Origin of the sequence: Vibrio sp. Vb0304 (assembly GCF_033338995.1) — a bacterium.
In the GTDB taxonomy this organism is placed as follows: Bacteria; Pseudomonadota; Gammaproteobacteria; order Enterobacterales; family Vibrionaceae; genus Vibrio; species Vibrio alginolyticus.
Genome location: NZ_JAWOTT010000031.1, coordinates 1 through 42,864 on the forward strand (window position 1 = coordinate 1; position 42,864 = coordinate 42,864).

Sequence of the window (42,864 nt, forward strand, 5' to 3'; positions counted from 1 at the left end):
GCATCCAGCACATTGTTAGAGAATTTAGAGCTCAGCTCAGACATACGTTTGCTGATCTCGCCGTAACGGTGCTGCTCATCGGATGGCAAACCAATGCCTGATAACTCGAAATCACGCAGTGCATCAGTGATGGTTTTCTGCTGGGCACGAGTTAACGTTGCAAATTCTTCGCTCGCTTTGATGGTTTTGTACGCTTCGTACAACCCTTTATGCTGACCAACCCAAGTGCCGTACTCTGACAAAATTGGTAGGCAACTTTCGTAAGCTTCACGTAGCTCTTCGCTGTTCACTACCGAGTTCATGTGACCCACTGGCGACCAGATGCGGCTTAAGCGATCATCCGCTTCTTCAATTGGCGCAATCACACTGTCCCAAGTTGGGTGAGCGTTGTCTTGTAGAACTTCATCGATTTTTGCTCGGCAGTCAGCAATCGCTTGCTCAACGGCAGGCTTGATGTGTTCTGGTTTAATTTGAGAAAACGGAGGTAGGTCCGTAAACGTCAGAAGAGGATTAGACATGAATAATTCCTTTTGTGTTTTGACTCTGTGATTGCCTGTCTATTTTGTGTAGATAGGCCAACTCAATGTACAGACGAGCCAGCAACATGGATTGGGGGAGCTCCGTTCCCTTTCTCTATGCCGCGATGACCATCATATAGTCAACCAGCGCTACTCTGTCCTTGAGTCTTGTTATACCTAAATGAAATTTCACACCCTTTTGAGTGCGAGAAACTCACCTAGTTCAATTCGATTACCAATAGTAAGTGTGGGTGACTTAAAGAAATTTCAATAGCGTCCCCTTATCAGAGGAACAGATTTGATTGGAAGTTCTACATCTTTAAGTTACTTGAGTATAATACCGCCATAGAGTGAAAATCACAGACCACACTCAACCAAAGAGTGTTTCGAGAGTTTAATTTGTTAAGTTACCGCCACAGCTTCCACGCTGGCAACCATGCCGACGTGGTCAAACACATCGTTCAAAGCCTCATTCTTGATGCGCTGAAACAAAAAGATAAGCCATTCGTTTATCACGATACCCACTCGGGTGTGGGCCGTTACGATCTGACTCACGAATGGTCTGAAAAAACGGGCGAATACAAACAAGGCATCGCACGTATTTGGGATAACCCAAGCATTCCCGAAGACATCAAAAGCTACATCGATGCCATTAAAGTGCTCAACAATGGCGAGAAGCTGCGTTACTACCCAGGCTCACCACGTGTGGCGCGCGCGCAAATCCGCCCACAAGATCGCATGGTGCTGACCGAGTTGCACCCAGCCGATCACCCATTGTTAGAGCAAGAATTCCATCGTGATCGCCAAGTGAGCATCTTCAAAGAGGACGGATTCCAACGCCTCAAAGCAAGCTTACCGCCACAAGAACGTCGTGGTTTGGTGCTGATTGACCCACCATACGAACTCGCGAAAGAGTACCGCGATGTGGTGCGAGCGATTCATCAGAGCCATAAACGTTGGGCCACCGGTATCTACGCGATTTGGTACCCAGTGGTAAACCGTCACGACATCGAAGATATGATCGAAGGTTTGGAAGCACTCGGTATTCGTAAAATTCTGCAAATCGAGTTAGGTGTTGCACCGGATACCAACGAGCGCGGCATGACGGCATCCGGCATGATTGTGATTAACCCGCCATGGAAACTGGAAAGCCAGATGAAAGAGATTCTGCCATTCCTGCAAGACGCGATCGCACCAGCAACTGGCCACTGGAAAGTGGACTGGATTGTGCCAGAGTAAGCACTTCAGTACTGATATCTTCAAGCGCAACGACATTCTCGTTGCGCTTTTTTATGCTCTCACCTTCTTCCTCCAATCGTGCTTATTCTTCTTTTTGTGCCTCTCATCGCTATTTGTCATAAGTATTGTCGCTTTTTCCCATTTAGGAATTAGTCGAATTCGATTTATGATAGTGGGATAACGGTGGCATTGAGTTCGGACAAGGTCATCCCAATCTATCTATGTACCAGATAAAATTTATAAGCTCTTGGAGAAAGTAATGGCGACTCATTTTGACTATATCTGTATCGGTGGCGGCAGTGGCGGCATCGCATCTGCAAACCGTGCGGCGATGTACGGCGCGAAAGTTGCGCTAATCGAAGCTCAAGACCTTGGCGGTACCTGTGTAAACGTAGGTTGTGTACCGAAAAAAGTGATGTGGCACGGCGCACAAATCGCAGAAGCAATGAACCTGTACGCAGAAGATTACGGTTTTGATGTCGACGTGAAAGGTTTCGACTGGAGCAAACTGGTTGAGAGCCGTCAGGCGTACATTGGTCGTATTCACCAATCTTACGATCGCGTTCTTGGCAACAACAAAGTAAACGTGATTAAAGGCTTTGCTAAGTTTGTTGACGAGAAAACCGTAGAAGTAAACGGTGAACATTATACTGCGGATCACATCCTGATCGCGGTTGGTGGTCGTCCTACTATTCCAAACATTCCAGGCGCTGAATACGGCATCGATTCAAACGGCTTCTTCGACCTAGCAGAGCAACCAAAACGCGTTGCGGTTGTTGGCGCAGGCTACATCGCAGTTGAAATTGCTGGCGTACTGCACGCGCTAGGTACAGAAACGCACCTGTTCGTACGTAAAGAGTCACCACTACGTAGCTTCGATCCAATGATCATCGATACGTTGGTTGAAGTAATGGACGCAGAAGGTCCAAAACTGCACACCCACTCTGTACCAAAAGAAGTGGTAAAAGAAGCCGATGGCAGCCTAACTCTGCACCTAGAAAACGGTGAAAGCCAAAACGTTGACCAACTGATTTGGGCAATCGGTCGTCACCCAGCGACAGACGCAATCAACCTAGCGTCAACCGGTGTGGCAACGAACGAAAAAGGCTACATCAAGGTAGACGAATACCAAGAAACTAACGTGAAAGGCATCTACTGTGTGGGTGACATCATGGAAGGCGGTATCGAACTAACACCAGTAGCAGTGAAAGCGGGTCGTCAACTTTCTGAGCGTCTTTTCAACAACAAACCAAACGCGAAGATGGACTACGATTTGGTACCAACTGTGGTATTTAGCCACCCACCAATCGGCACTATCGGTCTAACGACGCAAGAAGCGGAAGAGAAGTACGGCAAAGACAATATCAAAGTCTACACGTCTGGCTTTACGGCGATGTACACCGCCGTTACTAAGCACCGTCAACCATGTAAGATGAAGCTTGTATGTGCGGGCGAAGAAGAAACGGTTGTTGGTCTGCACGGCATCGGTTTCACGGTAGATGAAATGATCCAAGGCTTCGGCGTAGCAATGAAGATGGGCGCAACCAAAGCAGACTTCGACTCTGTTGTGGCTATCCACCCAACGGGCTCTGAAGAGTTCGTAACGATGCGTTAATTACGCGCTAATCTCATTACTGATTTCAGTGAATCATTTGAAAAGGTCATCTTAGGATGACCTTTTTTGTTATCCCATGCTTAACTCGCATTCTCTAATAATGTGCGAATAAACTCGGCTTTAATAGCACTCTCCTGCTTACCATCATGAATCAGACACAAGTCTGCACGCAGTGACTCTTTCAGCTTGATAAAACGAATCCCATGCCAATGATGCTGAGAAAACGTCGACGGCACCAACGTCACGGTATTGCTGTTTGCCACATACGCCATCAAAGTGCTTGGCTCCACCACTTGTTTGCCAATATGGGGTGAAAAGCCTTCTTGCAGACAGGCATTGATGATGAAGTTTGCCGAGGCAGAATTCGCCAAACTCATAAACGCAAACTCACACGTCTTTAAATCTTGGAGCCGCAGCAAAGATTTGCTGGCTAACTCATGTTGCTCCGACACCGCCACCACAAACACATCTTTGCCCAAAGATACCGACTGATACGGATAAATGTTGAGTGCATCAGCAAAACGCACAATGCCCACATCGATTTTCTTCTCGCTAAGGTGCTTCTTTTGCGTCTCTGGGTTAAGGTCAAAAATGTCGGCGTGATAAGTGTCATGCTCAGCATGGAAGCGCTGTAACAGACGATCAAATCCGCCCCAAAATGCGCTACTTACCACACCAACTCGCAAAATGTTTCTCTGGTTCAAGCCCACTTGCTGCACTTGATTGAGCGAGACATCCAAGGTCTGAAAAATCAGTTGGCATTTGGACTCCAACAATCGTCCGGCCTCCGTCAGCATGACGTTTCTTGAATCACGCTCAAACAGTTTGACGTTAAGCACCTCTTCCAACTCTTTGATGCGATTGCTCAACGGCGAATTGGTGATATTGAGATTCTCAGCCGCCTTAGTGAAATGCTTGGTTTGTGCGACCTCGTAAAAGTAACGCAGCATCTTCAGCGTCACGCGCTCAAATGGTTCTGACTTCATGCATTGAGTCCTAGCAAATTTCATCATCCTCTTTTTAAGGATGATAGTAGAGAATAAAGCAAAGATAACCAGCGCAGAAAGTCACACAATGGAATCAACACACAACCAGAAGGTGACTAACATGAATCACGATCCAGTAATCGGCGCGCTACAAACCATTCGCGAACGCAAACCAAACTTCCAACCTAAAGCGGCGTTTATTTTAGGCTCTGGCTTAGGCGTATTGGCAGACGAGCTACAAGACAAAGTGGTCATTCCATACGAAGAGCTCGAAGGCTTTCCGGTTAGCACCGTGCAAGGCCACTCTGGTGAGTTGGTACTTGGCACCATGGGCGGCGTAGACGTAGTGTGCATGAAAGGTCGCGGTCACTACTACGAACACGGCTCAATGAAGGTCATGACCACGCCCGTACGCACCTTTAAAAAGCTGGGCTGTGAGTTTCTGCTCGTCACCAACGCGGCAGGCTCACTTCGCCCTGAACGCATCGACGTCGGTTCTCTGGTGGTATTTCATGACCACATCAATACCATGCCTGAATCGCCAATGATCGGTCCGAATGATGAAGAGTACGGCCCGAGGTTCTTCAGCCTCGCCAATGCGTACGACAAAGCCCTGCGCGCAGAAGCGTTTGAAGTCGGCAAAGCCAATGGCATTCACCTCAATGAAGGCGTGTTTGTCTCTTACACAGGCCCCAACTTTGAGACCGCAGCCGAAATCCGCATGATGCAAATCATCGGTGGTGATGTAGTGGGCATGTCGGTCGTGCCAGAAGTGATTTCTGCGGCGCATTGCGGCTTACCCGTATTGGCAGTGTGTGCGATCACCAACATGGCAGAAGGCTTGGGAGATGTAGAATTGTCTCACGCCCAAACATTGAAGTGCGCGAAGCTAGCCGAAGCAGATTTCATTCGCTTTATTAAGCGCTTTATGAAGCATCACTTCTAAAGCCGTTTCATTCCAAAAAGCAAAAGGGTCATCAAGTAACTTGATGACCCTTTTTCGTATCACGTTTTCTAACGTTCGGGGGTATTTCGGAGCCGTTTGTGCGTTTTACTTAACTGCGCGCACCAATTCAGCAATGCCTTCCCAATCGCCGTTGTCCATCATTGCGGTTGGCACCATCCAAGTACCGCCACAAGCCACAACCGATTTCAGCGCTAGGTAATCTTCCACGTTGGATGGGCTTACGCCACCTGTCGGCATGAATTCCACAGGGTAAACCGCCGTCAGTGCTTTCAGCATGTTTACGCCGCCTGATGGCTCAGCAGGGAAGAACTTCAACGTACGCAGACCCATTTCCATCGCTTGCTCAACCAAGCTTGGGTTGTTTACACCCGGTACGATAGTCACACCACGTTGCTGACAGTATTTCACTGTGGTTGGGTTGAAGCCTGGGCTAACGATAAAGTCCACGCCCGCTTCGATTGCGATATCCACTTGTTCTGTGGTCAGAACGGTGCCCGCGCCAATCAACAGTTCTGGGTACGCTTCACGCATGATGCGAATCGACTCCGCCGCCGCTTCGGTGCGGAATGTCACTTCCGCACATGGTAAACCGTTTTCTACCAACACTTTTGCCAGTGGCAGAGCGTGTGCTACGTCGTTGATTGCGATAACTGGGACGATTTTGATTTCTCTTAATCGTTGTTCAAGTGTTGTCATGGGGAACCTCTAAAGAATAAAGCTTAATGTTGCGACGATAATAAACGCGATACCGCCAAGTAACGTTTCCATTACCGTCCAAGTTTTTAATGTGGTTTTCTCATCCATCTCAAGCAGACGAGATACCAACCAGAAACCAGAGTCATTGAAGTGAGACAGTACCGTTGCACCACCCGCAATCGCGATTACGATAAAGCAAAGGTCGAGTTCACTCAAACCTGTTGATGCTGCCACTACTGGCGCGATAAGAGCCGCCGTAGTGGTTAGCGCTACGGTTGCCGAGCCTTGAGCAACACGCAGACAAGTTGAAATCACAAACGCCGCCACAATCACAGGCATACCTGTGTCTGTAAGAACGTCAGCCAGTGCATCACCAATACCGCTTGAGCGCAGTACGCCGCCAAACATGCCACCTGCACCCGTTACTAGGATAACACCACAGATAGGAGCCAATGACTCACCACATAATTTTTCTAGTTTTGCCATGCCGTAGTCTTTGGCAAACACAGCCAGACAGACAATCAAAGTGATCAGCAACGCAACTGGGGTTTTACCTAGCATACGTAGGAACTCAACCAGTGCCGTTTTACCATCAATCACACCCGCAACCGCCAGTGTGTTCAATACCGTATCCAAACAGATTAGCAGGACTGGCAGCACAAGGATGGTCATAACCGTGCCAAATTTTGGTGCGTTGCGCTCATCCACCATCGCTTCGCCATTAAAGAAGGCTTTAGATAGTGGGATATCGAATTTTTTGCCCGCGTACAAACCAAATAGGTAAGCGCCAAGGTACCAAGTTGGAATAGCTACCAGAATACCCACCACCAATAACAGACCGATGTTTGCGCCAAGGAATTCGGCCGCTGCAACCGGACCTGGATGTGGTGGAACAAACGCGTGCATAACCGCAAAAGCACCAGCTGCAGGCAACGCGTATTTAATTGGTGAGCCACCAAAACGAGCCGCCACACTGAGGATGATTGGCATCATCACTACAAGGCCAGCATCGAAGAAGATTGGGAAGCCAAACAGTAATGAAGCGACGCCCAAAGCAAATGGTGCGCGCTCTTTACCAAAGCGACCAATCAAAGTGTCTGCCAGCACTTTCGCACCGCCAGTCACTTCAAGAATTTTACCGATCATCGCACCAAGACCAACCAGCAATGCTACGGAAGCCAGTGTGCCGCCGAAGCCGCCCATCATGGTCGATACGACTTTCTCAGAAGGAACGCCAGTGGCGAGTGCTGTGCCTAAACTCACCATAGTAAGGGAAGCAAAAGCATGGACTTTCAGTTTAATGATCAGAACGAGTAACGCTGCAATGGCAAGGCCTGCAATCGTCAGTAGGAACGTAGGATCTGGGGCTTGGGTTAATTGCTCCATAGGTTCACCTTTAAGAATTATTGTTTGTGTTATGGTTCACATTTATTTCAGTTACCGGTAACATGTTACCGATAACATGAATAAGATAAACCCATATTTTAAAGTGAATTCAAAAATTGAGATCACGCGCAAATTTGGTTATGAGGATAAGTTATGGCTGGTAGTAGTGTCATCGTTATGGGCGTTTGTGCTAGTGGTAAAAGCACAATTGGTGAGCATCTAGCGAAAAAGCTAGGGCGTAAATTCATTGATGGTGATGATCTTCATCCACGAGCGAACATTCAGAAAATGGCATCGGGCCAGCCTCTGAACGATGATGATCGCAAGCCATGGCTAGAACGCATTCGTGATGCGGCGTACAGCCTAGAAAGCAAAAACGAACACGGCATTATTGTCTGTTCAGCACTGAAAAAGATTTACCGCGATCAGATCCGCGAAGGCAACGACAACGTGACCTTCCTGTTCCTTGATGGCGATAGGGAGTTGATCCTTAATCGCATGCGTATGCGCAAAGGCCACTTCATGAAAGAAAACATGGTGAAGAGCCAATTCGAGACACTAGAGCGCCCAGACAACGAGCCTCAAACTCTGATCGTCAGTATCGACGGAGACATCAGCGACGTGGTGGAACGCTCTGCTACTGAGCTAATCAAAATGCAAGCGATCGAGGTGGCGTAATGACTCACTCTGTTGTTATTGAGGTCACACAACGCTTGACCGAGCGCAGCCGCGAAGCGCGCGCTGCCTTTCTTGCTCGCACCGAAGTGCAAGCCGAAGCTGGCAAAGGCCGTGTTGGTTTATCTTGTGGTAACTTAGCCCATGCAGTCGCCGCTTCTTGCTCTTCTGAAAAGAAAAATATTCTCGATTTTACTCATGCCAATCTCGCGCTGATCAGCGCCTACAACGACATGTTGAGCGCCCACCAGCCGTACCAAGACTATCCAGCGCAAATCAAACAAGTACTGGCGGACTACGGCCATACAGCGCAAGTCGCAGGTTGTGTGCCAGCGATGTGCGATGGGGTGACTCAAGGTCAAGCAGGCATGGATATGTCGCTGTTTTCGCGTGACTTAATTGCGCAATCAACGGCGTTGTCTTTGAGCCACAATGTCTTTGATGCCACATTACTGCTTGGCATCTGTGACAAAATCGCCCCGGGGCAACTGATGGGCGCGCTGTCTTACGCGCACCTACCGACTGCGTTTGTACCAGCGGGTCTGATGGCAACAGGCATCAGCAACGAAGAGAAAGTCGACGTGCGCCAAAAATACGCAGCGGGTGAAGTCGGCAAAGACGCTCTGCTGGATATGGAGTGTCGCGCTTACCACTCTGCGGGGACGTGTACGTTTTACGGCACAGCCAACACCAACCAGTTGGTGTTCGAAGCCATGGGCTTGATGCTGCCAGGTTCGGCATTCATCCATCCCCATACCCAACTGCGTAAAGCGTTAACCGATCACGCGGCTCTGAAAATCGCCTCAATGACGGCGGGTTCTGCACACTTCCGTCCGTTGGCAGAAGTGGTCACAGAAAAGAGCTTGGTCAACGGCATCATCGCTCTACTCGCATCTGGCGGCAGTACCAATCACACCATTCATATGATCGCCGTGGCGCGTGCTGCTGGCATCTTGCTCACGTGGCAAGACATCAGCGATCTGTCGGATGTGGTTCCTTTGTTAGCTCGCGTTTACCCGAACGGCCCAGCCGATATGAACGCGTTCCAAGACGCGGGGGGCGTGCCCGCGTTATTGCACCGCTTGAACCAATCCGAGCTTTTGCATCGCGATGTGAAACCCGTGTTTGGTGAATTTGAAGACCAAATGACGCTGCCGAGCCTTGTCGATGGCCAACTGACTTGGACACCGTGCCAAGGCAGCCAAGACGGTGACGTGATCGCCAAACCAGACGCCACTTTCCAAAACACCGGCGGCACTCGCGTACTTCACGGTAACTTGGGCAAAGCCGTGGTGAAAGTGTCTGCGGTGAAAGAAGAGCAACGCGTGATTGTGGCACCTGCGATCGTATTCCAATGCCAACACGAAGTGGAGGCCGCGTACAAACGTGGCGAGCTGAACAAAGACTGCATCGTTGTGGTCACACACAACGGCCCAGCGGCAAATGGCATGCCTGAACTGCACAAGCTGATGCCAATTTTAGGGAACGTGCAAAAAGCGGGCTTTAAAGTCGCGCTAGTGACGGACGGTCGTTTATCTGGTGCATCCGGTAAAATTCCGTCTGCGATTCACGTTTCTCCAGAAGCCATTCGTGGTGGCGCGATTGGTTTGGTGCGCAACGGTGATTTGATTCGCCTTGATTGCCAAACGGGCGAACTGAACAACTTAAGCGACACCACTGGTCGCGAGTTGATTCATTTCGATACCGAATCGACCCAACAAACTTGGGGACGAGGCTTGTTTAGCGTGATCCGCCAAAACGTATCGAGTGCAGAAGAAGGCGCAAGCTTTATTGTTTAAGGCGAGAAGAAAGACCTCGTCATTCCGACGAGCCTAGGCGAGATCAGGAATCTACTATCAACGTGTTGTGAAGCTAGAGAAAACTCCTCTGCCACTGCACTTTTTGTTGGTAGATTCTGAATCACGCTCGTCCCTCGCTGTTCAGAATGACGAGCTTTGGGATTAGCCTCAGTTCTTTCTAAAAAACGAATGAATCCGTCATTCCGACGAGCCTAAGCGAGATCAGGAATCTAATAGCAAAATGCGTGAAGCCAGAGAAAACTCCTCTGCCACAGCACTTTTTGTTGGTAGATTCTGAATCACACTCGTCCCTCGCTGTTCAGAATGACGAGTTTTTGAGATTGGCCACCGCTCTTTCTAAAAACGAATGAATCCGTAATTCCGACGAGTCTAAGCGAGATCAGGAATCTAATATCAATGAGCTGTGAAGCCAGAGAAAATCCCCTCTGCCACTGCACTTTTTGTTGGTAGATTCTGAATCACACTCGTTCCTCGCTATTCAGAATGGCAAGCTTTGGAGTTGGCCTCGGTTCTTTCTAGAAACGAATGAATCCGTCATTCCGACGAGCCTAAGCAAAATCAGGAATTTAATATCAGCGTGCAGTGAAGTCAGAGAAAACTCCTCTGCCACTGCACTTTTTGTTGGTAGATTCTGAATCACACTCGTTCCTCGCTATTCAGAATGGCAAGCTTTAGGATTGGTCACTGCTCTTTCTAAAAAAATGAATCCGTCATTCCGACGAGCCTAGGCGAGATCAGGAATCTACTATCAACGTGTTGTGAAGCTAGAGAAAACTCCTCTGCCACTGCACTTTTTGTTGGTAGATTCTGAATCACGCTCGTCCCTCGCTGTTCAGAATGACGAGCTTTGGGATTAGCCTCAGTTCTTTCTAAAAAACGAATGAATCCGTCATTCCGACGAGCCTAGGCGAGATCAGGAATCCACTATCAACGTGCTGTGAAGCCAGAAAAAACACTTCTGCCACAGCACTGTTTGTTGGTAGATTCTGAATCACGCTCATCCCTCGCTTTTCAAAATGGCAAGCTTTGGGATTGGCCTCAGTTCTTTCTAAAAAACGAATGAATCCGTCATTCCGACGAGCCTCAGCAGGATCAGGAATCTAATATCGACATGCTATGAAGTCAGAGAAAACACCTCTGCCACAGCACTTTTTGTTGGTAGATTCTGAATCACACTCGTCCCTCGCTGTTCAGAATGACGAGCTTTGAGATTGGCCACCGCTCTTTCTAAAAACGAATGAATCCGTCATTCCGACGAGCCTAGGCGAGATCAGGAATCTAATATCAACGTGCTGTGAAGCCAGAGAAAATCCCCTCTGCTACAGCACTTTTTGTTGGTAGATTCTGAATCTTGCTCGTCCTTCGCTGTTCAGAATGACAAGCTTTAGGATTGGTCACTGCTCTTTCTAAAAAAATGAATCCGTCGTTCCGACGAGCCTAGGCGAGATCAGGAATTTAATATCAACGTGCTGTGAAGCCAGAGAAACCCCCTCTACCACAGCACTTTTTGTTGGTAGATTCTGAATCACGAGCTTTAGGATTGGTCACTGCTCTTTCTAAAAAAATGAATCCGTCATTCCGACGAGCCTAGGCGAGATCAGGAATCTACTATCAACGTGTTGTGAAGCTAGAGAAAACTCCTCTGCCACAGCACTTTTTGTTGGTAGATTCTGAATCACACTCGTCCCTCGCTATTCAGAATGACGAGCTTTGAGATTGGCCACCGCTCTTTCTAAAAACGAATGAATCCGTCATTCCGACGAGCCTAGGCGAGATCAGGAATCTAATATCAACGTGCTGTGAAGCCAGAGAAAATCCCCTCTGCTACAGCACTTTTTGTTGGTAGATTCTGAATCACGCTCGTCTCTTGCTGTTCAAAATGACGAACTTTAGGATTGGCCTCTGTTCTTTTTAAAAATGAATGAGTCCGTCATTCCGACGAGCCTAGGCGAGATCAGGAATCTAATATCAAGGTGCTGTGAAGCCAGAGAAAACCCCTCTTCCACAGCACTTTTTGTTGGTAGATTCTGAATCACGCTCGTCTCTTGCTGCTCAGAATGACGATATCTAGCATTCAGTAAATTACATCAAGCGGTCTTCATCACTACGACGGCAGCAATCACCACAAAGATACCAAACCAGCCGATTGGTTTGAGTTTCTGCTTAAACAGCAAGGCTCCACCCACTGCGGTACCCAAGATACCGATCGCACCCCAAGAGGCATAAGCAATGGCTAAGTCGATCTCTTTCACCGCTTGTGCCAACAGCGTGAATGCTGTCAGTACCAACACAATCGCCGCAATGCCCCAGCTTTTATATTTAAAGCCTTTTGAGCGTGTCAGCGCCATATTGGCCATGATATCGACCAAGGCAGCCATCACGACAAATCCAAATGACATCGTAAAAAATTGACTCATGATTCGCACCTTGTACTAGTAGAAAATGAACGTTCTTTTGCCGGTTTATCGGCATTTTTCTTGGCGTTAGGTTGACCATGTGATTCCCCTAAGGTCACACACACAATGCCAACAACGGCTAACATCAAACCAAACAATTCTTGATGGTTTAAGTTGGCATCAAAGGCGATGATCGACACCACGGTGATCAACGAGATACCTAACCCTTCCCAAACAGCGTATGCCACACCTATCGATATTTTCTTCGCGGCAAACGCGAGAAAGTAGTAAGAGATTGCGATCAGCACATACATTACGATGTAGCCCCACCACCCGTGCCCTTGTCCGATAAGAGACATAGTGCTGGTGCCAGCCACTTCGGCAACGATGGCGAGCAATAAAAATAGACGTGCAACTAGCATGATTAATCCTCCATCAGAAATTAAAAAAATGCATAACGGAGAATGGTGAATGCCGCGTACCTGTATCGACATTCAAAAAGTTAAAAAGATAAAAATGAGCCACTTCTCCTGACTATTTGAGATAAGGTTAGCGGTGGGTAGGAAAAAGAGACAGGTAATTGAGATATTCATTTTTGAATATCTTAAGAAGTAAGTTGTCTATGTAATCACACAATATTGATAAGGTTAAAGCATCTACTCTCATTCAGCCGATGCCATAAAGTGACATCACTGCGTAAAAATCAGAGGCGTGTTGAGGGTTTGTCGCACCACTTTATGTAGGTGTCTGTGCAAAGGATGGTTGCGGTTGGTTTGAAGGAAACCGCCAGAGACAACAAACTGGCTAAACTCACGATTAACGGGTGGCATTGCGTAAGAGGCGAGTTCTGGCATCAACAATGCCGAGCTTTGACTGGCATACATAATCGCGTCGGTTTCTTGCAACATTTGGCAAGCCAAACGCAAATTATAGGACTTCAGTAACACTACTGGCTCATAACCCATGCGTCGATACTCGGACTCCACGGTACAAAGCGGTTTATATGACGCTGGCGCAGGCAAAGAGACGAGTGGTAGTTTGGACACCGTGTCCCAATCATTGCTGACTTTCGACAACGTTGGGTGGTTTTTGCGCGCCAAAATCACTCGTTTTTCAACGAATAACGGGCGCATGTAAATGTCTTTCGACAGCTCGGTCTCTTGGTCAAGAATGCAGTAATCGTGCTCGCCTTCTAACATTTCATCGTGCGAGTAAGTATTCCAGCTGGAAAAGGCAAAGTGCGCTTTGGGAAAGGCTCGATGACAGCCAGTGAGCAGTCGCTGCCCTTGTTCATCCATCAAATAAGGATCAGTTACAATCGCAATCTGCCCTTGGTATTGCAGTGGGTCGAACACTTCAAATTCTTGCACCACTTTTTCCAGTGGCGCAACCATATTGTCGAACTCGGCGGCGAGACGAATCGCCATGGGTGATGGCTCTACCCCATGTGCTTTACGCACAAAAAGCGGGTCATCAAACACTTGCTTCAACTTCATCACGCCGCGGCTGACGCTCGGTTGAGAAATGCCAAGCTGCATTGCGGCCAGCTTGATGCTGCGGTTTTCCACCACGGCTTTTAATAAACGCATTAAGTTGAGATCCAATGCATCCAGCTGATGTGCCATACCCTAACCTACCAATACCATTGATGAGCGAATACAAAGAGCAGTTAACAATTAGTTAAACACTCTCTCCCGACGTGATCTGATACCCCATATCGAAGACTTTTTCTTCTTGCGTTTCGCCTTTCAGGCGTGCAATTAATAGCTCTGCGCTCTTTACACCAATTTGGAAACGCGGCGTATCAACGCTGGTCAGTTTCGGGCTGATGGTTTGACCGATATCCAGCGCGTTATAGCCCGCCACTGCCAATTGCTGTGGAACTTGAATGCCACGTTGCTGCGCACTCAGCATGGTGCCAATTGCGATGTCATCGTTGGTACAGAACACCCCATCGAGCGTTGGGTGCGTTTCCAGTGCACGTTCGAGCAAATCATGCGCTAAAGAAAAACTCGAATGATCACCAGTTAATACATGTTTGGGTTCTAGCCCTGCTTCTGTCATCGCGCGATCATAACCTTGCATCCGCAATTTGGTTCGCGTATCCAGACGCGCGCCAAAATAGACGATTGTACGCTTCCCCGTATCTAGCATCTGCTTAACCACGGTGTACGACGCATCTTCATGATCGAGTCCAACCGCCATATCAATCGGCTCCGATGGCAGTTCCATGGTTTCGACCACCGGAATGCCCGCATTTTTGATCATCTGTAATGTACGCGGCGTGTGATGGCTTTCAGTTAGAATAAGCCCATCGACTTGATAAGAGAGTAATGACGCGATCTTGCGCTCTTCTTCAAGCTCATCGTAGCTAAAATGCGCTAAAAGCGTCTCATAGCCATTGGCTTTGGTCACCATCTCTATGCCCTGAACAAAGGAAGCAAAAATTTGGTTGGACAAAGACGGCAGTAAAATACCAATGGCTTTACTGGAGGACTTTGACAACATCGCCGGTGCACGGTTTTCGATGTAACCCATCTCTTCAATCGCAGTCGCAATCTTGGCCCGAGTCTTTTCTGCCACCGATTCAGGGTTACGCATATAGCGTGAAACGGTCATCTTCGTGACGCCAACCTGGTCTGCGACATCCTGCAATGTCGTACGAGTTTTCTTATTCTGTTGAGCCATAAATATGTGATTTATCAGTAATGTTACAAGTAACATTATGACGAATAGACTCTCTGCCGACAAGCTCAGTGAAAATAATTCGCAAAATCATGACGTTATTACTCCACTAGCCATCAAATTGCGTTTCATGGATTGTGAATCAAAACCGAATAAATAAATGACATTTATATCAAAGTTCTTATAAAATGCCGTACCTAAAAGAATAAGACATTAGTCACAGTGCAGTTAGGCTCTAGCGAAACCCAGATTTACTACCACCTGCTTGATCTGGACGACTCCCAAAAGCAGCAATACCTCCAAGCATTGCAACGAAGTCAACCTGAGCTGTATCGACAACTCGTTCCTCTTTTAGCCAACGAGACACCGGAAGAACAACTAACGCAGTTACTTTATTTTGGTGCTCATCAGGCTACGAACCAAGACGTCGATCTAAGCGGAGAAATCATCAGTAAGTACCGCCTAACTCATGAGTTGGGGCGTGGTGGCATGGGTGTCGTATACGCCGCTCTACGTGCAGATGAAACGTTCGAGCAAGATCTGGCTATCAAGTTTATTCAAAGCAATTTGAGCAATGTGTTAGGGCAACGCGCACTCTTCGATGAAGCTCAACTTCTCGCGCGTCTAAACCATCCTTACATCGCGAAAGTGTTTGACGGCGGTCTCCATCAAGATTCGGTTTACATCGTGATGGAGCGGGTGTTTGGTCAAACTTTGGATGAGTATCTATCTGAAAATAAGCTAGAAAAAACGGAGAAGCTGCTGTTGTTTAAGCAGATCTGCCAGGCGATGGAGCACGCCCACCAGCACCAGGTTTTGCATGCCGATCTAAAACCAGAAAATATACTGATTGATCGTAGCAAGCGTCCCAAGCTGCTTGACTTCAACTTGACTCAAAAAGCGCACTCCAACCGAGAAGATTCACCCTCAGCGCTGATTGCGTTTAGCCAAAATTTTGCCAGCCCAGAGCAGCAAGCAGGACAGGTTCTAACAGAGCAAAGCGACGTGTACTCCTTAGGCAAAATTCTCGCTTTGATGTTTCCATCACCAACAATTTGGTCTGATGTTTACTGGGTGATAAGACGCGCAACGCGTCCTGCCACTCAAATGCGATATATCAATGTTCGAGCATTGCGCATTGATATCGAACGAATTATCGAACGCCGTCCAATCGAGCAGAAAAAAAACTGGCCATTGTATAGCGCCTTTCGCTTGGTACAACGACGTCCCCTTGCTTCGGTATTGTCAGGCATCATTGTGCTCTCTGGTGTGTTATTTGGCAGCGCCATGATGCAAAAGAATATCCAGCTGCAACAAGAGAAGAAGATTGCAGAAGATATGATGTACGAAATGACTCGCCTCATCTTCCACGCGAAGGGGCAAAATGTCGAACATCTCTCAGTGAACTCCATGATGGAGTTAACACGAAGGCGGATACTCTCTAACCCAGATATCCCCAAACATATAAAACAAAAAATGTTGTTGGCGATGATGACACCGGTGCCAGAGAAGCACCTAACTACACCAATGAGTTGTCAGCCAAATTGTGCGTCTAAGGACAGCACCAACCAATAAGGCTTAAAACAAGATGTATACACATTCAGTGGTATTTTGGCTGTCTGCATTGACGGCTACGTCCACGTTGGCAGCAGACGTTTCAGCTGCCACTTCACACCCACCAGCTTCAACCTTGAAGCAAGGCTACTTTATCGACGCCCCAGTGACTGGCCTGTATTACAAAACCAGTTCCAATATCACTGGCGTCACTCAGCAAGGAGCATTTCATTACCAACCCGGTGATGTAATTAGCTTCTTCCTTGGTAACGATGATAAAGGTTATCTGCTGACGACCTTATCAAGCCAAGAAGTGCTGACGCCGACGATGGCGACAACCAAACCTAGCCGCAGCATCAATATGACGCGTCTGCTGCTTTCTCTCGACAGCACGCCTGAGAATCGTGAGGAAATTGTCCTAGCAAACCGTGTGCTGTCTGATCCTCACTTTCAAAGCCAGCTCAAAGGCCTTGATCTCAATTACCTAGATGACGCTAAACGCTACCTCAATCTCGATTGGGTATCTGTCAATGAGGCGATTGAGCACCTAAACGAAAGCCAGCAGTACATTGAAAAAAATTTTTCCTCTGATGAGATCATTTTTGAACCTCGCGACATGACGTTCAAAAACATCGTCATCAAAAAGAAGGATTGGCAAGGCCGCGCTTGTTCTTACGATCTACGCTATCAGCATCACCCCAAATATCGTCCTCCTATTGGTGAAACTCGATTCACCATCACCAAAGACTCATTGATTGAACACCCAAGCATTGGCGATCATTTTCAAGGCTGCTTCCTCTCGATGAAACGCCCTATCACGGAAGATGTCGTCGAACCGATAAGCAAGTTTGCGGATTGGTTTAATATCGTTGGTTGTTCAATCACAGGGTGCACCCGCAACGACTTGAATGGCTTCTCTCTCGAAGACTTCGATGATGAAGGCGACTGGAAGTACCGCTCCGTTGCCCTCAATTTTGATCCGAGCACCGAGTTATTGATGGAAAAAGTACAAGGTCTCGGGCGTAAAAAAAACATCCAACACAATAACCGCACAGAAATGCTCTGGTTTACGTATCCAAATACTAGCGAACACGATATTGACTACCTCGGTGTGTGGCAGCAAACCGAATACCACCAACAGTCCATGACACAATCGTGCCTATTGATGCGCCATCAACAAGTCATGCGACTGCCGCAAAATACGGACACCTGCCCAACCGATACAAGCCTGTACACCCAAGATGTTACCCGCGAATTTGCCGACATGTGGTGGGTCAACAATAGCGCCCCCAAAGCCGAACTCGCGCAAATGAACGTCATGGTACGTTGGTCAACAACCCCATCCGAAATCAATTACACCACCTGGGAATACTTGCCTGCTGGTGCAACTTGGGAGCAAGGCATTTTATATCGCTATCAACAAGATGTTCTCCGCAACCAAGACGGTTCCGATCGCATTGAAACCCACACCATTTCTGAATTTGTCAAAGTGAGCGAGGATGTATAACCATGGCAACAGCAGTAGCACTGACACAAATCATTCAACAATGGCAATCTGGTGATAAACGAGCTGAGAGCGAGCTCTATCAGTTTGCTTATTTACAGTTGCGTAAGATCGCCCAACACGAGCGTGAACGAAATGCAGAAAAGTACGGCACCGACAACAAAGTACTGGCAGACAGCGTCAACAGCACCACGGCATTAATTCATGATGCTTACCTGAAAATGTCCAACTGCGACATGAGTGAAATTGAAACAAAGCGCGATTTCTTTTTGATGGCCGCCAAAGTGATGCGTCAAATCTTGATCGACAACGCACGCTCGCACCAAGCACAAAAGCGTCAACACATTACATTGATGAGAGATGAAGAAGATCGTTTCGAGCAATTGATTATCATGGATAAAGCTCTGGATAGTTTCAGTAGCCGCTATCCACGCCAATCGAGCGCACTCAAACTCAAGTATTTAATGGGCATGAAAAACCAAGAAATCAGTGAGCTACTCGAGTGCAGCGCAAGCCTGATAGAGAAAGACCTCAAATTCTCTCGCAGTTGGCTACAATCACGAATGGCGCACACGTAATCATGAACAAAAAGCTTTGGATAATCGGCGCAGTATGCGTCGGTTTGTTCGGTATTTACTTCATTTCAAACAAACACAATTTGGCATCTGTGAAAGACTCGTCAGACAACGCCGACAAGTCAACCCAGCAAGCACATCGTCAATATGAGCGCACATCTTTAGTTGAAGTAAAGCAAGCGTTGACAGGTTCTGCGTTGGATCGCACTCCTAAAAAAACGGGAGATGACGCATTTAACTCCGCCCTTTTAGGACAACCAGGCCCTGTTACGAATCCATTTCATACCACAGAAGACAACACGTTTTACGAGTCAGCATTGGGTGATAAGAACAGCCGACCACAAGAGGACCCATCAGAGAATAATAAACCCATCATCAACCTCACTGTGGAACAGCAGCTACAAACCATTATTTATGCTTGGGAGCTGAAACAAAACTCTCCGGTGAGTTATTCGCTCAACCTTAACCAGCTTTTTGAAGACCCAGATGGCGATCTCCTCACCACTCAGATTTGGCTTGAAAACGCCAATGGGTTAAGAGTCCTCAACCAAGGACAAATGATGGTGCAAGGAGCGCCTGAGGAAATAAAAACCACCACATATTTGGCGGTAGCAGCGCGCGATGATTATCACGGTAATAGCGATCATGCATGGGTCACAACGCGCTTTGAGTTACCCGTTATCACACCCGATCAAAATGACACAGAACACTCGTTAGTTGGCGATGTAGTTTATCGCCTAGAGACGACACAAAATCTTGCAGGTATCGCGTACGCGTATGAAGTGGTGTATTGCGAGGCCTTTCAGTTTGAGGGGGGCGAAGTAAGTTATGCCGCCTCACACAACAAACGCCAGTGTCCTGAAAAGGGAGACTTGAAAAAAGTGGGCAAGTACAAAATCAGTGATGACTCGTTGATCGTTTATGTCCAAGGTGTACGCCAAATTTGGACCATCAAAAAAGAATACCCATCTCAGGTTCATGAAGATACTCGGAACTACTTCACCACCGTGTTTGATGGTAAACAATTCGAAAGCTATACCATGCAAAAGAACAAGCAGTCCATGGAAAAGCGCATCAATGTCCACACTGGCGAGTACGAATATCAAGGAACGTCGTTTGACTACCTCTTTCCAATTTCAGGAGGAGGTTACATAAACGGGACTGCTAGCAACTACATATTTGATAGAAGTGTTCAGGGTAACGAACCAGTGCACAAGCTGGACTCTGATCTCAATATGAAATCAAATCAACATGACCTATTTTGTCATGATTATTTATTTTACTGGTACAGCTCTATCGTAGCGGGGCGAGGAGAGTTTGCCGATATTATCTCTAGCTCAATGGATTTTGACGGCATAAATCCAATACATTGTGCTGAATGGCCAGATAATTACTGGCAACGAACATTTATGTTTTACAACCTTGAATACACAGATTACGACATATTCATTCCAGGCGAAGTCTACAGTTATGTGCTTAAACCTCACCCTCAATTTGCTGATCGCGTTGAGGAATTTAAGATCAACATGATTTATCACGCCCCTGTCCTTAGCGACACCCAATAAACCTTTTTTACCGGTGGTTATTTTAACAAAACAATCATTCCCAAAATAAAACTGGAACCGTGATCAAATTATAAATTTTCCATCATAGACAAAAAATAGAAATAAATTTTACGGGTTTTGTGCGGATTTTCGTGTCTTGAACCTAAGCTCAATAGTCATTAAAAAGACACCACTCTCTTATATCTCACTAGTGAGATATAAAGAAAAAAATAATAAAAAAAGCGACTTTCTCATTCGGAAACGAAACAAGGACAAATAAATAATGAATAAGGTGAGTTTACTAGCAGCGTCAGTGGCTATCGCTCTTACAGGCTGTGGCGGTTCAGATGGTGGTTCAAACAGTGCTAACGACGGCGTTGTGATCACAGGTTTTGACGGCTACTTCAAGCATGCCGTTGTTTTTGAAGATACGAACAACAACGGCCAATGGGACACTCAAGAAACATTCCTTGGTCTGACCGATGAGAAAGGTCAACTGAAATTGGATGCAAAACCAGAAAGCACTCTAGCGCTACAGACCATCACACCAAACGGTTCAAAGCAGAAACAGCTCATCGCCTTGGATGCGAAAGAGTACGCTGGCAAATACACGGTTGATATGGATCATCCAGGCCAAGCTATGGCGCACGAAATCGTATTCCGTGCACCAACATCGTCAAACGTGATTTCACCTATCACGGATCTTGTGGCGATTGAAATGGCAAAAGATCCAGCCATTAGTGAAGAAGATGCGAAAGCGAAAGTAAACCAAGCGCTAGGAGGCTCAGAAGAAGCACCAATTGATCTGTACAGTGATTTTGTTGAAGGTGCGACAAAAAACGCCGAACTACATAAAACCGCTCAGATTCTGACCGACTCGAAAGCACAAAACCCAACGAACTACGAGAAAAAAGCCACGGAGTTTGCTCAAGCGGCAAACCAAGAAGTGGAACGTCTTGTTGCATCTGGCGAAAACATCAATGACCCAAATCTACGTCCAATCATCACTGACGCGACCCCAGACAGCGACACCTTAGCACCTGAAACGGTAGTTAATAACAAGCTAACCATAAACAAAATCGTCGAAAAGGCAGCTAAAGATAAGCTAGAAAAACTACCAAAAATCGTACAAGGCGTGGACTTTGATGGCTTAGAGCTAGACATTGAAGGTCTATTTGCAGACAAAGACCAAAACCTTGTGACAACCAAACTGACGCACAGCTTTGCAGGCACAGGCATTGAAGTTGTGCAAACTGGCAACCTGATTGTTCTACATCCAACTGCAATCGTAGAGAAAGCTGGTGATTTTGAGATTGTTCTAACGGCGCAAGACATTGATTCGTCAGGTAAGGTTTTGGGTACGGTAAGCACCGTATTTCAGTTCGAAATCGAATCGGCAAACTTACCACCAATGGTTGTAGAAACAGAACAAGCGCGTCTGCAGTCCATCGTTGATGGTTGGTACCTACAACAAGGTGAAGTGTTTGAACAAACACTCGATATTTCTGGTTTGTTCCAAGATAAAGACGGTCAAATTACCGACTACTCAGCGGACTATGTAGACATTGAAGGTTTAACAGTATCTGAGGATGGTAATGCAATTATCACCATTAAAGGCACACCAACAAAAGCAGGTGAAGCTGGAGCAGTACTGGCGATTAGCGCAACAGATGGCCATACCGCGGTACAAATTGCGCTCAGCATGCCAACGGTTATCGAAGGCGTCACGCCACCACCAGTAGTACCGACTTTGGGCTTCACTCACGAGCACTTCAACGGTCAAGAATGGAAAATGGGTAGCTTCGCTCAAAAAGACGGTGAAATCGGCTACGCCATGCTGATGCAAGATTCTGAAGGCCTACTATTCTGCTGGGGTTCAAACCACGATGAGATGAATCAAGAGTACAAAGCGAACATCAGTGACTTCCTAAAAGACACATGGGAACACGATGCTTACGCCATTCTTGCCGATCTGGACCAACAAACTGGTTACACGGAATACAACAATAAAGACTGTAACGACGTTGAGCTGAAAGACGGTAAGCTATACAACAGCTACGGCGACGAGTATGAAATGTTGTACCAGCACAAAACCGAGCATAACGGCACTCAAATGATCGTTAAAATATCAGATGATGAGCTGTTCTGGATGGACTCAAGCAATACCCCATTTGCAGAATCACTTTCGGTTGCAGAACACATCAAACACGGCACAGTAGAGCATGACTTGATGGTAGAAAGTAATGGCACAGGCGACGACACAGTCCTGAAATACTCGTCAGGTGCGTACGAATACGACACTGATACTTACAACTACACTTCGTTCATGCCAACAGGATTCCAAACTCCAGGTAATTGGGAAATCCAGAATGATGAAGACCGTGAACTGCTGATTCTAGAAGAAACAGGCTCAGAGTCAGATTACAAAACTCGTCATCGTTACATCAACCGCGATTTTGGTGACTTTTATATTGGTATTCGTTGGAGTAAAGAACAAAACGGTCATGAATCCGCACCGGAATATGGTCTGTACTCTAACAGCAAAGAAGCCATGACAAGCATCGCGAGTTCACTACCGATTTTGGAGCCTGGTGATGATGACTAAAGCAACCATCGTTAACCCTTGCTGTGATAGCGTGCATTTGCGCAGAAGACGCAGAACACTTTGGGAACGATTGGTCGGCATCAAAGAAGTGTATATCTGCTCTAACTGTCACAAAGAAACGCCACTCAAATAGCGATAATATTTGAGACCGCAAAAAAGCCCCGAACTCGGGGCTTTCTTCTATATTTTGACCACAATATCTGAGTCGTTATTTCACGCACACCACGTTCAATAATGAGGTCCCGGTGAGCTGATTGGGCTCACGATCGGCGAACAAACCTTTCTTATCTTTGCCCCAATACGGCAGTTGCAGTGGCCATTGATTTTTTTCCATCACCCCAGACGCCCTCAGCGCTTTAAACTCTGCAGGGTTAGCTAAGTTCATACCCAGTTGCTGACATACTTTGTGCGAGTTTTCGTAGTTGAGGCGGTTCCACGGCTTACCATGTTCCATGTAAAACTGATTATGGTGATCGAGTAAATATGGGACCACGTACGTTTTGCCCTGTACTGAAGTTCTCAACCGAACTTCAATGTCATCATTTCCAGTGACAATTGGCTTCGCTTTGGTCTTAGCAACAGGCGTAGACGAAGAGCTATCACGTGAACTTTTTGCCTTGGTATCTGGCTTCTCTGCCCGCGCTTTAAAGGCGTCGGTATCAGCTCGCACAGCAGGAACTGGCGCGGGTTTCGGGGTCACCGTCGGTGTTGGCTTAACCGAAGATGCGGCTGATTTCGACGATACAGTAGATTTAGGTGTAGGTGGTGTTACTGGTTGTTTCGTCCCTTTCCCAACCACTCGGATGAACGCCTCTTTGTAATTCGACAAGGTTTTGACTCCTCGTAAGTCATCCCTCGCATCAGACAATGCCTTGTAAGGTCCAATCAAACAGCGATAGCCTTTGGATTCAGGCTTCATCCATACGTCGGTCGTGATTTTACTATAGAGAGGCTTAGCTTTCGCGAGAGACATAGGCTTGGGTAGCAATCCGCATTGAATCCAGTAAAGGTAGTTGCCCCCCTGCGGCACTTTCTTTCCCCATACTCCGTTACCAATTGGGCACGTTTTCTCAAGCATCGGTAATTCTTTCTCGCTGGCTTGAGTGGCTTGGCAAAGGAACTCCTCCGCCTCAACTGGATTAGAAAACTGGGCGCATACCAGCAACAAACCCAAAGCCAGGCTTGCTTGGAAGACGTTAGATGGGCGTTGGGCCTTCTTCATTTCCATACACTTCACTCTAAATTAGTGGGTAAGGTCATCATGGCGGAAAAGCGCCAAAAAAATGTGAACAAAGAATAACTAGCAAAAAAAGAGCCGGAATTTGCATCCGGCTCTCAGTTTAGGAAGGAATTAAGTGAATTTACAACGCTTGGTGGGAAAATTCTTATCCTTTGTACAGTTTCGGGTTGAATACATCACGTAGCCAGTCGCCCAACAGGTTGATAACCAAAACCAATGTTACTAGCACGATGCCAGGGAAAGCAGTAATCCACCATGCACCAGAGAAGATGTAGTTAAAGCCGATGCTGATTAGCGCACCCAGTGACGGCTGATCGACTGGCAGACCCAAACCTAGGAATGACAGCGCCGCTTCCGACATGATCGCGTTCGCTACCTGTACCGTCGAGATAACCAAGATTGGCGATAGACAGTTTGGCAGAATGTGACGGAACATGATTCGCGGAGCTTTAAAGCCCATCACACGCGCCGCTTCGACGTATTCTTTCTTCTTCTCTGCCAATACCGAGGCACGAATAGTCCGTGCGTATTGCGGCCATTCTGCCACACCGATGATCACCACCAGCATGACCACCGCATATTGGCTGTAAAAATCACTGCCAAAGCTGGCTTTAAAGATTGCAGAGACGATGATCGCCACCATCATGGTCGAGAACGATAGTTGAACATCCGCAAAGCGCATCAAGAAGCTATCGATACGACCACCGAAGTAACCCGCCGACAAACCAATGATGATACCCAGAATCAACTGAAGACCGACGGCTAAAAAGCCGATCGTCAAAGACAAACGAGAACCGTAAAGAATGGTCGATAAAATATCACGGCCTTGCTCATCAGTACCAAGAACAAAACGCTCATCGCCATCTTCCATCCACGAAGGTGGCAACTCAGAATCCATGATGTCGATAGACGTCAGATCGTACGGGTCTGTTGGCGCAAGAATCGGTGCAGCCAATGCCAATACTAAGAACATCATAAAGACGGTAAAACTCGCCATCGCCACTTTGTCGCGTTTGAAGTAATACAGAAAATCTGACTCTTTGAAACGCTGCCACGCTGATGGAGCAGGAGCTGGTGTTAAATTTGATTGGCTCATGATTAAGCTCCTTTTCCAGTTAGGTTCACAGTTGGGTTGATGATGCCGTACAGCAAGTCAACGATGGTATTGGTTACCACGAAGATCAAACCAACAAAGATAACGTAGGCAGTGATCAGCGGTGTATCTACACGGTTGATTGCCTCTAGGAAAAGGAAGCCAGTGCCCGGCCATTGGAACACGGTTTCAGTAAGAATGGTGTAGGCCACCATGGTACCAATCTGCACACCACCTACTGTCAATACTGGTAGCATGGTGTTCTTAAGTGCATGTTGGTAATAAATCTTTTGTAAGTTCAAACCTTTTGCTTTGGCGAACTTAATGTATTCCGAACTCAGAACTTCCAGCATTTCTGAACGCACCAAGCGGATGAACAACGGCAACATGATAGACGCTAGCGCAATACAAGGTAGGATGAGGTGCTTGATACCATCAATGGTAAAGAAGCCAGATTCCCAACCGAGCACATTAGCGGTCTCGCCCCGCCCGTAGGAAGGCAGCCAACCGAGTTCTATGGAGAAGACATACATCAGCATGATTGCGGTTAAGAACACCGGAATCGAGATACCGACACTGCTCATCGCCATGACAAATTTGGTAAAAACACTCTTAGGATGAATCGCAGAGTACACCCCAAGCGGAATAGAGAAAACAATGATGATAAGCGTCGCGCCAAACACGAGCTCTAATGTAGCCACCAGCTTGTCGAGAATCACCTCAACCGCAGGTCGCTTGAAAAAATATGAGGTACCCAAATCACCTTGCAGTGCATTACCCACAAAGCGCGTATACTTTGTGATAAAGGGATCGTTCAGGCCTAAGTCGTCGCGTAGCGCTTGACGCTCCGATTCCGAAACCGACTGACCTACAAGCTCACGCAGCGGATCACCCAGGTTGTCCTGAATGGCAAACGCCACCAAACTGATCACAAACATCACTATCAGTGCCTGAAACAGGCGCTTGACCAGAAACGAAAACATTCCTTGCCCCTTAACTATCCATAGATCTCTAAATTAGAGAGAAAATTCAGTCTAAATAACCAACTCAATCCGACTGAAACAAAATTGAGTCGAGTGCTTTAAGTTGAGGAGGGAAATCCATCCCTCCTCAAAGTAGACTAACCGTGATTATTCAACCACTAGGTCACCGAAGTAAGGCATTACCATTGGGTTAACGATATCTGCCGCTTTCACGTTAGACTTCGCGCCCCATGCTTCACTTTGCCAGTGTAGCGGTACGAATGCTGCGTCGTTGTATAGTGTCGCTTCTACGCCCTTCAGCATTTCTGCACGTTTCGCAGGGTCCGTCTCTACGTTCGCAGCTTCAACCACTTTGTCCATTTCTGGGTTTGAGTAGTAACCACAGTTGTACTGACCACGACCGGTTTCTTCGTTACGAGTCATCGTTAGGAACTCGTTGAAGTTCGCTGAGTCTTCTGTATCTGAGTGCCAACCGATCATCAGCATGTCTGCCGCACACTTGTCGAACTCAGGCCAGTACTGCGCTTTTGGCATGGTCTTCAGATCAACCTTGATACCGATCTTAGACAACATTGCCGCCGCCGCTTGTGCTACTTTCGCATCATTCACGTAACGGTTGTTTGGTGCGATCATCGTTAGCGTCAGGCCATTTTCGTAACCCGCTTCTTTCATCAGCTCTTTCGCTTTCTTCAGATCGTAGCGAGGAACCAGTTTGTCATCGTGACCCACGTAACCTGCCGGGCTTTGCTGACCAGCGGCCGTTGCGAAGCCTTTCATGATTTTCTTCACGATACCTTCGTTATTGATTGCGTGAACAATCGCTTGGCGAACGCGAACGTCTTTCAATGCTTCGTTGCTGTTTTGGTTTAGTTGGAACGTGATGATACGAGTACCAGGTAGCGTAACTAGGTCGATGCCGTCAGCATCTTCAACGCGTTTGTGGTCGTTTGGCGCTACAGGGTGAATCATGTCAACACCGCCAGAAAGCAGCGCTGCTACACGAGTCGCGTCTTCTTTGATTGGAACAAGTGTTAGCTTATCAACGTTACCTTTCGACTCTTTGTCCCAGTAATCTTTAAAGCGTTCAAATTCCACTTTTACGCCCTGCTCACGTGAAGTCACAATGAATGGACCCGTGCCAGATACGTTAGTCGATGCAAATGAGTTACCGTGCTTCACTAGCTCAGACTTGTCTTTGCCGTCCGCAGTTTTGCCCGTGTAGAACTTGCTGTCCATTGGGAAAATGTACGTTGCGGTTTGCAGCACTAGTGGGTAAGGACCTTTAGTTACAAGATCGAACGTGTTGTCGTCAACTTTGACGATTTTTTCGTACGGGTCGAAGATGTTTTTAAAGTCAGGAGAGCTTTGTAAACGCTGGAACGTCCACACGACGTCGTCAGCCGTTAGAGTATTGCCAGAATGGAATTTCACACCTTCACGCAGTTTGAAACGAACAGTCGTATCGTTAATACGTTCCCAGCTTTCTGCTAGGCGAGGCTCGAAATCCATTTTTTGAGTAAAGCGAACCAACGGATCAAATACCATGTGTGACATTTGCAGTGTGCCACCTGATAGCTGCTCATGTGGGTCAAGCGATACTGGGTCAGCTGCATAGCCAACTTTGATATCTGCTGCCATTGCGTTAAAGCTTAGGCCCGCAGCCATTAGCGCCACTGCTAATTTGCTTTTCATGGTTTTCATTTGCATAACTCCTTCATGCGGGGATACGGATCCCTTGTTGTTGTGTTTGCGTCTTTGTTATGACTAAAGGTTAGCCAAGCGAATTGCTTGGTTTATGCCGTTTCGATCTCTTCTCGCAAGCCTGTAAACTCCGGCATCAGAGAAATCAATTTTTTGCTGTATTCGTGTTGAGGTGCCGTGAATAACTGTTCTGTTGGTGCCACTTCTAAAAGTGTACCCATTTGCATCACACCTACTCGGTCACACATCTGACGAATAACAGGTAAATCGTGGCTGATAAACAACATAGTCAAGTTCAGCTCACTTTGCAGATCTTTCAGCAAGTTTAGAATTTGTGCCTGTACCGATACGTCCAGTGCTGAGGTCGGTTCATCACAAATCAAAAGTCGAGGACGAGTCGCCAACGCACGCGCAATAGAAATACGCTGACGCTGACCACCGGAGAATTCATGAGGGTACTTAAGCCCAGCCATTCGACCCAAACCAACATGATCCAATAGGTCATTCACGATTTGGCGAGTTTCCGACTCGTTTTTCGTCAATTTATGGAAACGGATTGGCTCAGCAATAATATCGAATACCTTCATACGAGGGTTCATTGAAGTATATGGGTTTTGGAACACCATCTGCATTTGACGACGCATCGGGCGGCGCTCTTTCTCAGAGGTTAAAGCGGTCAGGTCAATGCCCTCGAATTTCACCTGACCAGAGTTAGGTTGGTATAAACCAGCAATCACACGTGCAATGGTCGATTTACCTGAACCAGACTCGCCCACCAAACCAAAGGTTTCGCCTTCGTGCACTTCAAAGCTCACATTATTAGATGCTTGCACGTATTCTCGGCGGCTCTCGAACAAAGAGTCTTTGGTCACAAAGCGAAGATTGACGTTCTTCACGTCCAAAAGCGGGCCAGTGTACTCACGCTCATCTTGGCTTTGTCCTAACCAGTGGTTCTTGATATCGAGTGGCTCCATTTCCGCCGCTTCTTCGATATAGCTTACTAACGGGAAACGATCTAACTTTCTGTCTGAACGTGGTACCGCTGAAATTAGACTGCGAGTGTAAGAGTGATCAGGATCGCCCAATACTTTGGCTGTTGGTCCAAACTCCACCAAGTCACCACGATACATTACCGCCACGCGATCGGTGACGTTGGAGACGACACCCATATCGTGAGTAACCAACATACAGCCGACATTGTTCTTGATACACAGCTCGCGGATCAAGTTGAGGATTTGGTCTTGGATAGAAACGTCTAACGCCGTAGTTGGTTCGTCCGCAATGATGAGATCAGGCTCACCAGCCAAAGCAATGGCAATGACAACACGCTGACGCATACCACCAGAGAATTGATGCGGGTACTGCTTTAAGCGGTTTTCTGGTTGAGGAATACCAACCTGCTGCATAAGAGAAAGCGCGCGCTGATACGCCTCTTCATCAGAGACCTTCATGTTGGCGTGGATCGTCTCTTTCAGCTGTTGCTCAACAGTAAAAAGTGGATTGAGCGAGGTCATCGGATCTTGGAAAATAAAACCTATTTTCGAGCCGCGAACCTTACGCATCGCTTCTGGTGATAGGCCAGAAATTTTTTCTCCATCCAGGAATACATCACCGCTAGCAACGCGACCTGGAGGGCTAAGCAAATCGATAACAGCGTTACCAACGGTGGATTTACCCGCACCTGATTCGCCAACAACACCCACGATTTCACCACGTTCAATATGAAAAGAAAGTGACTTCACGGCAGCGTGAACGCCGTGTCGGGATGGGTATTCAATACGAAGGTTTTTCACTTCTAATAGTGACATTTCAGACCTCTACTGCCTTGTCTGTGGTATCGAATCATGCCAAAGGCACCATTCATCACCTGAATGAATCCGTTCAAATTCAGAATAATACTCTGAAATCTTAATGCGGAAATAATTTGGCAAAAATCACACAAAAAAGCAACAATTAAAGTATATTCCGCCGAAAAAACATTAAATAAACGCACAATTAGCGAATAAAAATGCATTAACAAGTATTTAACCATTTTCATATCACACTATTTTTGTGCGTCATGCACCAATAAAACTAGAAAAATGCTCTAAAAGTAAACATGAGCTAAACAAGATCATTAACCATATTATTCATGTGCATTTATTAACATTTAACAAACAATATCATATGCAAAAAGTGTTTTTTCAACATAAAAAACTATTAATAAAATAGTCGGCAAATACAAAAAGCCAAACTTAGGAAGAGAAAGGATAGGTCAAAACGTGAACAAAACAGCAAAACCACACAAATCCTGCTCCAACGCAGATTATGCGCCACTTAAGCGGTTTATTGACTAAGCAAAGGAAAGTACCGCTATCCTCATTCGTACGTCATAAGAAAACTCGCCGGTTTTAACCCTTTACGACACAATTGAGAGTGGGATAATAGATGAACAGTGTCAAAGCCAAGCCGTAAATAAAAGGAGCCCCTGTGCTTAAAGCGATTTTTTTTGATATGGACGAGACTTTATGTGCAACGTCACAAGCCGATAAAGTTGCAGGACAAGCGTTTACAACTTGGATTCATAAGACCTACCCACAAGTTACCGAGCCAAAAGCGTTTTTGCAGCGCTACTTACAGGGTGTATACAAAAAGCTGAATGCTGAGTTCCCTCACCTTGTGGCTCTGCTACCCGATGAAAATGCCTTCCGTTGTGGCCTGATCCAAAACATCTTGGCGGAGCAAGGCGTCAGCATCACTGCAAAAGAGGCTCAACAAGCTCAAGACTACTTTGACTCTGCACGTATGGGCGCGTTCACCTTCTTCCCTGGTGTAAAAGAAATGCTCAGCGACCTTCGTCAACATTACAAACTCGTCGTGATCACTAACGGTCCGATTTTTTCTCAACACCCTAAATTAAACGCGACACAAATGAGCAACTGGGTGGACCATATTATTGTGGGAGGAGAAGAGCCAGAAGAGAAACCTGCTACAAGTATTTTCCAAAAAGCGCTCGACTTGGTCGAAGTAAAACCAGAAGAGGCTCTACACGTGGGCGACTCTTTACCTGCTGACATTGCTGGCGCTAACAATATGGGCATTTTGAGTGTATGGGTGAATGCGACAGGCGCAAGCAACTCAACGGATATAACGCCAAGTTTTGAAATCCAAGAAACGGTAGAACTGAAAGAAATCCTTAAAACACTCGCCCAATAAAAGCAGCGGATTAGAAAACTACAAAACCCCAGACACTGCTCTGGGGTTTATTTTGTCAGCTCGAAAAGCATTTAGATCATAGGTGGTCAAAAGCCCCTAGAGCTGTACACTTTTGGGGAAAATTGAAATGGAATGCCGATTCTTTTCAGGAGAGATGCAAAAAAGCCCCAGTCTTTCGACTGAGGCTTTAAATAGTGGTCGGTGAAGAGGGATTCGAACCCCCGACCCTCTGGTCCCAAACCAGATGCGCTACCAAGCTGCGCTATTCACCGAACTGTATTTGCTGATTTTCTCAAATCAGACAGGACACTTCAACTAAGAAGTCACCTTAATTAATGGGGTGGCTAACGAGATTCGAACTCGCGACCACCGGAATCACAATCCAGGGCTCTACCAACTGAGCTATAGCCACCATCAATTTTTGCTGTTTACCGCTCTATTAGAGCCATAAACTAAATAGTGGTCGGTGAAGAGGGATTCGAACCCCCGACCCTCTGGTCCCAAACCAGATGCGCTACCAAGCTGCGCTATTCACCGACGATGTTTTATCTTGATTGAATCAAGATTGGGAGCAATGCTACCGCATTCAATCTAAAAAAGAAAGAATGGGGTGGCTAACGAGACTTGAACTCGCGACAACCGGAATCACAATCCGGGGCTCTACCAACTGAGCTATAGCCACCACTGATTTTTACCGATGTATCCTCCGAGGCAATGGTACGCCCGAAAGGATTCGAACCTTCGACCTTTGGCTCCGGAGGCCAACGCTCTATCCAACTGAGCTACGGGCGCATGCCCTATCGGCGGAGTGGAATAATACGGATATCACACTATGCCGTCTAGTACTTTTTTTACTTTTTTTATCGTTTGGTCTCTTTTTCGACAGTTATCTTCCGTTAAAGTGGATTTTTGATGTGATTCACGCCCTGTCATGGATAACTTGTTGTTTATTGCAACAAGTTATCGGGATATAATCACCCATTATTTACATTGATTTAACAGCTGCAACCAAGTTGTCTAATCATTCTATGCCATTCAGTGGAATTTAATGATTTCTCTGCTCGGCATTAATACTCTAACTATATAAATAGGTAAGTCACTTACCTCGGGAATGTGAAGTGGGTTTAATGGATATGTCTCGACAAATGATTAGCGTTTTGTTCGCTGCCTTAACGTTTTCTACGGCAGCTTTAGCTTCTGACATCAGCCAAACTGAATACGATGCGATCGCAGAACGCATCCAACCTGTCGGTGATGTTTATCTAGCAGGTTCTGAGCCAGTGAAAGAAGAACCAACCGGTCCACGTGATGGCGCCACAGTTTATGGTACTTTTTGTATTGCTTGTCACGCATCTGGTGTAAACGGCGCACCTAAAACAGGTAATGCCGATGATTGGGCACCGCGTATTGCACAAGGCAAAGATACGTTAGTGAAGCACGCATTAGAAGGCTTCAATGCGATGCCAGCCAAAGGAACCTGTATGGACTGTTCTGACGATGAAATCATCGCAGCAATTGACCACATGATTGAAGGTCTATAAGTAAAGACATCAACGAAAAAGGCTTGCCAGTTGGCAAGCCTTTTTGTTTTTAGTCAGTGAGAACAAGGTTACTTTACTTCTTAAACATTGCTCGAATATTGGCAATGTGTGCTTGACCTTTCGCCATACGCTCTTCTGCTGATACTGGCTTTTTGTTTACTTCCCATTCAACGTCATCAAATGGCAACTCATCCAAAAAGCGGCTTTGAGTCGGTTTGATCAACTCGCCGAACTGCCGACGCTCTTTGCACATAGTGAAAGTCAGTTCACGTTGCGCTCGAGTAATACCAACGTACATCAGGCGACGCTCTTCTTCCACGTTATCTTCATCAATACTGGTTTGGTGCGGTAAAATACCTTCTTCGGACCCAATTAAGTATACATATGGGAACTCAAGGCCTTTTGATGCGTGCAAGGTCATCAGTTGTACTGCATCACTGTCTTCATCTTCTTCACCGCGCTCCATCATGTCACGCAAGGTCAAACGTTGAACGACTTCTTTTAACGTTTTCTCTTCTTGATCGTAGTTGTCACCCTCTAGGTCCGCCACTATCCATGAATAAAGGTCAGAAACGTTCTTCATTCGCATTTCAGCGGCTTTCGGACTTGCTGAAGTTTCGTATAGCCAATCTTCATAATGGATATCACGAACTAGCGAACGAACCGCTTCGACGGTATCACCACGCTCAGCTTGATCAGCGATCGCCACTAGCCATTGGGTGAAACGACGCAGGTTTTCTAGGCCACGTCCCGTTAGGTGCTGTTCGAGCCCCATTTCAAAGCTCGACTCAAACAGGCTCTTGCCTCGCATATTGGCATAACTGCCTAATTTCTCTAACGTTACTGGGCCAATTTCACGTCGCGGAGTGTTCACAATGCGCAAAAATGCATTGTCGTCATCCGGATTAACCAAAACGCGCAAATACGCCATGATGTCTTTAATCTCTGCGCGCGCAAAAAACGAGGTGCCGCCAGAAATTTTATACGGTACACGGTTTTGCATCAGAGACTTTTCAATCAAACGTGATTGGTGGTTACCACGATATAGAATCGCATAATCTTTATATTCGGTACGGTTTAGGAACTTATGCGCAATTAGTTCACCCGTTACGCGCTCTGCTTCGTGCTCTTCATTTTTAGCCAACAACACTTTGAGTTTTTCACCGTCAGGAATTTCAGAGAACAAGGACTTCTCATAGACGTGAGGGTTGTTAGCTATCAAAATGTTGGCCGCACGCAGGATTCGACTCGTTGAACGGTAGTTTTGCTCTAGCTTAATCAAACGCAAATTCGGATAATCTTCACCCAGCAACACGAGGTTCTGAGGTTTCGCACCACGCCATGAATAAATAGACTGATCGTCATCCCCTACAACCGTCAATCGCCCACGTTCTCCGACGATTAATTTGACCAGCTCATACTGACTCGTGTTGGTATCTTGATACTCGTCAACCAGTAGGTAACGGATACGATTCTGCCAACGCTGACGAACGTCTTCATGATTACGTAAGAGTAAAACGGGCATCAAAATTAGGTCATCAAAATCGAGCGCGTTATAGGCTTTCATTTGCTTTTGGTACATATCAAAACAGAACGCAAACAATTGTTGCTGTTCACCTTGCGCACGCGCTTTGGCTTGCTCTGGCGTCAACATGTCGTTTTTCCAGTTGGAAATACAACTCAGAAGCTGACGTAGCAGATCTTTATCACCATCAAGCTGCTTTTCGGTAAGTTCTTTGAGTAGCGCTAGCTGGTCTTGGTCATCAAACAGTGAGAAGCCCGCTTTCAACCCTAAATGCTTGTACTCACGCTTGATGATGTTCAATCCTAAAGTGTGGAATGTTGATACCATCAAACCTTTAGACTCACCTTTCCCTAACGTTTGACCTACACGCTCCTTCATTTCACGTGCTGCTTTGTTGGTAAACGTCACCGCCGCAATGTTACGCGCTTTGTAACCACATTGCTGAACCAGATAAGCGATTTTATTGGTAATAACACGAGTTTTGCCCGAGCCAGCACCAGCTAGCACTAGGCATGGACCAGATACGTATTTCACGGCTTCATCTTGACTAGGGTTCAGCTTCATAGAAATTCTCTGCGGGTGATGAATGTGGCGCCTATGATAAAGGGGTGGCCTCGTGAAAGCTATGCTGATTTCTTGTAATTTTCACACCAATTAAGTGCAATATTCTGTTGCATAAATGGCTGGTATTTAAGCTATAATGAATGAACGTTCATTCACTAAAGGGTGACATTATGAAGGATAACCCTGCTGTAGATAAACGAGAACAAATCTTAGTCGCTGCTGAACAACTCATTGCTGAATCTGGTTTTCAAGGGCTTTCCATGCAAAAGCTCGCCAATGAGGCAGGTGTCGCAGCAGGGACGATTTACCGTTATTTCTCAGATAAAGAACATCTTTTAGAGGAACTACGCCTTAACGTTGCTAAGCGTGTTGCTACTGCGGTGCAACTAGGTGTTAGTGAAGAGATGCCTTTAAAACAGCGTTATCGAACCATGTGGCTCAATATTTGGAATCTAGCGAGCTCGAACTTAAGTGCGATCAGCAACCGAGTCCAATATGAGTCTTTACCCTGTTCAAATAGTAGCAAAGCTCGGGAACTTGAGAGACAAATGTTTGCCCAAGTAGATCTTCTTTTTAATCAGGGTAAAGACGAGGGAGTATTCAAGCTTCTCGATAACGAAGTACTTTCTGGATTAAGTTTTGAGGCAAGTGTTGCACTTGCTCGGAAACACGCTTTGGGATTTTATCAACTGGATAAGACGGCATTAGAGGCCGCTATTGAAGCCAGTTGGGATGCAATTATTAAACACTAACTTGGAGTTCTTAATAGAATGAAAAAGTGGATTTTGATGCTATCAATTGTTTTATTACTTTTTGGTAGCGTTGTTACATACAGACTAATTGATATCAAAGACAAAATGGAGCAGTTTGCCAATCGCCCTGAACCAGCATTCCCAGTAACCGTAACTGAAGTGCAAGCGGTGGATTGGGTACCAGTCATCGAGGCAATTGGTTTTATCGAGCCAAATCAAGGCGTGACGGTAGCGAACGAAACGAGCGGTGTTATCGATAAAATCGCATTTGATTCCGGTACTCAAGTCAAAGCAGGTCAGCCACTAGTACTGCTTGACTCTGACGTTGAGAAAGCGAATTTAAAGAGCTCGCAAGCCAAGTTGCCAGCAGCAGAAGCGAAATACAAACGCTACCAAGGGCTATTTAAAAAAGGCTCTATTTCTAAAGAAGCGTATGACGAAGCAGAAGCGAACTACTTCTCCTTAAAAGCGGACATTGAAAGCTTGAAAGCGACCATCGACCGACGCGAAATCAAAGCGCCATTTGATGGTGTAGTAGGTATTCGTAACGTGTACCTCGGTCAGTACCTACAAGCGGGTACCGATATTGTTCGCCTGGAAGACACCAGCGTGATGCGTTTACGCTTTACCGTGCCGCAAACCGATATTTCACGTATCAATATCGACCAAGAAGTGGATATCTTCGTGGATGCCTACCCAGAACAGCCTTTCAAAGGTTCAATTTCTGCGATTGAGCCTGCGGTTAACGTACAAAGTGGTTTGATTCAAGTTCAAGCGGATATCCCTAACAGTGACGGTAAACTGCGTAGTGGTATGTTCGCGCGTGCAAACATCATTCTGCCTAAGTTAGAAAATCAGGTCACTCTACCTCAAACCGCGATCACATTTACGCTATATGGCGACAATGTTTACATCGTAACAGAAGAAGATGGCGAAAAACGCGTTAAGCAGCATGTGGTAAAAGTTGGCGAACGCTCTAAAGATATCGCACACATTCTAGAAGGCGTGAAGCCAGGTGATGTGGTAGTGACATCGGGTCAAGTCCGTTTGAGTAACCATGCGAAAGTAAGCATTGTCGAAAGCGATGCAACTACCCCACCTGCTGAAACACCAATGCTTTAAGTTGGAGGCATCATGCGCTTTACAGATGTTTTTATAAAACGTCCAGTTTTAGCGGTATCGATCAGCTTTTTGATTGCATTGCTTGGTTTGCAAGCGGTGTTCAAAATGCAAGTTCGTGAGTACCCTGAAATGACGAATACGGTGGTCACCGTGACCACCAGTTACTACGGTGCAAGTGCCAACTTGATCCAAGGCTTTATTACTCAGCCATTGGAGCAAGCGGTGGCGCAAGCCGATAATATTGATTACATGACTTCGCAATCGGTACTAGGTAAATCAACCATTACTGTCAACATGAAGTTGAATACTGACCCGAATGCAGCATTGGCTGATATCTTAGCGAAAACGAACTCAGTACGTTCTCAGCTTCCAAAAGAAGCCGAAGATCCAACCGTAACCATGTCGACAGGTTCGACAACGGCGGTACTGTACATCGGCTTTACGAGTGACGAGTTATCTTCAAGCCAGATCACTGACTACCTTGAGCGTGTAATCAACCCGCAGTTGTTCACTGTAAACGGTGTATCCAAAGTTGACCTGTATGGTGGTATGAAGTACGCACTGCGCGTATGGCTAGATCCTGCCAAAATGGGCGCTTTGAAGTTGACCGCTACGGATGTGATGAGCGTTCTTAACGCCAACAACTACCAATCTGCAACCGGTCAAGCGACGGGTGAGTTCGTACTTTATAACGGTAGCGCAGATACTCAGGTATCAAACGTTGCTGAACTTGAAGCATTGGTCGTGAAAACTGGTGAAGGGGATGTCATCCGTCTAGGTGATATCGCTAAAGTAACGCTGGAGAAGAGTCACGACGTTTATCGCGCAAGTGCAAACGGTCAAGAAGCCGTGGTTGCGGCGATCAACGCAGCACCAAGCGCTAACCCAATCAACATTGCAGCAGACGTACTTGAACTGTTGCCTCAGCTTGAGCGCAACCTACCAAGTAACATCAAAATGAACGTGATGTACGACTCAACTATCGCCATCAACGAATCGATTCACGAAGTAGTGAAAACGATTCTTGAAGCAGCGGTCATCGTACTTGTGGTTATCACACTGTTCCTAGGTTCATTCCGCGCGGTAATCATTCCTATCGTGACCATTCCACTTTCATTGATTGGTGTGGCAATGGTGATGCAGGCAATGGGTTTCTCTTGGAACTTGATGACGCTACTGGCGATGGTGCTTGCCATCGGTCTGGTGGTGGATGACGCGATCGTTGTACTAGAAAACGTTGACCGTCACATCAAAGAAGGGGAATCGCCATTCCGAGCTGCAATTATTGGTACGCGTGAAATTGCGGTTCCAGTTATCGCGATGACATTGACGCTAGGTGCAGTGTACGCGCCGATCGCATTGATGGGTGGTATCACCGGTTCATTGTTCAAAGAGTTCGCTTTGACACTGGCAGGTTCAGTATTCGTATCCGGCATCATCGCTTTGACACTATCACCAATGATGTGTTCGAAGATGCTGAAGGCGAACGAGAAGCCAAGCAAGTTTGAGCAAAAAGTTCACCATGTACTTGATGGCATGACTAATCGCTACGCAAGCATGTTAAAAGCAATAATGGCTAGCCGACCAGTGGTGATCGTGTTTGCGATAATTGTATTCGCAAGTTTACCAGTCCTATTCAAGTTTATTCCTAGCGAGCTAGCTCCATCTGAAGATAAAGGTGTTGTAGTACTCATAGGGACCGCACCATCAAATTCGAATTTGGACTACATCCAAAACACCATGGATGATGTGAATAAGATTCTCTCTGATCAACCAGAAGTGGAATACGCTCAGGTATTTAACGGTGTACCGGATTCTAATCAAGCGTTTGGTTTAGCTACACTCAAACCATGGGGCGAACGAGAAGCGAGCCAAGCAGAAATCAAACAGCGTGTTGGTGGGCTTGTTTCGAGCATTCCGGGAATGTCTATTGCTGCCTACGAAATGCCGGAGCTACCAGGTGCTGGTTCAGGCCTTCCTGTACAGTTCGTAATTACAACGCCAAACAACTTTGAAAGTTTGTTTACCGTTGCAAATGACATTCTGTCGGAAGTAGCAAGCAGTCCAATGTTTGTCTATTCCGATCTGGATCTGAAATATGATTCTGCAACGATGAAGATCAAGATCGATAAAGACAAAGCAGGTGCCTACGGTGTGACTATGCAAGACATTGGTATCACCCTCAGCACCATGATGGCAGATGGTTATGTAAACCGTATCGACCTAAATGGCCGCTCTTATGAGGTAATTCCTCAGGTTGAGCGTAAATGGCGTCTAAACCCAGAATCGATGAAGAACTACTATGTACGCTCTGTGGATGGTAAAGCGGTTCCATTAGGTAGTCTGATTACCATTGATGTGGTGGCTGAGCCTCGCTCTTTGCCACACTTCAACCAGCTAAACTCAGCAACTGTGGGTGCTGTTACAGGCCCTGGTGTTTCGATGGGGGATGCAGTTAATTGGTTTGAAAATATTGCACAAACCAAACTGCCTGCAGGGTATAACCATGATTACATGGGCGAATCTCGTCAGTTTGTAACGGAAGGTAGTGCCTTGTATGCAACCTTCGGTCTTGCACTTGCGATCATCTTCCTCGTTCTGGCGATTCAATTTGAATCACTCCGCGATCCTATTGTCATCATGGTATCTGTACCTCTGGCAATATGTGGTGCCTTGATCGCATTGGCCTGGGGTACGGCCTCGATGAACATATACTCGCAGGTTGGTTTGATCACGCTGGTCGGCCTAATAACCAAGCACGGTATCTTGATCTGTGAAGTCGCCAAGGAAGAGCAGTTACATAATAAACTGTCTCGTATTGATGCGGTGATGGAAGCTGCGAAAGTGCGTCTTCGCCCTATCCTAATGACCACTGCAGCGATGATCGCAGGTCTGATCCCACTGATGTACGCAACAGGTGCAGGTGCCGCGCAACGTTTCAGTATCGGTATCGTCATCGTTGCTGGCCTTGCAATCGGTACACTGTTCACACTATTCGTGCTACCTGTGATTTACAGCTACCTAGCTGAAAAACACAAACCTCTGCCAGTATTTGTTGAAGACAAAGACTTGGAGAAGTTAGCGCGAGTTGACGAAGCGAAAGCAGCTCATCGTGAATTAGCGGATAACAGATAAGCTAATAAGGCATTCAAAAAGGTCACTTCGGTGGCCTTTTTTATTGCCGCTCTCTTTTTTGCCATCTAAATGGCGACTTTCACGTATCATTTACTTAAAATGAGGACAAATCAAAAGGAGTTTTAGCCACTATGTTTGACCCAAAGAAATTAGAGCAAATTGCTAAACAGATTCACGACTCAATGCCTCAACCTGTAAAAGAGTTGGGCTCTGATGTCGATCAGAAAGTTCGTCAAGTAATCCAAGGCCAGCTAAACAAGCTAGATGTTGTAAGTCGCGAAGAGTTTGATGTTCAAACTCAAGTTTTACTACGTACACGTCAAAAGCTAACAGAAATGGAACAGAAGTTGGCGCAACTTGAAGAAAAGCTTGCTGAAAAATAAGTATCAAAGCGCTCCTCACAAAGGAGCGTTTTTCTTATCGGCGCGCAGATAAATCGGCTAAAAACAAAAAGGCTTGGTCAACGGCGACCAAGCCTTTTGATTAGATGTTGTGTTTTATTTTGTATTTATCACTCCAGTCTGGCCAGAGTTCATTTAATATTTTCTCTACTTTGAAGCAAAGAAAATTAGCCACCAACCGCGATGCGCTTCATATCTGTCATATAACCACGTAGTTCTTCACCGATGTACTCTACAGGGTGGTTACGGATTGTTTCATTCACAGCGATAAGAGTCGCGTTATCCACTTGGTTAGACGTTTCACCTAAACCTTTACCAATTACGTCAGTATTTACGGCTGGCATAAACTTCTCACGTAGAAGCGGCGTTGCTACGTTAGCGAACAGGTAGTTACCGTATTCAGCCGTATCAGAGATAACCACGTTCATCTCGTATAAACGCTTACGTGCGATAGTGTTTGCGATAAGTGGCAGCTCGTGTAGAGACTCGTAGTAAGCAGACTCATCGATGATGCCAGAAGCGGTCATCGCTTCAAATGCTAGCTCAACACCCGCACGAACCATAGCAACCATCAGGATACCGTTATCGAAGTACTCCTGCTCAGAAATTTCTACGTCAGTTTCTGGGTAGTTTTCGAAAGCAGTTTCACCCGTTTCTGCACGCCAGCCTAGTAGGTTTGCATCGTCGTTTGCCCAGTCAGCCATCATCGTGCTAGAGAAGTGACCTGTGATGATGTCATCCATGTGCTTGTTGTATAGCGGACGCATCAGCTCTTTTAGCTCTTCAGAAAGTTCAAATGCTTTTACTTTCGCAGGGTTAGTTAGGCGATCCATCATATGAGTGATACCACCAAACTTCAGAGCTTCCGTGATCGTTTCCCAGCCGTATTGAAGAAGCTTGCCTGCGTAGCCAGGATCGATACCATCAGCAATCATCTTCTCGTAACACACGATAGAGCCAGCCTGTAGCATGCCACAAAGGATAGTTTGCTCACCCATTAGGTCAGATTTCACCTCAGCAACGAAAGAAGACTCTAGACAGCCTGCACGGTGACCACCGGTTGCTGCAGCCCAAGCTTTCGCGATATCCCAACCTTCACCTTTTGGGTCGTTCTCTGGGTGAACAGCGATAAGAGTCGGTACACCGAAACCACGCTTGTATTCTTCACGAACTTCCGTACCTGGACATTTAGGTGCAACCATTACTACCGTTAGGTCTTTACGGATTTGCATGCCTTCTTCAACAACGTTGAAACCATGAGAGTAACCCAGTGCTGCGCCTTCTTTCATTAACGGCATTACCGTCTCAACAACGTTTGTGTGCTGCTTATCTGGAGTAAGGTTTACTACTAGATCAGCTTGTGGAATTAGCGTTTCGTAGCTACCTACCTCAAAACCGTTGTCTTTTGCGTTTTTGAATGACTGGCGTTGCTCATCAATCGCGGCTTGGCGAAGCGCATAAGCAACGTCTAGACCAGAGTCGCGCATGTTCAGACCTTGGTTAAGACCTTGAGCACCACAACCTACAATGACTACTTTCTTACCTTTCAGATAATCCGCTTCTGAAGCGAACTCACTGCGGTCCATAAAACGACAACGACCTAATTGGTCCAACTGCTCGCGCAAGTTTAGGGTATTGAAATAATTAGCCATCTGGGTGCTCCTTTGAGATTCTTCCATTGAGGTCAGTAATTGCCTTACCGAATAACTTCATACTAAAACAGACATGAGATTGCTTAAAGTGATATATTCACAATTAATTATTGCAATTTATGCAACATGGAAATGAAAATTTAATGAATATCAAAAGCCTGCAACTTTTCATTCATCTCTGTGAGAGTAAAAGTTTCGCCAAGACCGCAGCGGCAATGCATATTAGCCCTTCAGCCTTAAGCCGACAGATACAAAAATTAGAGGAGGAAACCAGCCAACAATTGTTTTTACGCGACAACCGTAGCGTTGATTTAACTATCCAAGGTAAAAAGCTAGTCCCAGTCGCCTTAAAGATTCTTGGCGAATGGCAGCAGTATCAGAGTCACCTGAAGGGAACCGAGGATGAATTGAAAGGAGAAATCCGTCTCTTTTGTTCTGTTACTGCAAGCTACAGCCATCTTCCGGAGCTAATATCTGACTTTCGTATTCAGAACCCTTTCATTGAATTCAAACTATCAACCGGCGATCCAGCTCAAGCGATCGACAAAATACTAGCAGATGAAGCCGATATTGCCATATCAGCCAAGTCAGAACAGATGCCAAATAAAATCGCATTTGAAACGATCAGTGAAATCCCACTTTCTGTCATCGTACCTGTTGGGGTTAGTGCGTTTGCTGAAGAGCTACAAAAAGAAAAACCAGACTGGTCGGTCATTCCATTCATACTCCCAGAAGCAGGAACGGCAAGAGACAGGGCCAATAGTTGGCTCAAACAAATGAAAATAAAGCCAAAGATTTACGCACAAACTTCCGGACATGAAGCCATCGTAAGTATGGTTGCATTGGGGTGTGGAGTAGGTATCGCACCTGATGTTGTAATCAATAACAGTCCGGTAAGAGAAAAGATAAATCGTTTAAAAGTCTTACCAATTAAACCTTTTAAACTTGGTGTTTGCTGCAACAAAACTCAGCTGGAAAATCCGCTTGTTAAAGCCTTTTGGAAGGTTGCAGAGAGCAAGTATATCGCACCTTAGATGAACACTTTTTAGGTATAAAGTGAGCTAATTTTAAAACTCTATAGATGCAAAAAAGCCCGCTCTTTCGAGCGGGCTTCTTAAATTTAAAGCCTGGCGATGTCCTACTCTCACATGGGGAAGCCCCACACTACCATCGGCGCTATTTCGTTTCACTTCTG

Annotated in this window: 33 protein-coding genes, 5 tRNA genes and 1 pseudogene; 18 read left to right on the top strand and 21 right to left on the bottom strand. The window is 46.3% G+C overall.

Going from position 1 to position 42,864, the window contains the following annotated elements; translation table 11 throughout:
- Positions 1–518, bottom strand: a pseudogene (locus R7P35_RS21760) (oligopeptidase A); the annotation flags it as partial.
- Between the two features lie 399 nt (positions 519–917).
- Here R7P35_RS21760 and R7P35_RS21765 point away from each other — a divergent pair.
- Positions 918–1,757: a 23S rRNA (adenine(2030)-N(6))-methyltransferase RlmJ gene (locus R7P35_RS21765; protein ID WP_005379158.1), complete on the top strand. Its 840-nt coding sequence runs from the start codon at positions 918–920 to the stop codon at positions 1,755–1,757.
- A gap of 259 nt (positions 1,758–2,016) precedes the next feature.
- Positions 2,017–3,372, top strand: a complete 1,356-nt coding sequence (gene gorA, locus R7P35_RS21770) for a glutathione-disulfide reductase (RefSeq protein WP_005379157.1) — start codon at positions 2,017–2,019, stop codon at positions 3,370–3,372.
- A gap of 80 nt (positions 3,373–3,452) precedes the next feature.
- On the opposite strand, the gene R7P35_RS21775 is transcribed toward gorA, so the two are convergent.
- Positions 3,453–4,358, bottom strand: coding sequence for a LysR family transcriptional regulator (locus tag R7P35_RS21775; RefSeq protein ID WP_005379156.1), 906 nt, complete (start codon positions 4,356–4,358; stop codon positions 3,453–3,455).
- Positions 4,359–4,479: 121 nt separating this feature from the next.
- Between R7P35_RS21775 and xapA the strand changes: the two genes are divergently transcribed.
- On the top strand, positions 4,480–5,304 hold the full coding sequence (xapA, locus tag R7P35_RS21780) for a xanthosine phosphorylase (protein ID WP_054579537.1): 825 nt from the start codon (positions 4,480–4,482) through the stop codon (positions 5,302–5,304).
- Positions 5,305–5,409: 105 nt separating this feature from the next.
- On the opposite strand, the gene R7P35_RS21785 is transcribed toward xapA, so the two are convergent.
- Together R7P35_RS21785 and R7P35_RS21790 are read right to left on the bottom strand one after the other, a co-directional pair.
- Positions 5,410–6,021, bottom strand: coding sequence for a bifunctional 4-hydroxy-2-oxoglutarate aldolase/2-dehydro-3-deoxy-phosphogluconate aldolase (locus R7P35_RS21785; RefSeq protein ID WP_005394384.1), 612 nt, complete (start codon positions 6,019–6,021; stop codon positions 5,410–5,412).
- A 9-nt stretch (positions 6,022–6,030) separates the two neighbouring features.
- A complete protein-coding gene (locus R7P35_RS21790) occupies positions 6,031–7,407 on the bottom strand; it encodes a GntP family permease (RefSeq protein ID WP_318092577.1) in 1,377 nt (458 codons plus the stop codon).
- 153 nt (positions 7,408–7,560) lie between these two features.
- On the opposite strand from R7P35_RS21790, the gene R7P35_RS21795 reads away from it, so the two are divergent.
- Positions 7,561–8,085, top strand: coding sequence for a gluconokinase (locus R7P35_RS21795; protein ID WP_033905875.1), 525 nt, complete (start codon positions 7,561–7,563; stop codon positions 8,083–8,085).
- Complete coding sequence (gene edd / locus R7P35_RS21800) at positions 8,085–9,881, top strand: phosphogluconate dehydratase (RefSeq protein WP_033905870.1); 1,797 nt, start codon at positions 8,085–8,087, stop codon at positions 9,879–9,881. The genes R7P35_RS21795 and edd overlap by 1 nt, the downstream gene beginning before the upstream one ends.
- 499 nt (positions 9,882–10,380) lie before the next feature.
- Here edd and R7P35_RS21805 read toward each other — a convergent pair whose 3' ends face one another.
- The 5 genes from R7P35_RS21805 to R7P35_RS21825 all read right to left on the bottom strand — a co-directional run bounded on the left by R7P35_RS21805 (position 10,381) and on the right by R7P35_RS21825 (position 14,986).
- On the bottom strand, positions 10,381–10,542 hold the full coding sequence (locus R7P35_RS21805; protein WP_155396189.1) for a hypothetical protein: 162 nt from the start codon (positions 10,540–10,542) through the stop codon (positions 10,381–10,383).
- A 1,447-nt stretch (positions 10,543–11,989) separates the two neighbouring features.
- Complete coding sequence (locus tag R7P35_RS21810) at positions 11,990–12,319, bottom strand: SMR family transporter (protein WP_085570076.1); 330 nt, start codon at positions 12,317–12,319, stop codon at positions 11,990–11,992.
- Positions 12,316–12,720, bottom strand: coding sequence for an SMR family transporter (locus tag R7P35_RS21815; RefSeq protein ID WP_005379135.1), 405 nt, complete (start codon positions 12,718–12,720; stop codon positions 12,316–12,318). Before R7P35_RS21815 ends, R7P35_RS21810 begins: the two co-directional genes overlap by 4 nt.
- Before the next feature lie 267 nt (positions 12,721–12,987).
- Positions 12,988–13,923: a LysR family transcriptional regulator gene (locus R7P35_RS21820; RefSeq protein WP_258458323.1), complete on the bottom strand. Its 936-nt coding sequence runs from the start codon at positions 13,921–13,923 to the stop codon at positions 12,988–12,990.
- Between the two features lie 55 nt (positions 13,924–13,978).
- On the bottom strand, positions 13,979–14,986 hold the full coding sequence (locus R7P35_RS21825; RefSeq protein ID WP_017636149.1) for a substrate-binding domain-containing protein: 1,008 nt from the start codon (positions 14,984–14,986) through the stop codon (positions 13,979–13,981).
- 219 nt (positions 14,987–15,205) lie between these two features.
- On the opposite strand from R7P35_RS21825, the gene R7P35_RS21830 reads away from it, so the two are divergent.
- From R7P35_RS21830 to R7P35_RS21855, 6 genes are all read left to right on the top strand, one after another.
- Positions 15,206–16,558, top strand: coding sequence for a serine/threonine-protein kinase (locus R7P35_RS21830; protein WP_053349772.1), 1,353 nt, complete (start codon positions 15,206–15,208; stop codon positions 16,556–16,558).
- A gap of 13 nt (positions 16,559–16,571) precedes the next feature.
- Positions 16,572–18,044, top strand: coding sequence for a chromosome partitioning protein ParA (locus R7P35_RS21835; RefSeq protein WP_213904769.1), 1,473 nt, complete (start codon positions 16,572–16,574; stop codon positions 18,042–18,044).
- Between the two features lie 2 nt (positions 18,045–18,046).
- The gene (locus R7P35_RS21840) at positions 18,047–18,619 is read left to right on the top strand and encodes a sigma-70 family RNA polymerase sigma factor (RefSeq protein ID WP_005379118.1); all 573 of its coding nucleotides are present in this window, start codon (positions 18,047–18,049) and stop codon (positions 18,617–18,619) included.
- A 2-nt stretch (positions 18,620–18,621) separates the two neighbouring features.
- Complete coding sequence (locus tag R7P35_RS21845; protein ID WP_213904768.1) at positions 18,622–20,181, top strand: hypothetical protein; 1,560 nt, start codon at positions 18,622–18,624, stop codon at positions 20,179–20,181.
- A 262-nt stretch (positions 20,182–20,443) separates the two neighbouring features.
- A complete protein-coding gene (locus R7P35_RS21850; RefSeq protein ID WP_213880935.1) occupies positions 20,444–22,765 on the top strand; it encodes an acid phosphatase in 2,322 nt (773 codons plus the stop codon).
- Complete coding sequence (locus R7P35_RS21855) at positions 22,755–22,898, top strand: hypothetical protein (RefSeq protein WP_012841245.1); 144 nt, start codon at positions 22,755–22,757, stop codon at positions 22,896–22,898. Before R7P35_RS21850 ends, R7P35_RS21855 begins: the two co-directional genes overlap by 11 nt.
- Before the next feature lie 75 nt (positions 22,899–22,973).
- Here R7P35_RS21855 and R7P35_RS21860 read toward each other — a convergent pair whose 3' ends face one another.
- From R7P35_RS21860 to R7P35_RS21880, 5 genes are all read right to left on the bottom strand, one after another.
- Positions 22,974–23,993, bottom strand: coding sequence for an SPOR domain-containing protein (locus R7P35_RS21860; RefSeq protein ID WP_005379113.1), 1,020 nt, complete (start codon positions 23,991–23,993; stop codon positions 22,974–22,976).
- A 157-nt stretch (positions 23,994–24,150) separates the two neighbouring features.
- Positions 24,151–25,101: an ABC transporter permease gene (locus tag R7P35_RS21865; protein ID WP_005384239.1), complete on the bottom strand. Its 951-nt coding sequence runs from the start codon at positions 25,099–25,101 to the stop codon at positions 24,151–24,153.
- A gap of 2 nt (positions 25,102–25,103) precedes the next feature.
- Entirely contained in the window at positions 25,104–26,081 is a 978-nt protein-coding gene (locus tag R7P35_RS21870; RefSeq protein ID WP_005379110.1) for an ABC transporter permease, read from the bottom strand.
- A 147-nt stretch (positions 26,082–26,228) separates the two neighbouring features.
- Positions 26,229–27,782, bottom strand: coding sequence for an ABC transporter substrate-binding protein (locus R7P35_RS21875; protein WP_005379109.1), 1,554 nt, complete (start codon positions 27,780–27,782; stop codon positions 26,229–26,231).
- 92 nt (positions 27,783–27,874) lie between these two features.
- On the bottom strand, positions 27,875–29,590 hold the full coding sequence (locus R7P35_RS21880) for a dipeptide ABC transporter ATP-binding protein (protein ID WP_005379108.1): 1,716 nt from the start codon (positions 29,588–29,590) through the stop codon (positions 27,875–27,877).
- A 661-nt stretch (positions 29,591–30,251) separates the two neighbouring features.
- On the opposite strand from R7P35_RS21880, the gene R7P35_RS21885 reads away from it, so the two are divergent.
- The gene (locus R7P35_RS21885; RefSeq protein WP_005379107.1) at positions 30,252–30,977 is read left to right on the top strand and encodes an HAD family hydrolase; all 726 of its coding nucleotides are present in this window, start codon (positions 30,252–30,254) and stop codon (positions 30,975–30,977) included.
- 195 nt (positions 30,978–31,172) lie between these two features.
- Here R7P35_RS21885 and R7P35_RS21890 read toward each other — a convergent pair.
- From R7P35_RS21890 to R7P35_RS21910, 5 genes are all read right to left on the bottom strand, one after another.
- Positions 31,173–31,249: transfer RNA gene (locus tag R7P35_RS21890), tRNA-Pro, on the bottom strand.
- Positions 31,250–31,313: 64 nt separating this feature from the next.
- A tRNA-His gene (locus tag R7P35_RS21895) sits at positions 31,314–31,389 on the bottom strand.
- A gap of 48 nt (positions 31,390–31,437) precedes the next feature.
- A tRNA-Pro gene (locus R7P35_RS21900) sits at positions 31,438–31,514 on the bottom strand.
- A 69-nt stretch (positions 31,515–31,583) separates the two neighbouring features.
- Positions 31,584–31,659 (bottom strand) — tRNA-His (locus R7P35_RS21905).
- A 33-nt stretch (positions 31,660–31,692) separates the two neighbouring features.
- Positions 31,693–31,769, bottom strand: a tRNA-Arg gene (locus R7P35_RS21910).
- Between the two features lie 335 nt (positions 31,770–32,104).
- On the opposite strand from R7P35_RS21910, the gene R7P35_RS21915 reads away from it, so the two are divergent.
- Entirely contained in the window at positions 32,105–32,518 is a 414-nt protein-coding gene (locus tag R7P35_RS21915) for a c-type cytochrome (RefSeq protein WP_005384252.1), read from the top strand.
- Between the two features lie 73 nt (positions 32,519–32,591).
- Here the strand turns inward: R7P35_RS21915 and rep are convergent, their stop codons facing one another.
- A complete protein-coding gene (gene rep / locus R7P35_RS21920; RefSeq protein WP_005379104.1) occupies positions 32,592–34,607 on the bottom strand; it encodes a DNA helicase Rep in 2,016 nt (671 codons plus the stop codon).
- A gap of 170 nt (positions 34,608–34,777) precedes the next feature.
- Between rep and R7P35_RS21925 the strand changes: the two genes are divergently transcribed.
- The 4 genes from R7P35_RS21925 (at position 34,778) to ubiK (ending at position 39,999) form a co-directional block, all read left to right on the top strand.
- On the top strand, positions 34,778–35,359 hold the full coding sequence (locus tag R7P35_RS21925) for a TetR/AcrR family transcriptional regulator (RefSeq protein WP_005384254.1): 582 nt from the start codon (positions 34,778–34,780) through the stop codon (positions 35,357–35,359).
- 18 nt (positions 35,360–35,377) lie between these two features.
- Positions 35,378–36,481 (top strand): efflux RND transporter periplasmic adaptor subunit, encoded by a 1,104-nt coding sequence (locus R7P35_RS21930; protein ID WP_042523871.1) that lies wholly within the window; start codon positions 35,378–35,380, stop codon positions 36,479–36,481.
- 12 nt (positions 36,482–36,493) lie between these two features.
- Positions 36,494–39,616: a multidrug efflux RND transporter permease subunit VmeD gene (gene vmeD / locus R7P35_RS21935; protein WP_033907400.1), complete on the top strand. Its 3,123-nt coding sequence runs from the start codon at positions 36,494–36,496 to the stop codon at positions 39,614–39,616.
- 131 nt (positions 39,617–39,747) lie between these two features.
- On the top strand, positions 39,748–39,999 hold the full coding sequence (ubiK, locus tag R7P35_RS21940; RefSeq protein ID WP_005379099.1) for a ubiquinone biosynthesis accessory factor UbiK: 252 nt from the start codon (positions 39,748–39,750) through the stop codon (positions 39,997–39,999).
- Between the two features lie 185 nt (positions 40,000–40,184).
- On the opposite strand, the gene ilvC is transcribed toward ubiK, so the two are convergent.
- The gene (gene ilvC, locus R7P35_RS21945) at positions 40,185–41,669 is read right to left on the bottom strand and encodes a ketol-acid reductoisomerase (RefSeq protein WP_005379098.1); all 1,485 of its coding nucleotides are present in this window, start codon (positions 41,667–41,669) and stop codon (positions 40,185–40,187) included.
- A 143-nt stretch (positions 41,670–41,812) separates the two neighbouring features.
- Here ilvC and ilvY point away from each other — a divergent pair, with 143 nt between their 5' ends.
- Entirely contained in the window at positions 41,813–42,703 is an 891-nt protein-coding gene (gene ilvY / locus R7P35_RS21950; RefSeq protein WP_025768266.1) for an HTH-type transcriptional activator IlvY, read from the top strand.
- The last annotated feature ends 161 nt before the right edge of the window (positions 42,704–42,864 follow it).

Excerpts from the sequence above, each read along its gene's own strand:
- gorA (WP_005379157.1), top strand. The coding sequence starts at position 2,017 with ATGGCGACTCATTTTGACTATATCTGTATCGGTGGCGGCAGTGGCGGC.
- R7P35_RS21775 (WP_005379156.1), bottom strand. The coding sequence starts at position 4,358 with ATGAAGTCAGAACCATTTGAGCGCGTGACGCTGAAGATGCTGCGTTAC.
- xapA (WP_054579537.1), top strand. The coding sequence starts at position 4,480 with ATGAATCACGATCCAGTAATCGGCGCGCTACAAACCATTCGCGAACGC.
- R7P35_RS21785 (WP_005394384.1), bottom strand. The coding sequence starts at position 6,021 with ATGACAACACTTGAACAACGATTAAGAGAAATCAAAATCGTCCCAGTT.
- R7P35_RS21790 (WP_318092577.1), bottom strand. The coding sequence starts at position 7,407 with ATGGAGCAATTAACCCAAGCCCCAGATCCTACGTTCCTACTGACGATT.
- R7P35_RS21795 (WP_033905875.1), top strand. The coding sequence starts at position 7,561 with ATGGCTGGTAGTAGTGTCATCGTTATGGGCGTTTGTGCTAGTGGTAAA.
- edd (WP_033905870.1), top strand. The coding sequence starts at position 8,085 with ATGACTCACTCTGTTGTTATTGAGGTCACACAACGCTTGACCGAGCGC.
- R7P35_RS21810 (WP_085570076.1), bottom strand. The coding sequence starts at position 12,319 with ATGAGTCAATTTTTTACGATGTCATTTGGATTTGTCGTGATGGCTGCC.
- R7P35_RS21815 (WP_005379135.1), bottom strand. The coding sequence starts at position 12,720 with ATGCTAGTTGCACGTCTATTTTTATTGCTCGCCATCGTTGCCGAAGTG.
- R7P35_RS21820 (WP_258458323.1), bottom strand. The coding sequence starts at position 13,923 with ATGGCACATCAGCTGGATGCATTGGATCTCAACTTAATGCGTTTATTA.
- R7P35_RS21825 (WP_017636149.1), bottom strand. The coding sequence starts at position 14,986 with ATGGCTCAACAGAATAAGAAAACTCGTACGACATTGCAGGATGTCGCA.
- R7P35_RS21835 (WP_213904769.1), top strand. The coding sequence starts at position 16,572 with ATGTATACACATTCAGTGGTATTTTGGCTGTCTGCATTGACGGCTACG.
- R7P35_RS21840 (WP_005379118.1), top strand. The coding sequence starts at position 18,047 with ATGGCAACAGCAGTAGCACTGACACAAATCATTCAACAATGGCAATCT.
- R7P35_RS21845 (WP_213904768.1), top strand. The coding sequence starts at position 18,622 with ATGAACAAAAAGCTTTGGATAATCGGCGCAGTATGCGTCGGTTTGTTC.
- R7P35_RS21850 (WP_213880935.1), top strand. The coding sequence starts at position 20,444 with ATGAATAAGGTGAGTTTACTAGCAGCGTCAGTGGCTATCGCTCTTACA.
- R7P35_RS21855 (WP_012841245.1), top strand. The coding sequence starts at position 22,755 with ATGATGACTAAAGCAACCATCGTTAACCCTTGCTGTGATAGCGTGCAT.
- R7P35_RS21860 (WP_005379113.1), bottom strand. The coding sequence starts at position 23,993 with ATGGAAATGAAGAAGGCCCAACGCCCATCTAACGTCTTCCAAGCAAGC.
- R7P35_RS21865 (WP_005384239.1), bottom strand. The coding sequence starts at position 25,101 with ATGAGCCAATCAAATTTAACACCAGCTCCTGCTCCATCAGCGTGGCAG.
- R7P35_RS21870 (WP_005379110.1), bottom strand. The coding sequence starts at position 26,081 with ATGTTTTCGTTTCTGGTCAAGCGCCTGTTTCAGGCACTGATAGTGATG.
- R7P35_RS21875 (WP_005379109.1), bottom strand. The coding sequence starts at position 27,782 with ATGAAAACCATGAAAAGCAAATTAGCAGTGGCGCTAATGGCTGCGGGC.
- R7P35_RS21880 (WP_005379108.1), bottom strand. The coding sequence starts at position 29,590 with ATGTCACTATTAGAAGTGAAAAACCTTCGTATTGAATACCCATCCCGA.
- R7P35_RS21915 (WP_005384252.1), top strand. The coding sequence starts at position 32,105 with ATGGATATGTCTCGACAAATGATTAGCGTTTTGTTCGCTGCCTTAACG.
- rep (WP_005379104.1), bottom strand. The coding sequence starts at position 34,607 with ATGAAGCTGAACCCTAGTCAAGATGAAGCCGTGAAATACGTATCTGGT.
- R7P35_RS21925 (WP_005384254.1), top strand. The coding sequence starts at position 34,778 with ATGAAGGATAACCCTGCTGTAGATAAACGAGAACAAATCTTAGTCGCT.
- R7P35_RS21930 (WP_042523871.1), top strand. The coding sequence starts at position 35,378 with ATGAAAAAGTGGATTTTGATGCTATCAATTGTTTTATTACTTTTTGGT.
- vmeD (WP_033907400.1), top strand. The coding sequence starts at position 36,494 with ATGCGCTTTACAGATGTTTTTATAAAACGTCCAGTTTTAGCGGTATCG.
- ubiK (WP_005379099.1), top strand. The coding sequence starts at position 39,748 with ATGTTTGACCCAAAGAAATTAGAGCAAATTGCTAAACAGATTCACGAC.
- ilvC (WP_005379098.1), bottom strand. The coding sequence starts at position 41,669 with ATGGCTAATTATTTCAATACCCTAAACTTGCGCGAGCAGTTGGACCAA.
- ilvY (WP_025768266.1), top strand. The coding sequence starts at position 41,813 with ATGAATATCAAAAGCCTGCAACTTTTCATTCATCTCTGTGAGAGTAAA.